This window comes from Rhodovulum iodosum (assembly GCF_041020385.1).
GTDB classification, from domain to species: domain Bacteria; phylum Pseudomonadota; class Alphaproteobacteria; order Rhodobacterales; family Rhodobacteraceae; genus Rhodovulum; species Rhodovulum iodosum.
In genome coordinates this window covers 1,052,501-1,106,681 of record NZ_JBEHHI010000001.1, presented here as the reverse complement: position 1 = coordinate 1,106,681, position 54,181 = coordinate 1,052,501, and the positions used below count along the sequence as shown (strand labels likewise).

At 68.2% G+C, this 54,181-nt stretch carries 54 protein-coding genes and 1 tRNA gene (1 of these 55 only partly in view); 33 read left to right on the top strand and 22 right to left on the bottom strand.

Features of this window, described 5'->3' with window-relative positions:
• Positions 1-283, top strand: partial view of a class I SAM-dependent methyltransferase gene (locus Ga0609869_RS05405; protein WP_125405898.1) — the end only. 722 nt of this gene lie to the left of the window's left edge; the window shows 283 of its 1,005 coding nt (coding positions 723-1,005); its start codon lies beyond the left edge, outside the window; the stop codon is at positions 281-283.
• Positions 284-321: 38 nt separating this feature from the next.
• The gene (locus tag Ga0609869_RS05400; RefSeq protein ID WP_125405900.1) at positions 322-1,131 is read left to right on the top strand and encodes an SDR family NAD(P)-dependent oxidoreductase; all 810 of its coding nucleotides are present in this window, start codon (positions 322-324) and stop codon (positions 1,129-1,131) included.
• 241 nt (positions 1,132-1,372) lie between these two features.
• On the opposite strand, the gene Ga0609869_RS05395 is transcribed toward Ga0609869_RS05400, so the two are convergent.
• Positions 1,373-1,774 carry a hypothetical protein gene (locus tag Ga0609869_RS05395; RefSeq protein ID WP_125405903.1) on the bottom strand — a complete coding sequence of 134 codons (402 nt, stop codon included), beginning with the start codon at positions 1,772-1,774 and terminating at the stop codon, positions 1,373-1,375.
• A gap of 123 nt (positions 1,775-1,897) precedes the next feature.
• On the opposite strand from Ga0609869_RS05395, the gene hemF reads away from it, so the two are divergent.
• Entirely contained in the window at positions 1,898-2,782 is an 885-nt protein-coding gene (gene hemF / locus Ga0609869_RS05390; RefSeq protein ID WP_125405906.1) for an oxygen-dependent coproporphyrinogen oxidase, read from the top strand.
• Between the two features lie 33 nt (positions 2,783-2,815).
• Here the strand turns inward: hemF and Ga0609869_RS05385 are convergent, their stop codons facing one another.
• Positions 2,816-3,451, bottom strand: a complete 636-nt coding sequence (locus Ga0609869_RS05385) for a glutathione S-transferase family protein (protein ID WP_125405908.1) — start codon at positions 3,449-3,451, stop codon at positions 2,816-2,818.
• 237 nt (positions 3,452-3,688) lie between these two features.
• Positions 3,689-3,916 carry a uroporphyrinogen decarboxylase family protein gene (locus Ga0609869_RS05380; protein WP_342772233.1) on the bottom strand — a complete coding sequence of 76 codons (228 nt, stop codon included), beginning with the start codon at positions 3,914-3,916 and terminating at the stop codon, positions 3,689-3,691.
• A 135-nt stretch (positions 3,917-4,051) separates the two neighbouring features.
• Here Ga0609869_RS05380 and Ga0609869_RS05375 point away from each other — a divergent pair, with 135 nt between their 5' ends.
• Positions 4,052-4,555 carry a PRC-barrel domain-containing protein gene (locus tag Ga0609869_RS05375; RefSeq protein WP_125405911.1) on the top strand — a complete coding sequence of 168 codons (504 nt, stop codon included), beginning with the start codon at positions 4,052-4,054 and terminating at the stop codon, positions 4,553-4,555.
• 75 nt (positions 4,556-4,630) lie between these two features.
• Here Ga0609869_RS05375 and hemE read toward each other — a convergent pair whose 3' ends face one another.
• Positions 4,631-5,662 (bottom strand): uroporphyrinogen decarboxylase, encoded by a 1,032-nt coding sequence (gene hemE, locus Ga0609869_RS05370; protein ID WP_125405914.1) that lies wholly within the window; start codon positions 5,660-5,662, stop codon positions 4,631-4,633.
• A gap of 103 nt (positions 5,663-5,765) precedes the next feature.
• On the opposite strand from hemE, the gene hemC reads away from it, so the two are divergent.
• Together hemC and Ga0609869_RS05360 are read left to right on the top strand one after the other, a co-directional pair.
• A complete protein-coding gene (hemC, locus tag Ga0609869_RS05365; protein WP_125405917.1) occupies positions 5,766-6,716 on the top strand; it encodes a hydroxymethylbilane synthase in 951 nt (316 codons plus the stop codon).
• A 199-nt stretch (positions 6,717-6,915) separates the two neighbouring features.
• Complete coding sequence (locus Ga0609869_RS05360) at positions 6,916-8,952, top strand: NADH:flavin oxidoreductase (protein WP_125405920.1); 2,037 nt, start codon at positions 6,916-6,918, stop codon at positions 8,950-8,952.
• Positions 8,953-9,156: 204 nt separating this feature from the next.
• On the opposite strand, the gene Ga0609869_RS05355 is transcribed toward Ga0609869_RS05360, so the two are convergent.
• Complete coding sequence (locus Ga0609869_RS05355; RefSeq protein ID WP_125405923.1) at positions 9,157-9,843, bottom strand: arylesterase; 687 nt, start codon at positions 9,841-9,843, stop codon at positions 9,157-9,159.
• On the opposite strand from Ga0609869_RS05355, the gene Ga0609869_RS05350 reads away from it, so the two are divergent.
• On the top strand, positions 9,842-10,537 hold the full coding sequence (locus tag Ga0609869_RS05350; RefSeq protein ID WP_125405925.1) for an ABC transporter ATP-binding protein: 696 nt from the start codon (positions 9,842-9,844) through the stop codon (positions 10,535-10,537). The genes Ga0609869_RS05355 and Ga0609869_RS05350 overlap by 2 nt on opposite strands.
• Complete coding sequence (locus tag Ga0609869_RS05345; RefSeq protein WP_125405927.1) at positions 10,534-13,053, top strand: ABC transporter permease; 2,520 nt, start codon at positions 10,534-10,536, stop codon at positions 13,051-13,053. Before Ga0609869_RS05350 ends, Ga0609869_RS05345 begins: the two co-directional genes overlap by 4 nt.
• A 145-nt stretch (positions 13,054-13,198) precedes the next feature.
• Here the strand turns inward: Ga0609869_RS05345 and Ga0609869_RS05340 are convergent, their stop codons facing one another.
• From Ga0609869_RS05340 to rbfA, 6 genes are all read right to left on the bottom strand, one after another.
• Positions 13,199-14,227, bottom strand: coding sequence for an AbrB family transcriptional regulator (locus Ga0609869_RS05340; RefSeq protein ID WP_125405929.1), 1,029 nt, complete (start codon positions 14,225-14,227; stop codon positions 13,199-13,201).
• 243 nt (positions 14,228-14,470) lie between these two features.
• On the bottom strand, positions 14,471-15,385 hold the full coding sequence (locus Ga0609869_RS05335) for an alpha/beta fold hydrolase (RefSeq protein ID WP_125405931.1): 915 nt from the start codon (positions 15,383-15,385) through the stop codon (positions 14,471-14,473).
• Between the two features lie 39 nt (positions 15,386-15,424).
• Positions 15,425-15,931, bottom strand: a complete 507-nt coding sequence (locus Ga0609869_RS05330) for a DUF1643 domain-containing protein (protein WP_125405934.1) — start codon at positions 15,929-15,931, stop codon at positions 15,425-15,427.
• Positions 15,932-16,239: 308 nt separating this feature from the next.
• Complete coding sequence (truB, locus tag Ga0609869_RS05325) at positions 16,240-17,145, bottom strand: tRNA pseudouridine(55) synthase TruB (RefSeq protein WP_125405937.1); 906 nt, start codon at positions 17,143-17,145, stop codon at positions 16,240-16,242.
• 54 nt (positions 17,146-17,199) lie between these two features.
• Complete coding sequence (locus Ga0609869_RS05320) at positions 17,200-17,943, bottom strand: phosphodiester glycosidase family protein (protein ID WP_125405940.1); 744 nt, start codon at positions 17,941-17,943, stop codon at positions 17,200-17,202.
• Complete coding sequence (gene rbfA, locus Ga0609869_RS05315) at positions 17,933-18,346, bottom strand: 30S ribosome-binding factor RbfA (RefSeq protein WP_125405943.1); 414 nt, start codon at positions 18,344-18,346, stop codon at positions 17,933-17,935. The genes Ga0609869_RS05320 and rbfA overlap by 11 nt, the downstream gene beginning before the upstream one ends.
• A 104-nt stretch (positions 18,347-18,450) precedes the next feature.
• Here rbfA and dapB point away from each other — a divergent pair, with 104 nt between their 5' ends.
• Positions 18,451-19,260, top strand: a complete 810-nt coding sequence (gene dapB / locus Ga0609869_RS05310) for a 4-hydroxy-tetrahydrodipicolinate reductase (RefSeq protein ID WP_125405945.1) — start codon at positions 18,451-18,453, stop codon at positions 19,258-19,260.
• Positions 19,261-19,298: 38 nt separating this feature from the next.
• Complete coding sequence (locus Ga0609869_RS05305) at positions 19,299-19,655, top strand: dihydrodipicolinate reductase (protein ID WP_125405948.1); 357 nt, start codon at positions 19,299-19,301, stop codon at positions 19,653-19,655.
• Between the two features lie 4 nt (positions 19,656-19,659).
• On the opposite strand, the gene Ga0609869_RS05300 is transcribed toward Ga0609869_RS05305, so the two are convergent.
• On the bottom strand, positions 19,660-19,839 hold the full coding sequence (locus Ga0609869_RS05300; protein WP_125405951.1) for a DUF1674 domain-containing protein: 180 nt from the start codon (positions 19,837-19,839) through the stop codon (positions 19,660-19,662).
• A gap of 72 nt (positions 19,840-19,911) precedes the next feature.
• Between Ga0609869_RS05300 and Ga0609869_RS05295 the strand changes: the two genes are divergently transcribed.
• The 9 genes from Ga0609869_RS05295 to Ga0609869_RS05255 all read left to right on the top strand — a co-directional run bounded on the left by Ga0609869_RS05295 (position 19,912) and on the right by Ga0609869_RS05255 (position 31,598).
• A complete protein-coding gene (locus Ga0609869_RS05295) occupies positions 19,912-21,192 on the top strand; it encodes an RsmB/NOP family class I SAM-dependent RNA methyltransferase (protein ID WP_125405954.1) in 1,281 nt (426 codons plus the stop codon).
• 87 nt (positions 21,193-21,279) lie between these two features.
• Complete coding sequence (locus tag Ga0609869_RS05290; RefSeq protein ID WP_245972292.1) at positions 21,280-23,031, top strand: heparinase II/III family protein; 1,752 nt, start codon at positions 21,280-21,282, stop codon at positions 23,029-23,031.
• 23 nt (positions 23,032-23,054) lie between these two features.
• A complete protein-coding gene (gene purH, locus Ga0609869_RS05285) occupies positions 23,055-24,644 on the top strand; it encodes a bifunctional phosphoribosylaminoimidazolecarboxamide formyltransferase/IMP cyclohydrolase (RefSeq protein WP_125405957.1) in 1,590 nt (529 codons plus the stop codon).
• A gap of 5 nt (positions 24,645-24,649) precedes the next feature.
• Positions 24,650-25,120 carry a signal peptidase II gene (gene lspA / locus Ga0609869_RS05280; RefSeq protein ID WP_125405960.1) on the top strand — a complete coding sequence of 157 codons (471 nt, stop codon included), beginning with the start codon at positions 24,650-24,652 and terminating at the stop codon, positions 25,118-25,120.
• A 53-nt stretch (positions 25,121-25,173) separates the two neighbouring features.
• Positions 25,174-25,707 (top strand): DUF3035 domain-containing protein, encoded by a 534-nt coding sequence (locus tag Ga0609869_RS05275; RefSeq protein WP_125405963.1) that lies wholly within the window; start codon positions 25,174-25,176, stop codon positions 25,705-25,707.
• A gap of 146 nt (positions 25,708-25,853) precedes the next feature.
• A complete protein-coding gene (locus Ga0609869_RS05270; RefSeq protein WP_125405966.1) occupies positions 25,854-27,203 on the top strand; it encodes a M16 family metallopeptidase in 1,350 nt (449 codons plus the stop codon).
• Positions 27,200-28,513, top strand: a complete 1,314-nt coding sequence (locus Ga0609869_RS05265) for a M16 family metallopeptidase (RefSeq protein WP_125405969.1) — start codon at positions 27,200-27,202, stop codon at positions 28,511-28,513. Before Ga0609869_RS05270 ends, Ga0609869_RS05265 begins: the two co-directional genes overlap by 4 nt.
• Positions 28,514-28,554: 41 nt before the next feature.
• Positions 28,555-30,414, top strand: a complete 1,860-nt coding sequence (mutL, locus tag Ga0609869_RS05260) for a DNA mismatch repair endonuclease MutL (RefSeq protein ID WP_125405972.1) — start codon at positions 28,555-28,557, stop codon at positions 30,412-30,414.
• Entirely contained in the window at positions 30,411-31,598 is a 1,188-nt protein-coding gene (locus Ga0609869_RS05255) for a DNA recombination protein RmuC (RefSeq protein ID WP_125405975.1), read from the top strand. Before mutL ends, Ga0609869_RS05255 begins: the two co-directional genes overlap by 4 nt.
• Before the next feature lies 1 nt (position 31,599).
• Here Ga0609869_RS05255 and Ga0609869_RS05250 read toward each other — a convergent pair whose 3' ends face one another.
• Positions 31,600-32,259 carry a ChrR family anti-sigma-E factor gene (locus tag Ga0609869_RS05250; RefSeq protein WP_438826863.1) on the bottom strand — a complete coding sequence of 220 codons (660 nt, stop codon included), beginning with the start codon at positions 32,257-32,259 and terminating at the stop codon, positions 31,600-31,602.
• Between the two features lie 8 nt (positions 32,260-32,267).
• Entirely contained in the window at positions 32,268-32,777 is a 510-nt protein-coding gene (locus Ga0609869_RS05245) for a sigma-70 family RNA polymerase sigma factor (protein ID WP_245972309.1), read from the bottom strand.
• Positions 32,778-33,036: 259 nt separating this feature from the next.
• Between Ga0609869_RS05245 and Ga0609869_RS05240 the strand changes: the two genes are divergently transcribed.
• From Ga0609869_RS05240 to Ga0609869_RS05215, 6 genes are all read left to right on the top strand, one after another.
• Positions 33,037-34,335 carry an NAD(P)/FAD-dependent oxidoreductase gene (locus tag Ga0609869_RS05240; RefSeq protein ID WP_125405983.1) on the top strand — a complete coding sequence of 433 codons (1,299 nt, stop codon included), beginning with the start codon at positions 33,037-33,039 and terminating at the stop codon, positions 34,333-34,335.
• A complete protein-coding gene (locus tag Ga0609869_RS05235) occupies positions 34,332-35,093 on the top strand; it encodes a DUF1365 domain-containing protein (RefSeq protein WP_125405986.1) in 762 nt (253 codons plus the stop codon). Before Ga0609869_RS05240 ends, Ga0609869_RS05235 begins: the two co-directional genes overlap by 4 nt.
• Complete coding sequence (locus Ga0609869_RS05230) at positions 35,093-36,328, top strand: MFS transporter (protein WP_125405989.1); 1,236 nt, start codon at positions 35,093-35,095, stop codon at positions 36,326-36,328. Before Ga0609869_RS05235 ends, Ga0609869_RS05230 begins: the two co-directional genes overlap by 1 nt.
• Positions 36,325-36,888 (top strand): DUF3833 domain-containing protein, encoded by a 564-nt coding sequence (locus Ga0609869_RS05225; RefSeq protein ID WP_125405993.1) that lies wholly within the window; start codon positions 36,325-36,327, stop codon positions 36,886-36,888. Before Ga0609869_RS05230 ends, Ga0609869_RS05225 begins: the two co-directional genes overlap by 4 nt.
• The gene (locus Ga0609869_RS05220; RefSeq protein WP_125405996.1) at positions 36,885-37,625 is read left to right on the top strand and encodes an SDR family NAD(P)-dependent oxidoreductase; all 741 of its coding nucleotides are present in this window, start codon (positions 36,885-36,887) and stop codon (positions 37,623-37,625) included. The genes Ga0609869_RS05225 and Ga0609869_RS05220 overlap by 4 nt, the downstream gene beginning before the upstream one ends.
• Positions 37,626-37,696: 71 nt before the next feature.
• A complete protein-coding gene (locus Ga0609869_RS05215) occupies positions 37,697-38,020 on the top strand; it encodes a DUF3775 domain-containing protein (RefSeq protein WP_125406352.1) in 324 nt (107 codons plus the stop codon).
• Positions 38,021-38,094: 74 nt separating this feature from the next.
• Here Ga0609869_RS05215 and ykgO read toward each other — a convergent pair whose 3' ends face one another.
• Positions 38,095-38,220 (bottom strand): type B 50S ribosomal protein L36, encoded by a 126-nt coding sequence (ykgO, locus tag Ga0609869_RS05210; protein ID WP_010141322.1) that lies wholly within the window; start codon positions 38,218-38,220, stop codon positions 38,095-38,097.
• Positions 38,221-38,297: 77 nt separating this feature from the next.
• A tRNA-Val gene (locus Ga0609869_RS05205) sits at positions 38,298-38,372 on the bottom strand.
• Positions 38,373-38,519: 147 nt separating this feature from the next.
• On the opposite strand from Ga0609869_RS05205, the gene Ga0609869_RS05200 reads away from it, so the two are divergent.
• The gene (locus tag Ga0609869_RS05200; RefSeq protein WP_125406001.1) at positions 38,520-39,383 is read left to right on the top strand and encodes an N-formylglutamate amidohydrolase; all 864 of its coding nucleotides are present in this window, start codon (positions 38,520-38,522) and stop codon (positions 39,381-39,383) included.
• Between the two features lie 61 nt (positions 39,384-39,444).
• On the opposite strand, the gene Ga0609869_RS05195 is transcribed toward Ga0609869_RS05200, so the two are convergent.
• Positions 39,445-40,698, bottom strand: coding sequence for a DNA polymerase IV (locus tag Ga0609869_RS05195; RefSeq protein WP_125406004.1), 1,254 nt, complete (start codon positions 40,696-40,698; stop codon positions 39,445-39,447).
• 129 nt (positions 40,699-40,827) lie between these two features.
• On the opposite strand from Ga0609869_RS05195, the gene Ga0609869_RS05190 reads away from it, so the two are divergent.
• Together Ga0609869_RS05190 and Ga0609869_RS05185 are read left to right on the top strand one after the other, a co-directional pair.
• Positions 40,828-41,721, top strand: coding sequence for an SPFH domain-containing protein (locus tag Ga0609869_RS05190; RefSeq protein WP_125406006.1), 894 nt, complete (start codon positions 40,828-40,830; stop codon positions 41,719-41,721).
• Positions 41,721-41,987, top strand: coding sequence for an NfeD family protein (locus Ga0609869_RS05185; RefSeq protein WP_125406010.1), 267 nt, complete (start codon positions 41,721-41,723; stop codon positions 41,985-41,987). The genes Ga0609869_RS05190 and Ga0609869_RS05185 overlap by 1 nt, the downstream gene beginning before the upstream one ends.
• A 7-nt stretch (positions 41,988-41,994) precedes the next feature.
• Here the strand turns inward: Ga0609869_RS05185 and pyrF are convergent, their stop codons facing one another.
• Complete coding sequence (pyrF, locus tag Ga0609869_RS05180) at positions 41,995-42,717, bottom strand: orotidine-5'-phosphate decarboxylase (protein WP_125406013.1); 723 nt, start codon at positions 42,715-42,717, stop codon at positions 41,995-41,997.
• A gap of 72 nt (positions 42,718-42,789) precedes the next feature.
• Positions 42,790-43,065: a hypothetical protein gene (locus Ga0609869_RS05175; RefSeq protein WP_125406016.1), complete on the bottom strand. Its 276-nt coding sequence runs from the start codon at positions 43,063-43,065 to the stop codon at positions 42,790-42,792.
• 240 nt (positions 43,066-43,305) lie between these two features.
• Between Ga0609869_RS05175 and clpB the strand changes: the two genes are divergently transcribed.
• Both clpB and Ga0609869_RS05165 read left to right on the top strand, forming a co-directional pair.
• Positions 43,306-45,921, top strand: a complete 2,616-nt coding sequence (gene clpB, locus Ga0609869_RS05170; RefSeq protein WP_125406019.1) for an ATP-dependent chaperone ClpB — start codon at positions 43,306-43,308, stop codon at positions 45,919-45,921.
• Between the two features lie 207 nt (positions 45,922-46,128).
• Positions 46,129-47,685, top strand: coding sequence for a trimethylamine methyltransferase family protein (locus Ga0609869_RS05165; protein WP_125406022.1), 1,557 nt, complete (start codon positions 46,129-46,131; stop codon positions 47,683-47,685).
• 120 nt (positions 47,686-47,805) lie between these two features.
• On the opposite strand, the gene Ga0609869_RS05160 is transcribed toward Ga0609869_RS05165, so the two are convergent.
• The 3 genes from Ga0609869_RS05160 to Ga0609869_RS05150 all read right to left on the bottom strand — a co-directional run bounded on the left by Ga0609869_RS05160 (position 47,806) and on the right by Ga0609869_RS05150 (position 50,759).
• Positions 47,806-49,563, bottom strand: coding sequence for a fasciclin domain-containing protein (locus tag Ga0609869_RS05160; RefSeq protein ID WP_125406024.1), 1,758 nt, complete (start codon positions 49,561-49,563; stop codon positions 47,806-47,808).
• A 65-nt stretch (positions 49,564-49,628) separates the two neighbouring features.
• On the bottom strand, positions 49,629-50,108 hold the full coding sequence (locus Ga0609869_RS05155) for a fasciclin domain-containing protein (protein ID WP_125406027.1): 480 nt from the start codon (positions 50,106-50,108) through the stop codon (positions 49,629-49,631).
• Positions 50,109-50,315: 207 nt separating this feature from the next.
• On the bottom strand, positions 50,316-50,759 hold the full coding sequence (locus Ga0609869_RS05150; RefSeq protein WP_125406030.1) for a DUF302 domain-containing protein: 444 nt from the start codon (positions 50,757-50,759) through the stop codon (positions 50,316-50,318).
• A gap of 126 nt (positions 50,760-50,885) precedes the next feature.
• Between Ga0609869_RS05150 and Ga0609869_RS05145 the strand changes: the two genes are divergently transcribed.
• The 3 genes from Ga0609869_RS05145 (at position 50,886) to msrQ (ending at position 54,068) form a co-directional block, all read left to right on the top strand.
• Positions 50,886-52,439 (top strand): FMN-binding glutamate synthase family protein, encoded by a 1,554-nt coding sequence (locus Ga0609869_RS05145; protein WP_125406033.1) that lies wholly within the window; start codon positions 50,886-50,888, stop codon positions 52,437-52,439.
• Between the two features lie 118 nt (positions 52,440-52,557).
• Positions 52,558-53,460 carry a protein-methionine-sulfoxide reductase catalytic subunit MsrP gene (gene msrP / locus Ga0609869_RS05140; RefSeq protein ID WP_125406036.1) on the top strand — a complete coding sequence of 301 codons (903 nt, stop codon included), beginning with the start codon at positions 52,558-52,560 and terminating at the stop codon, positions 53,458-53,460.
• Positions 53,460-54,068, top strand: coding sequence for a protein-methionine-sulfoxide reductase heme-binding subunit MsrQ (gene msrQ, locus Ga0609869_RS05135; RefSeq protein WP_125406039.1), 609 nt, complete (start codon positions 53,460-53,462; stop codon positions 54,066-54,068). The genes msrP and msrQ overlap by 1 nt, the downstream gene beginning before the upstream one ends.
• Positions 54,069-54,181: the final 113 nt, after the last annotated feature.

Sequence of the window (54,181 nt, the reverse complement as noted above, 5' to 3'; positions counted from 1 at the left end):
TGCCACCCGCTTTGCCCCCGAGAACGCCTTTGACGCGGTGATCTGCAATCCGCCCTTCCACGCCGGCCGCAGCGCCGACCCCGAACTTGGCCGCGCCTTCCTGCGCGCCGCCGCCGCGATGCTGGCGCCCCAGGGCGCGCTCTACGTGGTCGCCAACCGGCACCTGCCTTACGAGCGCGAGCTCGGCGCGCTGTTCCGCGAGGTCGCCGAGACCGGCGGCGACGCGGGCTTCAAGGTGATCCGCGCCTCCCGCCCGCAGGGCCGCCCTCGCCCCTCTCGCTGACATCCCCTAAGCTGCGCGCAGAATCAGGAGGCCCGCCCATGTCGTTCTCGATTGTCGGCAAGACCGCCATCGTCACCGGCGCTGCCAATGGCGTGGGTCTGGCCATCGCCCGGCATTTCGCCGACCACGACGCCAACGTGATGTTCGTCGACATGGACGAGGCCCGGTTGATCGACGAGGTCGGCAAGGCGGCCGAGCGCGAGGGCAATGTCCGCTATTTCGCCGGCGACCTGCGCGAGCGGCTGACCGTCGCCAACCTGCTGTCGGCCACGATCGACGCTTTCGAGCGTATCGACATCCTGGTCAACGCCAGCCGCCAGATGGTGCCCTCGGACCCGCTCGACCCCGATGCCGACGCGGTCGAGATGCTGATAGAGCAAAACGTGATCACCAGCCTCAGGCTGAGCCAGATCGTCGCCAAGCGGATGATCAAGCAGGCCGAGGACGAAGAGCTGGAAGAGGGCTCGGCCGGGGCCATCATCAACCTGTCCTCGATCGCGGCGCGCCGGACCCATCCCAGCCTGCTGGGCTATTCGGTCAGCTCCGCCGCGCTCGACCAGTTGACGCGCTCTCTGGCGGTCGCGCTGGCGCAGCACCGGATAAGGGTGAACGCCGTCGCCTTCGGCTCTGTTCTCTCGGCCAGCCTCAAAGGCGCGCTGAAGGACAATTCGGACTACCGCACCGATATCTGCGAACACACGCCGCTTGGGCGCATCGCCAAGCCCGGCGAGGTGGCCGAAGCGGTGCAGTTCCTCGCCTCGGAGGGGGCGCAGTTCGTCACCGGGCAGATCCTGACGGTGGACGGCGGGCGCACCCTGCTCGACCCGGTGAACGCGCCGGCGCACTAGGGTCCGGCCCGACAACGGCAGCCATCCACGGTCTGCTATGCGGACGGAGGAGACGCCGGTATTGCGGCGGCGCTGGGGGGCTCTGCCCCCCGTCCTCCGGACTCCCCCCGGGATATTTGGAGCCAGAAGAAACCGCTGCCTGGTTCTTCTTGGTCCAAATACCCTGGGGGTCGGCCGCGAAGCAGGGCGAATCCGATGGTCGCAAAGCGCTCTTGGAGAAAACCCGCGCGTTTGGACCGGATCACGGGTTTTGGCGCTGAACCTCGGGATAAGTCTTGCGGCAGATTGCCAGGTCGCGGGCAGCCCTGCGCGCAAGCTCGGTGCGCTTTTCCTTCAGCCCTGCCAGCTTGCGCCGCTCGGCGGCGAGGTCGACGGCCGCGGGGCGGGTACGCATCTCGACCTCGCGCACCTGGCAAAAGCCTGAATAGATCCGCCCGTCCTTGCCGCGCCGTGGGCAGGGCCGCATGCGCCAGACGCTCACCGGCTCGCGCTCCAGCCCGTAGCCGCGCGCCAGCGTCGCCTCGGTATCGGAGGCCAGCGCATCGATCACCCGCAATTCGCGCAACGCGTCGGCCTCGCACAACTCGCGCGGCGTGGCGCAGGCGCCCAGCAGGGCGAGGGCACAGAGGGCGAGGGCGCGCATTATCGGTCTCCTGTCAACTGTGGCCCCAGTCTAGGGCGCCCGAGCCCGGCCGGGAAACCCCTGCGGCATGTTGGCACGGCCGGTCCAAAGCTGCTAGGTCTGAGGCACTCGAGGGAGACGCCCATGACCGAACAGTTCGACGACAAGAAGACCCGCGCCAGCGCCTGGTTCCGCAGCCTGCGCGACGAGATAGTGGCCGCCTTCGAGGCGCTGGAGGAGGCCCAGCAAAGCGGCCCCTTCGCCGAGGCGCCCGCCGGCCGTTTCGAGGTGACGGAAACCCGCCGCGAGGCCGGCGATGGCGGCGGCGGGCTGATGAGCGTGATGCGCGGCGGGCGGGTGTTTGAAAAGGTCGGCGTCAACGTTTCGACCGTCTACGGCACGCTGGGGCGCAAGGCGCAGGCCGCGATGGCCGCCCGAAAGGGGCTGGAGGGCATGGAGGACGACCCGCGCTTCTGGGCCTCCGGCATCAGCCTTGTGGCCCATATGCAAAACCCCCATACGCCGGCGGTCCACCTGAACACCCGCATGTTCTGGACGCCGCATGGCTGGTGGTTCGGCGGCGGCACCGACCTCAACCCCTGCCTGCCCTACGACGACGACACCGAGGCGTTTCACGCGGTGCTCAAGGAGCATTGCGACCGCCACGACCTCAGCCACTACCCCCGCTTCAAGGCCTGGGCCGACGAGTATTTCTACGTCCCCCACCGCCACCGCGCCCGTGGCGTGGGCGGTATCTTTTACGACGACCTGAACAGCGGCGACTGGGAGGCCGATTTCGCCTTTACCCAGGATGTCGGCCGCGCCTTCCTGCCCGCCTACCTGCCGCTGGTCGAAGACCGCCGCGACACCGCCTGGTCACACGAGGACCGCGCCGCGCAACTGGCCCACCGTGGCCTCTATGCCGAATACAACCTGCTATACGACCGGGGCACGAAATTCGGGCTCGAGACCGGGCACGACCCCGACGCGGTCCTGATGTCGATGCCGCCGCTGGCGAGCTGGCCTTAGGCCGGCGCGACCGCCGCGGCCGCGCCGCCTGGCCTATCCCAGATCGGGTTCGGTGGCCTTGAAGGACGCGACGCCCTGCATCGCCTGCCACCAGTCGGCCATGCCCGGCACCTGCAGCAGCGCATCCTTGTCGGGCGTCAGCGAAATGTAGAACATGATCGGCGCGAGGAAGTAATCGGCGAGCGTCGGGGCATCGCCGGCCAGCCATTTCGCCTGACCCTTGTTTTCCATCAGAAGTTCCAGCAGCGTCTTGGCGGCTTTCATGCACTCCGCATGAGCATCGTCATCCGGGCCGCCGATGAACTCTGGAAAGAGGTGATAGCCGGCCGCGCCGATGAGGGCGTCGTAGCCGTAAGCGTTGATCAGGCTCATCGCCTCGTTCATCAGGGCCTTTTCCCGGGCCTTGTCCGGAATCAGCGCCGGGTCGGGCCGGGTGTCCTCAAGATACCGGCAAATCGCGTCCGTCTCGCGGATGCGGATACCGTCGATGTCGAGCACGGGAACCTTGCCGAACGGGTGGCGGGCGAGGTGTTCGGGCTGGCGCGGTTCACCCTCCAGAACGTTGATCTGCGCCTGATCGAAATCGACACCCTTGTCGTTCAACACCGTTTTCACGGTTCGAACGTAGGTCGATCCGTCGAAACCATAAAGCTTGGTCTGGTCGGCCATGTCTCTCCTCCTCCTTGGGTGGTCCGGAACACCCGGCCATCGTCGCCTTGCAGGGCTTGATCTAGCGCGGTCTTCGGGTTCGGACAGAACGGCGCGCGCCCGGCCTCTTGGCACAAGGCGGCGGCAGCGGGCCGGGTTGGACGAAGGTAACCCTCCAAAAGGGCATCCCCCGGACCGGCCGTCCGGGGGGCGAGAAACGCCTGGCGTCTCGGCCCCCAATCGCCGCGAGCAAGACGTTCACATTCTCCGGGTTCGCATCGGGGTGAAACTTCTCCGGGTTCGCATCGGGGTGAAACCGTGCCCGGGTCTGAAGATATGCGGGCCCTTCGGGAAGGCGTCCTTGATGCGCTGGGTTTCGTCGATCGACTCCTGCCCGCCGGTCATCATCAGCGAGGGCGCCATGTTGCCCTGCACGCAGCCATCGACCTGCATGTTGGACGCACCACACGCGGCGTCGAGCGCCACGCAGGTCGTGGCGAAACCTGCCCAATCGCGACTCCTTGATCCACCTTGCAACCGGATTTTCCGTCCTGTTCAGGAACAAGGGCGCGGGTGGTCTTGTTGGGCGGGAGATGGCAAGGAACGAAAGGAGGAAACGACATGAAATTCCTTACTGCAAGCGCACTTGCCCTGTCCGTTGCCGCGACCGGCGCGATGGCCGAGAACCACGAGGCCAGCAATTCGCAGACCGGCAACAGCACCATGCAGACCGGCAACGGCACCATGGGGTCGGGCGACATGTCCAAGTCGATGGAAGGCCGCGAGGACCTGATTCGCACGCGCGACATCACCGGCGGTGACATCTACACCTGGAACGAGACGCAAGATGAAGTCTGGAGCCCGACCGGCGTTCATCAGAGCGTCGGCGACAACTGGAACCAGATCGGCGAGATCGAGGATGTGGTCCTGTCGCATGACGGCGAGATGATCGGCGTCGTGGGCGAAGTCGGCGGCTTTCTCGACGTAGGCGACAAACACGTGATGATACCGGTCGACGACGTGAACCTCGTGGCGGTCGACAACCGCGAATACGCGCTGGTCACGCGACTGAACGAAAAAGACCTGCAAAACAGGGAAAACGTGGATGAAGGGTTCTGGAACTGATCCCGGTTCATCTCAGGAAGAAGGCCGCCGGGATATCTCCGGCGGCCTTTCTTGTCTCTCAGGGTGCTGCCGGGGTTAGCCCCGAAGCGCCTCGAGCATGACGTTCACATTCTCCGGGTCGGCATCGGGGGTGATCCCGTGGCCAAGGTTGAAGATATGCGGGCCCTTCGAGAAGGCGTCCTTGATGCGCTTGGTCTCGTCGATCAATTCCTGCCCGCCGGTCACCATCAGCGAGGGCGCCATGTTGCCCTGCACGCAGCCATCGACCTGCACGTTGGCCGCGCCCCACGCGGCGTCGACCGAGTTGTCGAGCGCGACGCAATCGGCCCCCGTGGCCTTGGCGAAACCGATGTATTTTTCGCCGGCCTCGCGCGGGAAGGCGATGCAGGGCAGGCCGGGGTGGCGGGCCTTGAGTTCGGCGATGATCTTTTTCGCGGGCTCCAGCGCGTATTTGTCGAACGCCTCGCCCTTCAGCGAGCCCGCCCAGCTGTCGAAGATCTTGACCACCTCGGCCCCGGCTTCGACCTGCTTGGACAGGTATTCGATGGTGGATTCGGTCAGCAGGTCCATCAGCGCGTCGAAGGTGGCCGGGTCCTCGACCCGCATCTTGTGCGCGGGCGCCTGGTCCTTGGTGCCCTGACCGGCGATCATGTAGGTGGCCACGGTCCATGGCGCGCCGGCAAAGCCGATCAGCGTGGTTTCCGACGGCAACTCGCGCGACAGGATGCGCACGGTTTCGTAGACCGGGGCCATGTGCTCGTGGATGTCGTCCTTGCCCTTGAGCGGGGAAAGTCCCTCGGGCCCGGTGATGGTCGACAGGCGCGGACCCTCGCCGGTGACGAACCACAGATCGGCGCCCAGCGCCTGCGGCAGCAGCAGGATGTCAGCAAACAGGATTGCCGCGTCGAAGCCGTAACGGCGGATCGGTTGCAGCGTAACCTCGGCGGCGAGCTCGGAATTGTAGCACAGCGACAGGAAATCGCCCGCCTCGGCCCGGGTGGCCCGGTATTCCGGCAGGTAACGCCCTGCCTGGCGCATCAGCCAGACCGGCGGCACGTCCTGGATTTCACCCGCGAGCGACCGCAACAGTTTTTTGGTTTCCGCCATCGTCATCCCCGTTTATTGCTGGCGCCTGTCGTCCCCTGCTTGCGGCAGCATGTCAAGTCGGGCCGAGTTGTCAGGACGACGTGACGCGATTACAGGTAGGCGCATGGCACTGACACTTCCCTCCCCCGCTTCCCCCCTCAAGATCGGCACCCGCGGCTCGCCGCTGGCCGTCGCGCAGGCCCATGAAACCCGCGCGCGGCTGTCCAGGGCGTTCGACCTGCCCGAAGACGCCTTCGAGATCGTGGTGATCAAGACCACCGGGGACCGCGTGCTCGACCGCCCGCTGAAAGAGATCGGCGGCAAGGGCCTCTTCACCAAGGAAATCGAGGACGCGATGCTCAACGGCGATATCGACATCGCCGTGCACTCGATGAAGGACATGCCGGTGGAACAGCCCGAGGGGCTGATCCTCGACACTTACTTGCCGCGCGAGGATACCCGCGACGCCTTCGTGTCGCTCAATCACGCGCGGCTGGCCGACCTGCCCGAGGGCGCCGTGCTGGGCAGCTCGTCGCTGCGCCGGCGCGCCCAGCTACTGAACTTCCGCCCCGACCTCAAGGTTGTCGAGTTCCGCGGCAATGTGCAGACCCGGCTGAAAAAGCTGCAGGACGGCGTGGCCGAGGCGACCTTCCTCGCCATGGCCGGTCTCAACCGGCTGGGGATGAGCGAGATCGCCAAATCCGGCATCGAACCCGAGGAAATGCTGCCCGCCGTGGCTCAGGGCGCCATCGGCATCGAGCGCCGCATGTCCGACGACCGCTGCGCGGAAATGCTGGCCGCGATTCACGACACGCCCACCGGCCACCGGCTGGCCGCCGAACGCGCCTTCCTCGCCGCGCTCGACGGGTCCTGCGAAACGCCGATCGGCGGGCTGGCGCTCTTGGAAGGCGAGCGGGTCTGGCTGCGCGGCGAGATCCTGAAACCCGACGGGACCGAGCGGATCGCGGGCGAAGACCGCGCGCCCATCGGCGAGGCCGCCGAGATGGGCCGCAGGCTGGGCGAAAGGCTGCGTTCGCAAGCGGGCGAAGGATTCTTTGACTGGGTTCAGGGCTAAGGCACCGGGCAAGACGGCAAACGGCGCCGGGCGGGAAACCCCTGTCCGGCGTTTTGCGTTTCCGCCAGATGCAGGCACCCCGCCCCGCGACTTCGCGCAGCCCCTTCCCGTCGTCCCGCCGGGCGACCCTGTCGCGTTCCTGCTTGACGGTCCGGCCCGGCAATGCTCGCCTGACGCGGCCTCTTGAGGAGCCCGCCCCATGCAAAACGACCCGCTGCTCACCCCCTATCGGCTCAAGCACCTGACGCTGCGCAACCGGCTGATGTCGACGGCCCATGAGCCCGCCTACTCCGAAGACGGCATGCCGAAAGAACGCTACCGCCTCTACCATGCCGAAAAGGCGAAAGGCGGCATCGCACTGACCATGACCGCGGGGTCGGCCGTCGTTTCGCCCGACAGCCCCGAGGCCTTCGGCAACCTCCTGGCCTACCGCGACGAGATCGTGCCATGGCTGCGCGACCTCGCGGACGCCTGCCACGAGCACGGCGCGGCGGTGATGATCCAGCTTACCCACCTGGGCTGGCGCACCGGCTGGAACAAGGGCGACTGGCTGCCCGTGCTCGCGCCGTCGCCGCTGCGCGAACCGGCCCACCGCGCCTTCGCCAAAGAGATGGAGGGCTGGGACATCGACCGCATCGTCGCCGACTATGCCGCCGCCGCCCAACGGATGCAGGCCGCCGGCCTCGACGGGATCGAGTTCGAAGCCTACGGCCATTTGATGGACGCCTTCTGGTCCCCCTACCAGAACCGGCGCGACGACCAATGGGGCGGCTCGCTCGACAACCGCCTGCGTTTTACCTGGGCGGTGCTCGACGCGGTGCGTGCCGCCGTGGGCTCCGAGTTCATCGTCGGCCTGCGCATGGTCGCCGACGAGGATTTCGACAAGGGGCTCAGCCGCGACGAGGGGGTGGAGATCGCAAGGCGGCTGGCCGACAGCGGCAAGGTCGATTTCCTCAACCTCATCCGCGGACGCGTGGCCACCGACGCCGAACTGACCAGGGTCATACCGGTGCAGGGCATGGCCGCCGCCCCCCATCTCGATTTCGCGGGCGAGGTGCGTGCCGCCACCGGCATACCGATGTTCCACGCCGCCAAGATCGCCGATGTCGCCACCGCGCGGCACGCGGTTGCGGACGGCAAGCTCGACATGGTCGGCATGACCCGCGCCCATATCGCCGACCCCCATATCGGCCGCAAGATCGCCGCGGGGCACGAAGACCGCATCCGCCCCTGCGTCGGCGCCACCTATTGCCTCGACCGCATCTACGAAGGCGGCGAGGCGCTCTGCCTGCACAACGCCGCCACAGGCCGCGAGGCGTGGATACCGCACGACATTCCGAAGGCCGGGACAGCCCGCCGCGCGGTCGTGGTCGGCGCCGGCCCGGCCGGGCTTGAGGCCGCACGCGTCGCCGCCGAGCGCGGGCACAAGGTCACGGTCCTCGAGGCCGCCGACCGCGCCGGCGGCCAGGTCGCCCTGCTCGCCGCCAACCCGCGCCGGCGCGAGATGTCGGGCATCGTCGACTGGCGCCTCGCCGAGCTTGACCGGCTGGGGGTCGAGATCCGCTACAACCTCTACGCCGAGGTCGACGACGTGCTGGCCGAAGACCCCGACATGGTGGTGATCGCCACCGGCGGCCTGCCCCAGCCCCCCGAAATGCAGGGCGCCGAGCTGGCCGTCTCCTCCTGGGACATCCTGTCCGGCACGGTGAAACCCGCCGCCCGCGTGCTGGTCTACGACGACAATGGCGGCCACCCGGGGATGAGCGCGGCAGAAGTGATCGCGCGCGCCGGGGCCACGCTGGAAGTCGTCAGTCCCGAACGCTTCTTCGCCCCCGAGATGGGCGGGCTGAACCACGCCCCCTATGCCGCGGCCCTCGCCGAAACCGGCGCACGGGTAACGATCAATACGCGCCTTACCGCGTTGCGCCGCGAGGGCAACGAACTGGTCGCGACGCTGGGCTCCGACTACGCGCGCGGCGCGACCGCCGAACGGCGCGCCGACCAGGTTGTGGTCGAACACGGAACCGCCGCCCTCGACGATCTCTACCACGCGCTGAAGCCGCAGGCGCGCAATCGCGGCGCGATTGATTACCCGGCGCTTCTGGCTGCCGCCGATCCGTTTCCAACCTGCAACCCCGACGGCCGCTTTACCCTTTATCGCATCGGCGACGCCGTCGCCTCTCGCAATGTCCACGCCGCGATCTATGACGCGCTGCGGTTCGGTCTGCGCTGGTAGTGACCGCTTTTTTTTAAAAATGAGCGCCTGCGGCGCAAGCCTTTCGTCTCGGCCCCGGCCCTGGGGCCGGGGCCTCGGGGCCTCCGGCGGGGATATTTCGGGCCAGAAGAAGCCGGCGCGCTCTTCCCGCTTCTTCTGGCTGGAAATATCCCGGGGGGGCCGCCCGCAAGGCGGGCGGCGGGGGCAGCGCCCCCGAAACCCGTGTCAGTCCCGCACTCGGTCGACCAGGTTCAGCACCGAGGGGCCCATCGCCTCGACGATGAGGCGCACGCCTTCCGCGTTGGGGTGGATGCCGTCGGGCTGCATCAGCGCACGCAGCGCGCGGCTATCCCCCTCGTCGACGCGCAGCCCGGCGAGGAAGCTGTCCACGAGCAGCGTGTCGTACTGCTCTGCCAGGTCGGGATACATCGCGTCGAAGGCGGCCTTGTAGTCGGGGCCGTAATTGCCCGGTGCCGAAAGGCCCACCAGCATCACCTCCACGCCCTTTTCCTGCGCGATGCTCAGAACGCCTTCGAGATTGGCGCGGGAGGTCGCCGGGTCGATGCCGCGCAACAGGTCATTGCCGCCAAGCGCCACGATCATCGCGTCCACTTCGGGCGTCAACGTCCAGCCGACCCGCGACAGGCCTCCGGCAGTGGTATCGCCGGAGACGCCGGCATTGATGAGCTCCACCTCGGCGCCCTGCGCCGTCAGCCAGGCCTCCAGCTGCGGCACGAAACCGTCGCCCTGGGCAAGCCCGTAGCCCTGGGTAAGGCTGTCGCCGAGCGCGGCGATCACCACGGGTTCGGCATCGACGGGCAGCGCGACCAGCGCCAGAACCGCCGCGAGCTTGAGCGCGCGCCGCCGCGCCCCATATGCAAGGGGAGCAATCCGTTTCAGAAGGCCCGCCATGGCAGACCCCGTGCTTTCCCTTTCCGATGTCACGCTGACGCTGGCCGGCAATGCCGGTCCGGTCGAAATTCTGCACGGCATCGAGCTGGATGTCGGGCGGGGCGAGACCTTGGGGCTGGTCGGTCCGTCTGGGTCGGGCAAGTCCTCTCTCCTCATGCTCATGGGCGGGCTGGAGCGCGCGACGTCGGGCCGGGTTTCGGCGCTGGGCCATGACCTGACAGCGATGAACGAGGACGCGCTGGCCCGGTTCCGCAGGCAGCATATGGGGGTGGTGTTCCAATCGTTCCACCTGATTCCCACCATGACCGCGCTGGAAAACGTCGCAACGCCGCTGGAGCTGGCCGGCCACGCCGACGCCTTTGACCGTGCCGAAGCGGAACTTCGCGGCGTGGGGCTGGGCGCGCGGCTCGACCACTACCCGAGCCAGATGTCGGGCGGCGAGCAGCAACGGGTGGCGCTTGCGCGCGCCGCCGCGCCACGGCCGCATATCCTGCTGGCCGATGAGCCGACGGGCAACCTCGACGGCGCCAACGGCGCGGCGATCATGGATCTGCTGTTCGGGCTGCGCGACCGGCACGGCGCGACGCTGGTGCTTGTCACCCACGCGAGCGAACTGGCCGCGCGCTGCGACCGGGTGGTGCGGCTGGCCGACGGTCGCGTCGCCGGGGAAGACCTGCGGAGTGCCGCGGAATGAGCCTGCGCGTTTCGGCGAAGATCGCCCGGCGCGAGCTGCGCGGAGGGCTCAGGGGGTTTTACGTCTTTCTTGCCTGCCTTGCGCTGGGCGTGGCGGCCATCGCCGCCGTGGGCTCGGTGCGCGAAAGCATCGAGGGCGGGCTGAAGCGCGAGGGCGCGGTTCTGCTGGGCGGCGATGGCGAGATGTCCTTTACCTACCGTTTCGCCGACGCGGATGAGCGGGACTGGATGGCGACGACCGCCGCCCGCGTGTCGGAGATTGTCGATTTCCGGTCGATGGTGGTGGTCGAGCGCGACGGGGCGACCGAGCGCGGCCTGACCCAGGTCAAAGGCGTCGATGACGCCTATCCACTCTATGGCGCTGTCGAGCTGGACCCGCCAATGCCGCTGGACGCGGCGCTTGCCGGCAACGGCGCGGTGATGGAGCGGGTGCTGGCCGAGCGGCTGGGCCTGGCTCCCGGCGACGCCTTTCGCCTCGGCACGGGCGACTACACGCTGTCTGCGCTGCTGACGCGCGAGCCTGACGGGGCGGGCGACGGGTTCGGCCTGGGGCCGCGGCTGTTGCTGCGCACCGCGGCGCTGGAGGGATCGGGGCTGCTCGAACCCGGCACGCTTTTCGAGACCAAGTACCGCCTGGCCCTGCCCGGGGGCGACCTTGCGGCGCTGGAAAAGCGGGCCGAGGCCCGGTTTGCCGATCAGGGCATGCGCTGGCGCGATGCGCGCAACGGCGCGCCGGGGATGACCGTTTTCGTCGACCGGATGGCCTCGTTCCTGGTGCTGGTGGGGCTGGCGGGCCTCGCCGTGGGTGGGGTTGGCGTTTCGGCCGCCGTGCGCGCCTATCTCGACGGCAAGACCGAGGTGATCGCCATACTGAAAACGCTGGGCGCCGAGGGCCACACGATCCTTTGGGCGTATCTGATCCAGATCGGCGCGCTGGCGGGGCTGGGCATCGTGCTCGGGCTTGGGCTGGGCGCGCTGGCGCCGCTGGCGCTGGGCCCGGTGATCGAGGCGCAATTGCCGGTGCCGGCCGAGTTTACGGTGCATGCGGGCCCGCTGGCCGAGGCGGCGCTTTACGGCGTGTTGACCGCGCTGGTGTTCACATTGTGGCCGCTGGCCCGCACCGAGGAGGTGCGCGCGGCGGCGCTGTTCCGCGACGCCACGGGGCCCGAGCGGGCCTGGCCGCGGCCGGTCTATGTGGCGATCACGGCGGCGCTGGCCGCGGCCCTGATCGGCGTGGCTGCGTGGTTTTCGGGCGTGCCGGAGCTGGCGCTCTGGTCGGCCTTCGGCATTGTCGTGGCGCTGGGCCTGCTGGTGATCGCGGCGGCCGGGCTGCGGTGGCTGGCGCGGCGTGCGGCGCGGACGCACATGGTGCGCGGGCGCACCGCGGCGCGGCTGGCGCTGGGCGCCGTGGGCGGGCCGGCGGGCGAGACCGTGTCGGTAGTGCTGTCGCTGGGCCTTGGGCTGAGCGTGCTGGCCGCCGTGGGCCAGATCGACGCCAACCTGCGCGCGGCCATCGCAGAGGACCTGCCCGACGTGGCGCCCTCCTATTTCGTGGTCGACATCCAGGGCGACCAGCTTGCGGGTTTTCTCGACCGGGTGGACAACGACCCGGGCGTGTCCAAGGTCGAGACCGCGCCGATGCTGCGCGGCGTGATCACGCGGATCAACGGTTTGCCCGCGCGCGAGGTTGCGGGCGATCACTGGGTGATCCGGGGCGACCGGGGCGTGACCTATTCGGCCACGCCGCCCGAGGACACGGTCATTACCGCCGGGGATTGGTGGCCCGAGGGCTACGACGGGCCACCGGTGATGAGTTTCGCCGACGAGGAGGCCGAGGAGATCGGGCTCAAGCTCGGTGACGACGTGACCGTCAATATCCTGGGGCGCGACATCACCGCCAAGGTCACCAGCTTTCGCGAGGTCGACTTCTCGACCGCCGGGATCGGCTTTGTCCTGTCGATGAATCCGGCTGCCCTGCAGGGGGCGCCGCATACCCACATCGCCACGATCTATGCCGACCCCGAGGCCGAGGCGGCGATCCTGCGCGACCTGGCCACGGCCTATCCCAACATCACCGCGATCCGGGTGCGCGACGCGATCGACCGGGTGGCCGAGGTGCTGTCGAGCCTCGCCGCGGCGATCACCTACGGGGCGGCGGCGACGCTGGTTACCGGCGTGATCGTGCTGATCGGGGCTGCGGCGGCGGGCGAGCGGGCGCGGGTCTACGAGGCGGCGGTGCTGAAGACCGTGGGCGCGGTGCGGCCGCAGATCTTGCGCTATTTCGCGCTGCGTTCGGCGCTTTTGGGCGCGGCGGCGGGGGCCGTGGCGATCGTGGCCGGAGGCCTGGCCGGCTGGGCGGTGATGACCTTCGTGATGGAGGGCGGCTACCGGTTCGAGCCGGTTTCGGCGGTGCTGATCGTGGCCGGCGGCGCGATGGCCACGCTGCTGGCCGGGCTGGGTTTTGCCTGGCGGCCGCTGGCCGCGCGGCCCGCGCGGGTGTTGAGGGCGCGGGAGTAGTCACCGGCGCGCGCACCGGCCTGAGCTTTCGCAAGGCCGACGCCGCCGGGGGCCCTGCCCCCGGACCCCCGGGATATTTCCGGCCAGAAGAAGACAGGCGGTGGGGAAAAGCCGTTTGCCGGGGGCAAGAGCCTGTCTGATGCGCTCAACGCCGGGCGGTTGCGCTGCGCACCTGGGCCACCGCCACCGGGATCACCACGGTCAGGAACAACAGCCGGAACACGTGATGCGCCGCGACGTAGGCCGGGTCGGCGTCGAGCAGCAGCGACATCGCCATCATCGTCTCAAGCCCGCCCGGCGCAAACGCGATCAGCGCGTTCAGGATCGGCAGGCCCAGGAGGCGCGCGACCAGCGCGGCGAACCCCAGCGCCACCAGCGCGGCAAAGCCGGTCAGCAGGCTGGCCGCGCCGAGCGATTGCAGCATCATCCGCGGCGTGACCCCGGCAAAGCGGGTGCCGATCAGGGTGCCCATGGTCACGAAGGCGGGCAGCGACAGCCATTGCGGCACGCCGCCCTCGATCAGTGCCGCGCCGTGGCCCACCGCCGACAGCCCCATCGCGCCCAGCAGCAGCGCCGCCGGCACCCTGATCCGCTTGAGCCCCATCCCGGCCGCCAGCGACAGGGCGACAAGGCCGGCCAGAGCCACCGGCGCCATCGGCGGCGCGGCGGGAGGCAGCGCCGGCAAATCGCCCGTCCCAAGAAGCGGCGCCAGGACCGGCACGATCAGCGTCAGCGCCAGCACCCGCAGGCTCTGGATCATTGTCACCCGCGGCAGGTCGGCCCGCACGTCCGACGACAGCGACAGCACGAAGCTCAGATGCCCCGGCGTGGCGGCCAGAAGCGCGCTCATCCGGTCGAAGCCGAAGACGCCCTGCAACAGCCGCGTGCCGCCGGCGAAGATCGCCAGAACGGCGAGTGCGAGCGCAACCAGGCTGATCGGCCATTTCACCGCCGTGGCCACGGCTTCGGGCGTGACGCTGGCGCCCATGTTGACGCCGATCAGCACGAAACAGGCATCGCGCAGCCGCGCGGGCACCGTGACGTGCAGACCCGCCAGCGCCGCCAGCGTGACCGCCAGCGACGGGCCGGTCAGAAACGGCGCCGGCGCGCCCAGCAAGGCGGCCAGCCCGGCGCCCAGAGCGCCGACGATAAGCGTGCGGATCGCGGCCCACATCGGGTTGGGGTCTCCGGCTCGGGGTTGGCCGGGGTGCGCGCGTTCGCCCCGGCCTGGCGCCCAAGCAACCGCCAGGCCGGGGGAAAGTCAATCGCCGCAGCGCGGTGGCACCAGATCGGGGTCGACCATGCCGGCCGCCTCGCGCGGTCGATCGTCGTGACGCAGAACCGGGGCGAACCGGCGAACCGCCCGGCCGGCATCTCGGCCCTGGTCAATGCCCGGCCAGGCGTCGCTTCGATCGCATCATCCCTCTGGACGGTCCAGCGATGCGGCGAAGAACGGCGCGAAATGGTCCAGCACCGCTTGCGGGTTTTCCTCGGGCGCGAAATGGCCGCTGTCGCAGGAGGCGTCGGCGAGGTCGGGCGCCCACCGGGCCCAGAGCGCCGCGGGCGCATCGGTCTGGGCGGGAAAGCCGATATCGGACCACAGAAAGAAGACCGGGCAGGCGATGGTGCGCCCGGCGGCACGGTCGGCCTCGTCCAGCCGTCGGTCGGTGGTGGCCCCGGCGCGATAATCGGCGCACATCGCGGCGATGCGCGCGGGGTCGGCGGCTTGCCGCCGGTAGGCGGCCAGCGCCGCGCCCGCAAACGCGTCGAGCGATTTCGCCTTGGTCCAGCTTTGCAGCGTGTGTTCGATATAGCCTACCGGGTCGGCGCCGATCAGGCGCTCGGGCAGCGGCGCGGGCTGGGCGAGAAAGGTCCAGTGATAGGCCTTGAGGGCGAGGTCGGCCGACCACGCGGCCCAGAAATCGCCCGTGGGCACAACCTCGACGATGCCCAGCCGCGAGACGCGCGCGGGGTGGTCGAGCGCCAGCCGATAGGCCACCCGCGCGCCGCGGTCGTGGCCCAGAACGCCCGCGCTGTCGAGGCCGAGCGCGTCCATCAGCCCGACGATGTCTCGCGCCATCTGCCGCTTGGAATAGGCCGTGTGCCCGTCATCGTCCGCCGGTGCGTCGCTGTCGCCATAGCCGCGCAGGTCGGGCACGATCACGTCGAAGTCGCGCGCCAGCGCCGGCGCGACGGCGGACCAGCACATGTGGTTTTGCGGGTAGCCATGCAGCAGGATCAGCGGCGCGCCCGCGCCCCCGCGGTGCATGGCCAGGCGCAGCCCGCCCACATCGACGCGGCTTTTGGCGAACCCTTCGATATCCGATGTCATGGCGGCCTCCGTCACGGTCAGGCTAGGGCCGCGGCGTGCTCAGGTCCAGTGCGCGGGTGCCTGGGCATAGCCGATATAGAGCGGATGCCTGGGGTGGCCCGCCTTGGTCAGCCCAAGGTGAAAGAGCGGCAGGCCGGTGGCGCGGAGCAGCCGCTCGACCTCTGGTCCCCGGTCGAGATGCGCGCCATGCGCGCCCCAGGCGCAGACGATCTGGTCGGCCCACGGGGCGCTCTGGGCGATGGCGGCATCGTTGCCGGGCCCGACCGGGTCGGGCGCGGCGCGCATGAGCTTTGGGTCGGTGGCGCGGTAGGCGAAGATGTTGGTCACCCGGAAGGCGCCGAAGCCCAGCGCCCGGGCACGGCGTTCGCAGCGTTCGACCGTGGGGTCGTTCTGCACCTCGGTCGCGGTCGAGGGGTTGAGCATCACGAAAAGCGCGCGCCGGCCGGCCGGGTCCCACACGCGGGTCAGCAGGTAGCGGTAGGCCTCGCAGTCGGAATAGACGGCCTCGGAGGCGGCGTCGCCCTTCAGGTGGGTGCGGGTGATCATGGTGCGGTTTGTGGCAAGGCCCGGGCGGACAGGCAAGGGGATAGCCCCGTTTTGAGCCGTCCTGGCATGCCGCGACCGCATGCCGGTCCGCTTCAGGCCCGTTGCGGTCATTGGGTTTCGCCGCGCTTTCGCGCGGCGACACTCAGGGTATTTCAACCAAGAAGAAGCAGGCAGCGGTTTCTTCTGGCCCCAAATATCCCGGGGGGAGTCCGAAGGACGGGGGGCAGCGCCCCCCACCGCTGCGCGACCGCCATCGGCAAGCCGCTGCGTCCCGTTTGGCGGAATTCTTCGAGAAATCCTGCGCCGGGTCAGTTGTTGAACACGCGGCTGGGGTGCAATTCGCCCGCCTTGTAGATGCCCACCGCCACCGCCCGGCCATCGAGCGAGGCCCAGGCCTCGTCGCCGTATTCGGCGTCAGAGGCCAGCACGATCCCCGGGTTGCCGTTGCGCAGTTTCGCGGCGCCGTCCGGCGTGGTGGGCAGTTCGGGCAAATCGACCAGCCCCCTTTCCAGCGGGTGCAGCAGCGCGTCGATCTCGGGGGTCTTGGCCAGCGCCTCGATACGGTCGAGGCTCACGCCCTCTTCGGCGTCGAACGGCCCCGACCAGACGCGGCGCAGGCTTTCGACATGGCCGAGGCATCCAAGCACCTCGCCCAGGTCGCGGGCGATCGCGCGCACATAGCCGCCCTTGCCGCAGACCATCTCCAGCTCGACATGGTCCGCATCGGGGCGCGACAGCATCGTCAGGCTGTCGACATAAAGCGGGCGGGCCGCGATCTCGACCTCTTCGCCGGCGCGCGCCATGGCATAGGCGCGCGCGCCATCCACCTTGACCGCCGAGAATTGCGGCGGCACCTGCTCGATATCGCCGGCAAAGCGGGGCAGGGCGGCGCGGATATCGTCGTCGCCGGGGCGGGTGTCCGAGGTCGCGATCACCTCGCCCTCGGCATCGTCGGTATTGGTGGCCGCGCCCAGCCGCACGGTAAAGCGGTAGGCCTTGAGCGCATCGGTGACGAAAGGAACGGTCTTGGTCGCCTCGCCCAGCGCCACGGCCAGCACGCCGGTCGCGGCGGGATCAAGCGTACCGGCATGGCCCGCCTTCTTGGCGCCGAAGGCCCAGCGGACCTTGCCCACCACGGCGTTCGAGGTCATGCCCGGGGGCTTGTCCACCACCAGCCAGCCCGAAATGTCGCGTCCCTTGCGGCTGCGTCCCAACCTTTGTCTCCGTCCGTCGTGAAGCCCGCCTGCTAGCGAAGCCGGCGCCGCCCGTCAACGCGCCGCATCGACCACGGCGCCCACGATGGGCCCCATCGGCAGCCCGCCATCGGCCCGCCCGAGGCCCGGGGCGTAAAGCTTGGACACCTTGCCGTCGAGATAGAGAGCCTGGGGCGTTTGCAGAACGTCGCGGAAAAGCCGGCCGAATTCATGAAAGGTGACGGGCCGGTCGGAGATTGCGAAATGCACGTCGCCGGCGGTATCGACCCCGACGCCGTTTCGGACGTAGCGCGAGTTGCTGTCGACCAGGAAGCGCGGATGCAACCGCCCGTCGATCACCAGCATCGGGCCGGATTGCGTGGCATGGGCGCAGGCCGGCGGGCCGGCGAGGTAGGCGCGCGTTTCGATCACCTGTGCGCTGCCGTTTTGCAGGCAGAGGATGCCGTTGGGCAAGAGGCCGAAATTGCCCGGCCCCGCGCTTGCGACCGCGGCGCGCTGCTGGCGGCCATCCTCGATATAAAGCCCGACCGGGCTGCGGTCGGCGTGGTACATGCCGGCATTCATTGCAAAGGCGAGATCGGCGCCCCGTGCCGAGAGCATGTCGCGCACCCTTCGAAAACTGCCCAGCACCGCGCCGCTTTCGTCGATGCGAAAGAGCCTCAGCTCGGTTTCGGCCGGGTCGAAGGAACAGATCGTGTAGCCCCGCCCCTCGTGGCTGGCGGTGCGGCAGGCGGCCTCGGCCGCGCCGCCCAGCGCAAAGAGCGCCAGCAGGCCGGCCAGCGCGCCTTTAACGCTCATCGTCGTCGGCGCGGTCCAGGTCGCGGCGCACGTTCTCCTGCGACAGAAGGCGGCGGGTCTCGTCCATCCGGTCGAAGGTTTCGTCCAGCGCAAAGCGCAGCTCGGGGGCGAATTTCAGCGACAGACCCTTGGCAACGATCCGCCGCAACTCGCCCCGGTTGCGCCGCAGCGCGTCGAGCGCGCCCTCGGCGTCGCGCCCGCCCAGCGGCAGCACGAAGGCCGTGACGACCCGCAAATCGGGCGTGGCACGAACCTCGCCCACGGTGATCGACATGCGGTTCAGCTCGGGGTCGTGCACCTCGCCGCGTGCCAACACCTCGGAGAGGCGCCGGCGGATCAGTTCGCCCACGCGAAGCTGGCGCTGGCTGGGCCCTGCGCCCTTGGAATATCGGTCTCTGGCCATGCCTCGCATCTAAGCCCTGGGGCGGGCTTTGCCAAGCCGGGCTTTGCAAGGGGCGCGGCGCTCGGCTACACCCGGGCGCATCGAATACCACAGGAGGGCGTGCGATGGAGACCCTGCCGGGCATTGTGATCATGGGCGCCTCGGGGCGCATGGGGCGGATGCTGACCCACGGCGTGCTGCAAAGCGACAAGGCGCGGCTGATCGGTTGCGTCGAAAAGCCCGGCCACCCCTGGGTCGGCCGCGACGTGGGCGAGGCGATGGGCGGGCCCCGCGTGGGTCTGCACGTCACCGACGACGCGGTGTCGGCCATCGCCCAGGCCCAGGCCGTGATCGATTTCACCGCGCCCGCGGTCACCGTGGCCACTGCCGAACTGGCGGCGCAGGCCCGCGCGGTGCATGTGATCGGCACCACTGGGCTGGGCGACGAGGACCTCAAGCGCCTCAAGGCCGCCGCGCGTCACGCGGTGGTGGTCCGGGCCGGCAACATGAGCCTCGGGGTCAACCTGCTGGTCCAGCTCACCCGCAAGGTGGCTGCCGCGCTGGACGAGGATTTCGACATCGAGGTTGTCGAGGCCCACCACCGGCACAAGGTCGACGCGCCCTCGGGCACCGCGCTGATGCTGGGCCAGGCCGCCGCCGAGGGGCGCGGCGTGGCGTTGTCGGAGGTCGAGGATCGCGGCCGCGACGGTATCACCGGCGAGCGCGCGCGCGGCGCCATCGGGTTTTCGTCGATCCGCGGCGGCGACATCGTGGGCGAGCACGACGTGATCTTTGCCGGCGCGGGCGAGCGGATCTTGCTGCGCCACGTGGCGACCGACCGGGCGGTTTTCGCCCGCGGCGCGCTCAAGGCCGCGCTTTGGGGACAGGGCCAGCGGCCGGGCGAATACGACATGCTCGACGTTCTGGGACTCTGAGAGTCATCCGATCCGCGCGCTGCCCCGTAATGACATGCATGACCCGGATCGCATACATATTTGCCGTCGCCGCCCTGACGGCCAGCCCCGCGCTGGCCGAAGGTTTTCAACCCGTGGAAAACCGAGACAGCTTCGTGTCCTTGATCGACGGCCGGTCACTGACACGGTTCGGCATTCGTCTTGAGGTTTCGCCTCGCGGCGACATCACCGGGCGCGCATTCGGACGCGAGGTCTCTGGCGATTGGCGCTGGGACGGCCGGTACTTCTGCCGCGATCTCACCTTCGGCGCGGAGAGCCTGGGGCCCAACTGCCAGGCGGTAGAGGTGCGCGGAAGCACGTTGCGCTTTATCGCCGACAAGGGCGCCGGACAGCGGGCCGATTTGCGCCTCGACTGAGCCGTCAGAAATCGACGGCGATGCCTTTCCTCTCCCAATCGCCGTAGCGCACGGGCTCTGGCCCGTCGCGGCCGCCCAACTCCTTTGGCATCGACATCTCCCGCGCTTTCTTGCGCCGCTCCTCGGCTTCTTGCAGGGCGCGCTGTGCGGCGGGGGGCAGGTCGGGGCGGTCGGTGTCGGGCATCGGGCGGCTCCTTGTGGGGGGCAGGGCTTTGATATACCTCGGCGCGATGGGCTGGCAAGCGGAGGGTCGCGGATGGCCGAGGGGCGGGACAAGGCGCGCGAGGCGGCGCTGGCGCTGGTGCGCGGCGTGCTGGAAGAGCACCGGCTGATGTCCGAGATGACCGGGCCCGAGGGCCCCTTGGCTGCGCTGGAGCCGGCCGAGGCCGCCCGGGCCCAGCGGCTGGCCGCCTCGACCTTGCGCCATACCGGCCGGGCCGACGTGGTTTTGAAGCCGTTGATGCGCAAGCCCCCGCCGCCGCCGGTGCGCGCGATCCTGCGATTTGCCACGGTGGAAATGCTGCAAGAGGGCGCAGCGCCCCATGGCGCGGTCAACGCCGCAGTGGCGCTGGCCCGGCGGGACCGCCGGTCCGAGGCGTTCAAGGGGTTGGTCAATGCGGTGCTGCGCAAGGTGGCCGAAACCGGGCCCGAGGCGTGGGCCGCGCTGCCGCCCCAGCGCTTGCCGGGCTGGTTGCGCGGGCGGCTTGACAGCGCCTGGGGGCGCGCCGCGGTGACGGCGATCGAGGCCGCGCATGCCGCGGGCGCGCCGCTGGACCTGACCCCGAAAGACAGCGACGCGAGGGCGCTGGCCGCCGAAACCGGGGGCACCGCGCTGCCCACGGGCAGCGTGCGGCTGGAGGGCGGCGCACAGGTTTCGGCGCTGCCGGGCTATGACACGGGCGCGTGGTGGGTGCAGGACGCGGCCGCGGCCCTGCCGGCCCGCTTGCTGGCAGCGCAGCCGGGCGATCGGGTGGCCGATCTCTGTGCCGCGCCCGGCGGCAAGACGCTGCAACTGGCCGCGTCGGGGGCGCAGGTCGTTGCGGTGGATATTTCCCAGGCGCGGATGGCACGGGTCGAGGAAAACCTCGCCCGCACCGGGCTGATGGCCGATCTGGTGGTGGCCGATGCGCTGAGCTGGCGGCCCGACGCCCCGCTTGACGCGATCCTGCTGGATGCGCCCTGTTCGGCCACCGGTACGATTCGCCGCCACCCCGACCTGCCCTTTGCCAAGGACGGCGCCGCGATCAAGCCGCTCTTCGCGCTGCAAAGCGCACTGATCGATCATGCCGTGAGCCTTCTGAAACCCGGCGGACGGCTGGTCTATTGTACCTGTTCGCTGCTGCCCGAAGAAGGCGAGGCGCAGCTCGCCGCCGCGTTGGAGCGCCACAGGGCGCTCGAGGTTCTGCCCGCCGATCTGCCTGGGGTTGAGCCCGCCTGGCAGGCCCCGGCGGGCGGGCTGCGCCTGCGCCCCGATTTCTGGCCCGGGCGCGGCGGGATGGATGGGTTTTTCATGGTGGCCTTGCGCAAAACCGCCTGAGACACGGCCTTGCCCGGTGACACCCGGCAGGCCCGCCGGTATGCTGCGCCCATAAAAGCCACGGCCCGCGAGCAGACACCAAAAATCATGGCAGGCGCCCCCCCAGAAACCACCAGCCCGCGCCACAGGCCGGGCCGCCGGATGGACCGGCTGCATGCCCGGCTGAGCACGCTGGCCCGGCCCGCCACCGGCTTTGTCTCGCAGCCCGAGCCGCGCACCATCGGCAGCTATGCCCGCGGGCGACAGCTGATCGCGGGCAATTTCCTGTTCGCCGGTGATCTGCTCGCGGCGCCGCAGACGGCACCGTGGGATCTGGCCCACCCCAGCGCCGAGTTCGAGAACGAGGTGCACGGCTTTGCCTGGCTCGACGATCTGGCCGCGGTGGGTGACGGTCCGGCGCGGACCCGCGCGCAGGACTGGACCTGGGCCTGGATCGAGCGCTACGGCCGCGGCCGCGGTCCGGGCTGGACGCCCGATCTGACCGGGCGCCGCCTGATCCGCTGGATCAATCACGCCCTGTTTCTGCTGAACGGACAGGAAAGCGCGGCGTCAGAGGCCTATTTCCGCTCGCTCGCCCAGCAGACGATCTTTCTCAGCCGGCGCTGGAAAAGCGCCCTGCCGGGCCTGACCCGGTTCGAGGCGCTGACCGGCCTGATCTATTCCGGCCTCGCGCTATCGGGCATGGGCCGGTACGCCGGGCCGGCGGTCAAGGCGCTGTCGCGCGCCTGCGAGAGCGAGATCGACAGCGGCGGTGCGATTCCCACCCGCAACCCCGAAGAGCTGATGGAGGTGTTCACCCTGCTCACCTGGGCCGCCGCGGCGCTGTCCGAGGCCGGGCAGGTGGCGCCCCGGCCGATCGGCGAGGCGCTGGAACGGATCGCGCCGACGATACGGGCGCTGCGCCATGCCGATGGCGGGCTTGCGCGCTTTCACGGCGGCGGGCGCGGCGCGGAGGGGCGGCTCGACCATGCGCTCGCGGCCTCGGGGGTGCGGCCCCATGCGCTGACCGGGCTGGCGATGGGCTATGCCCGGCTGTCGGTCGGGCGCACGACCGTGATCGTCGATGCCGCCGCGCCGCCCGCGGTGGCGGCTTCGGCCAACGCCCATGCCTCGACACTGGCCTTCGAGCTGACCTCGGGCCGCCGACCGCTGGTCGTCAATTGCGGCTCCGGGCGCAGCTTCGGGTCGGACTGGCGCCGCGCGGGCAGGGCCACGCAATCGCATTCGACGCTGGCCATCGAGCGGTTTTCGTCGTCGCGCCTGGCCCCACGCGAAGGCAACGGCCGGATGCTGCTGGTGGACCGGCCCGGCGACGTGGGCGCGCGCCAAACCGTGGGGCCCGCGGGCGTGAGCCTGGTCGCCTGGCATGACGGCTATCGGGCGACCCACGGGTTGACCCATTCGCGCAGCCTCGACCTCGGACCGGACGGGCGCGCGCTGGCCGGCGAGGACATCCTGGCCACGGTGACCGAGGCCGACCGCAAGCAGTTCGACCGGGCGATGGACCGCGCGCGGCTGGCCGGCATCGCCTTTGCGCTGCATTTCCACCTGCACCCCGACGTCGACGCGGCGATCGACATGGGCGGCGCGGCGGTTTCGCTGGCGCTTAAGAGCGGCGAAATCTGGGTGTTCCGCCACGACGGCACGGCCGAGCTTAGCCTCGCGCCCAGCGTCTATCTGGAAAAGGGCCGCGTCAAACCGCGTTCGGCCCAACAAATCATTCTATCCGCCCGCATGATGGAGTATGCGGGCCAGATCACCTGGAGCCTTGCCAAGGCGCAGGAGACCCCGCAGGCGGTGCGCGACCTCGTGCGGTACGACGATCTGCCCATGGACTGAGACCATAACGAAGGACTGACCGAATGACCGACCTCGTGCCACTGCGCCGCGCGCTGATTTCCGTATCCGACAAGACCGGACTGGCCGAGCTGGGCCGGGCGCTGGCCGGCCGCGGGGTCGAGCTGCTGTCGACCGGCGGCACCGCGGCGGCACTGCGCGAGGCGGGGTTGGGCGTGGTCGACGTGGCCGAGGTGACGGGCTTTCCCGAGATGATGGACGGGCGCGTCAAGACGCTGCACCCGATGGTGCATGGCGGGCTGCTGGCGCTGCGCGACAACCCCGAACACGCCAAGGCCATGGCCGATCACGGCATCGGCGCGATCGACCTGCTGGTGGTCAACCTCTACCCGTTCGAAGCCACCGTTGCGAAAGGCGCCGATTACGAAACCTGCATCGAGAATATCGACATCGGCGGCCCGGCGATGATCCGCGCCGCGGCCAAGAACCACGCCTTTGTCGGCGTGGTGGTCGATACCGATGATTACGCCGCGCTTCTGGCCGAGCTCGACGCCAATGGGGGCGCCACCGGGCTGGCCTTCCGCCAGAAGCTGGCGCTGACGGCCTATTCCCGCACCGCGGCCTACGACGCCGCCGTGTCGGGCTGGATGGCCGGCGCGCTGGAGGAGACGGCGCCGCGCCGCCGGGCCTTTGCCGGCACGCTGGCCCAGACGCTGCGCTACGGCGAGAACCCGCACCAGAAGGCGGCCTTTTATACCGACGGCACCGGCCGGCCCGGTGTGGCCACCGCCAGGCAGTGGCAGGGCAAGGAACTGAGCTACAACAACATCAACGACACCGACGCCGCCTTCGAACTGGTCAGCGAGTTCCTGCCCGGCGGCGGGCCCGCCTGCGCCATCATCAAGCACGCCAATCCCTGCGGCGTGGCCCGCGGCGCCAGCCTGAAAGAGGCCTATTCGCGCGCCTTCGACTGCGACCGCACTTCGGCCTTCGGCGGTATCGTGGCGCTGAACATGAAGCTCGACGAGGAAACCGCGCGCGCCATCGCCGAGATCTTTACCGAGGTGGTCATCGCCCCGGGCGCCGACGACGCGGCCAAGCAGGTGTTCGCGGCCAAGAAGAACCTGCGCCTGCTGACCGCCGACGGTCTGGCCAACCCGGCCCAGCCGGGGCTGGCCGTGCGGCAGGTTTCGGGCGGGTTCCTGGTGCAGGACAAGGATAATGGGCGGATCGGGCCGGACGATTTGCAGGTTGTGACCAAACGCGCCCCCACCGAGACCGAGATCGCCGACATGCTGTTCGCCTGGAAGGTGGCCAAGCACGTCAAGTCGAACGCCATCGTCTACGTCAAGGACGGCGCGACAGTCGGCGTGGGCGCCGGCCAGATGAGCCGGGTCGACAGCACCCGCATCGCCGCGCGCAAGTCCCAGGACATGGCCGAGGCGCTGGGCCTGTCGATGCCGCCGACCAAGGGCTCCGTCGTGGCCTCCGACGCCTTTTTCCCGTTCCCCGACGGCCTCCTGACCGCGGCCGAGGCCGGCGCCACGGCGGTGATCCAGCCCGGCGGGTCCATGCGCGACGACCAGGTGATCGCGGCGGCCGACGAGGCGGGGCTGGCGATGGTGTTCACCGGTATGCGCCATTTCCGGCACTGAAGGCGATGCGGGCTCTCACGGCAACCGCGCTGGGCGTTTTCCTGCTCGACCAGGCGAGCAAGGTTTTCGTCCTTTACGGGCTGGGCCTCGCGCACCGGCTGGCCATCGACGTTGTGCCACCCTTCCTCAACCTGCGCATGGCGTGGAACCGGGGCTTGAATTTCGGCCTGTTCTCGAACGAGACGGACGTGATGCGCTGGGTCTTCGTCGGTGTCGCGCTGGCGGTCTCGGTCTGGGTGGTGCTCTGGGCGCGGTCGCAGCCCGGCCAGGTTGCGGTGCAACTGGCCGCCGGTGCGCTGGTGGGCGGTGCGCTGGGCAACGCGCTCGACCGGGTGGTTTACGGGGCGGTGGCCGATTTCCTGAACATGTCGTGTTGCGGCATCAACAACCCTTTCGCTTTCAACATCGCCGATGTCGGGGTCTTTGCCGGCGCCATTGGCCTCGTGCTCTTCGCCGGGCGGCACAAGACCCCGTGACGGGCACCGCGCCATCGGTTAAACATCGGGCCAGTGTGACGAAGGAGCCCGAGATGCGCATCGCGCCTGCATTCCTGTTGGCCTCCGTGGCGGCGGCGATGCTGCTGGCCGGCTGCAGCCGCAACAGCCAGCCGCAGTTGATGAATGTCGGCGCTGGCGAGCGCAGCCCCGACGAGTTTCAGGTGCTGCCCGGCAAACCGCTGGAGATGCCCGAGGATTTGGCCGCGCTGCCCGCGCCCACCCCGGGCGGCGCCAATCGGACCGACCCCACCCCCAATGCCGACGCCGTGGCCGCCCTTGGCGGCAACCCGGCCCGCGTGGCGCGCAGCGGCGGCGTGCCCGGCGCCGATGCCGGGCTGATCGCGCACGCGACGCGGTATGGGCTGGCCGGCAACATCCGCCAGACGCTGGCCGCCGAAGACCTGGAATACCGCCGCCAGAACGACGGGCGGCTGCTGGAACGCTGGTTCAACGTCAACGTCTATTTCCGCGCCTACGAGCGCCAGTCGCTCGACCAGCACGCCGAACTGGAACGCTGGCGCCGCGCCGGCGCCCGCAATGTTGGCGCGCCGCCGGAACAGGACTGAGCCGCGCGCGCCCAGACCCCGGACAACACGCGCCCAGCGCGCCGTCTGCCCGCGCAACGCCGCCCGGTCACATCCCCGTAGGCGGGCTTGAACCGGCGCCACGGCGGCGTAGCTTGAAATCGACGATCCTTTCGGAGAGATGCCCCATGCCGCGCCTTCCCGGCCTTGTCGTTCTGGCCCTCAGCCTTCTTGCCCTGCCGGTCCGCGCCGAGCAGGTCACAACTTTTGCCCTCGACAACGGCCTTGAGGCCGTGGTGATCGAGGACCACCGCGCCCCGGCGGTGGTTCACATGGTCTGGTACCGGGTCGGCGCCGCGGACGAACCCGCGGGAAAGTCGGGCATCGCCCACTTCCTGGAACACCTGATGTTCAAGGGCACCGACGACCTGGCCCAGGGTGAGTTTTCCGACATCGTCGAGGCCAATGGCGGCTCGGACAACGCGTTCACCTCGTGGGATTACACCGGTTATTTCCAGCGCGTCGCGGCCGACCGGCTGGGCCTGATGATGCAGCTCGAGGCCGACCGCATGACCGACCTGGCGCTGACCCCCGAGGACGTGGCGACCGAGCGCGACGTGATTCTCGAAGAACGCAACCAGCGCACCGAAAACAGCCCCGGCGCACTGTTCAGCGAACAGCGCCAGGCGATACAGTATGTCAATCATCCCTACGGCACCCCGATCATCGGCTGGAAACACGAGATGGAGGGGCTGAGCCGCGCCGACGCGCTGTCGTTTTACAAACGCTACTATGCGCCCAACAACGCCATCCTCGTGGTGGCGGGCGATGTCACCCCCGACGAGGTGCGCGCCCTGGCGCAGGAGCATTACGGCTCACTGACCCCCAGCGATGGCCTGATGCCGCGTGCGCGCCCGCAGGAGCCGCCCCAGCGCGCCGAGCGGCGATTCACGTTTTCCGACCCGCGGGTCGCGCAGCCCTATGTCTCGCGCAGCTACCTGGCGCCCGAGCGCGACCCGGGCGACCAGAAGACCGCGGCCGCGCTGACCTACCTGGCCGAACTGCTGGGGGGGCAAGGCGCAACATCGCTGCTGGGCGAGCGGCTGCAATTCGATCGGCAGGTAGCGCTTTATACCGGTGCCTTTTATCGCGGGCTGTCGCTGGACGACACGACCTTCAGCATGGTCGTGGTCCCGGCCGAGGGCGTCGACATGGACGAGGCCGAGGCGGCGCTGGACGAGGTGATTGCCGAATTCCTGGCCGAGGGCGTCGACGAAGAGCTGTTTGCCAGCGTCAAGATGCAGCTCCGCGCCTCTGAGATCTATGCCCGCGACGATATCCAAGGCCTGGCGCAACGTTACGGCAGCGCGCTGACCAACGGGCTGGGCGTCGACGACGTGCAGGTCTGGCCCGAGGTTCTGCAATCGGTCACCGCCGACGACGTGATGGCCGCGGCGCGCGATCTTTTCGACAAACGGCGCGCCGTGACCGGCTGGCTGACGCGGCCTGCGACCGACGCCACGGAGGTGACCCAATGATCCGTTTCGCCCTTGCCGGCCTTCTGGCCGTGGTAATGGCGCTGCCCGTCCGGGCCGCTGTTGAAATTCAAGAGGTCACCTCGCCCGGCGGCATCGACGCCTGGCTGGTGGAAAGCCACGACATCCCGTTCCTCGCGCTCGAAATCCGGTTCAAGGGCGGCGCCAGTCTGGATGCGCCGGGCAAGCGCGGGGCGATCAACCTGATGACGGGGCTGTTGGAAGAGGGCGCCGGCGACCGCGACGCCCGCGCCTTTGCCCGCGACCGCGACGCAATGGCCGCCAGTTTCCGGTTCGACGTCTCGGCCGATGCGCTGTCGGTCTCGGCCAAGGCGCTGACCGAGAACCGCGAGGCGGCGATGGCGATGCTGCGCGAGGCGCTGGTCGCGCCGCGCTTTGACGCCGACGCGATCGAGCGGGTGCGCCAGCAGGTGCTGTCGGGGCTGCGGTCAGACGCCAAGGACCCCGATACCATCGCCATGCGCAAGCTCGACGCACTGGCCTTTGGCGATCACCCCTATGGCTCTGCCATCGAGGGCACTCCCGAAAGCGTGTCGGCCCTGACCCGCGACGACCTGATCGCAGCCAAGGACAGGGTCATGGCGCGCGACCGGCTGTATGTGGGCGCGGTCGGCGACATCACCGCCGAAGAGCTGGGCGTGCTGCTCGACCGGCTGTTCGAGGACCTGCCCGAGGTCGGCGCGCCGATGCCGCCCGACACCGAGGTGGCGCTGACGGGCGGCGAGACGGTCGTGCCCTTTGACACGCCACAGGCCGTGGCGGTGTTCGCACAGCCGGGGATCGAGCGCGACGATCCCGATTTCTTCGCCGCGTTCGTGCTGAACCAGGCGCTGGGCGGGGCCGGCTACGGATCGCGCCTGAACGAGGAGGTCCGCGAAAAGCGGGGGCTGACCTATGGCGTCTATTCCTACCTGATGCCGATGGACCATGCGGCGCTGGTGATTGGCCAGGTCGCCTCGGCCAACGGGCGGGTCGCCGAGGCCATCGAGGTGATCCGCGCCGAATGGCGGCGCGTCGCCGAAGAGGGTATCACCGCCGAGGAACTGGACGAGGTCAAGACCTACCTGACCGGCGCCTACCCTCTGCGGTTCGACGGAAACGGCCCCATTGCACGCATCCTGGTGGGGATGCAGATGGATGATCTCGGCATCGATTACATCACCACCCGCAACGACAAGGTGAACGCGGTGACGCTGGAGGAAGTGCGCCGAGTCGCGGGCGCGCTTTACCGCCCCGACGCGCTGCATTTCGTCGTGGTGGGGCGGCCTGAAGGGCTGGACGCGTCGAACTGATACCCTAGTGAATCGGCCCAAGCCATGCTAATGCTTGTGGCATGATTATCGCCAACCCCAAGATAGGGCACAACCCGCCCCCTATTCGCCAGCTCGACGAGGCCGCGATCAACCGCATCGCGGCCGGCGAGGTGGTCGAGAGGCCCGCCTCGGCGGTAAAGGAGTTGGTCGAGAACGCGCTCGACGCGGGCGCACAGCGCGTCGAGGTTGCCTATGCCGACGGCGGCAAGACGCTGCTCAGGGTGCGCGACGACGGGCACGGTATGGCGCCCGATGACCTGCCGCTTGCGCTGTCGCGCCATGCGACCTCCAAGATCGACGGGACCGATCTGCTGAACATCCACAGCTTCGGCTTTCGCGGCGAGGCGCTGCCCTCGCTGGGCGCGGTGGGTCGGCTGACCATCACCTCGCGCGCACCGGGCGCCGAGGCGGGCGAGATCGCGGTCGCGGGCGGAGCGTCGGGCGCGGTGAAACCCGCCGCGCTGAGCGCGGGCACGGTGGTCGAGTTGCGTGATTTGTTCCACGCCACCCCGGCGCGTCTGAAATTCCTCCGCTCAGACCGGGCCGAGGCGCAGGCGATCGGCGATGTGGTGAAACGCCTGGCGATGGCGGAACCTTTCGTCGCCTTCACCCTGCGCGATGTCTCGGGCGGCGGCGAGGGGCGGGTGATCTTCCGTGCCGATGCGGAAACGGGCGATCTGTTCGACGCGCTGCACGGGCGGCTGGCCCGGGTGCTGGGCGCCGAGTTCGCCGAGAACGCGCTGAGGATCGAGGCCGAGCGCGAGGGCATCGGGCTGACCGGCTATGCCGCGCTGCCCACCTATTCGCGCGGCTCGGCGGTGGCGCAGTACCTGTTCGTCAACGGCCGCCCGGTGCGTGACAAGCTGTTGATCGGGGCATTGCGCGGCGCCTATGCCGATTTCCTGTCGCGCGACCGGCACCCGGCGGCGGCGCTGTTTCTCGACTGTGACCCGCACCGGGTTGACGTGAACGTGCACCCGGCGAAGGCCGAGGTGCGCTTCCGCGAGCCGGGCGTGGTGCGCGGGCTGATCGTCTCGGCGCTGCGCCACGCGCTGGCCGAGGCCGGGCACCGGGCCTCGACCACGGTGGCGGGCGCCACGCTGGGCGCGATGCGCCCCGAGCCCTCCGGCCCGGCGCGCGTCTACCGGATGGACCGGCCCTCGCCCGGCGCGCTGTCGGCGGCCTACTCCGGACAGGCCCCGGCCCCGGCCCCGCAAGCGGCCGGCCCGGTGCTTGCCCCCGGCCTTGCCGAACCCTCGGCCCGCTTCGAAGACCCCGCCTCATCGCCCGAGGCCGAGGCGCTGCCGCTGGGCGCTGCCCGCGCGCAGGTCCATGAAAACTACATCATCGCCCAGACCGAAACTGGGCTCGTGATCGTCGACCAGCACGCCGCGCATGAGCGGCTGGTTTACGAAAGGCTCAAGCGACAGATGGCCGAAACCGGCGTTGCCGCGCAGGCGCTGCTGATCCCCGAGATCGTCGAGATGTCAGAGGGCGATTGCGCCCGGCTGATGGAAATCGCGGGCGAGCTTGCCCGGCTGGGCCTGACGGTCGAGCCCTTCGGCCCCGGCGCGCTGGCGGTGCGCGAGACGCCGGCGATCCTGGGCGAGGTCGATGCGGGCGGGATGCTGCGCGACATCCTTGATGAGCTTGACGACATGGGCGAGAGCCTGACGGTGCAGGCCAGGGTCGAGGCGATCCTCAGCCGCGTGGCCTGCCACGGCTCTGTCCGCTCGGGCCGCCGGATGGGTGCGGACGAGATGAACGCGCTCTTGCGCGAGATGGAGGCGACGCCCCATTCGGGCCAATGCAACCACGGGCGGCCGACTTACGTGGAACTGAAACTCTCCGATATCGAGCGGCTGTTCGGGCGGACATGATCGAGATCGGCGAAACCCTCGTCATCGGCGGGCGCAGCTACGCATGGACCGACCCGGTCATCCTGGGGGCCGGCGGCGGGGCCGGGCTGGTGCTGCTGATCCTGTCGCTGCTGCTGCTGGCGGTGGTCCGCGCGGGGCGCTCGGCGCGGATGGCCGAGCCGCTGATTTACCAGATGAACCAGTTGACCAGCCGGGTGCAGGCGCTGTCGGACGGGCAGCAACAGCTTGCCGGCGGGCTGACACACGTCTCCGACGCGCAGGCGGCCAGCCAGTCGAACCTGCTGAACCTGATGGAAACCCGCCTCGCGCAGGTCAGCGAGCAGATGAACCAGAACCTGCACGGCTCGGCCCGGCGCACGGCGCAGTCGCTGGGCGAGTTGCAGCAGCGGCTGGCCACCATCGACAAGGCCCAGGCCAATATCGAGAAACTGTCAGGCGACGTGCTGTCGCTTCAGGACATCCTGTCGAACAAGCAGACGCGCGGCGCGTTCGGCGAGATCCAGCTCAACGACATCGTATCCAAGGCGCTGCCCGCGGACAGCTACACGATGCAGGCCACGCTATCGAACGGCAAACGGGCCGATTGCCTGATCCAACTGCCCAACCCGCCGGGTCCGATCGTGATCGACAGCAAGTTCCCGCTGGAGGCCTACGAGGCGCTGCGCCGCGCCGACACCCAGTGGGAGCGGACCGAGGCGGCCAAGATGCTGAAAACGGCGGTCAAGGCGCATATCAAGGCGATTTCCGACAAGTATATCCTCGACGGTGAAACCGCCGACGGCGCGCTGATGTTCCTGCCCTCCGAAGCGGTCTATGCCGAGCTTCACGCCAACTTCCCCGAACTGGTGCGGGAAGGCTTTGCCGCGCGGGTCTGGATCGTCTCGCCCACCACATGCATGGCCACGCTGAACACGATGCGCGCCATCCTGAAGGACGCGCGGATGCGCGAACAGGCCGGCGCGATCCGCAAGACCCTGAAACAGCTTCATCGGGATATGGAACTGGTGGTCGAAAGGGTGGACAGGCTGACCACCCATTTTGGCCAGGCTCGCGCCGATCTCGAAGGCATCGGCGCCGCCGCAGAACGCGCGGGCAAGCGCGCCGCGCGGCTGGACAATTTCGATTTCGAAGATCCGGCGCCGGGCACGCCGCGCGTGGTCGCGCTGAGCGAGCCCGGCGAGTAGCTCAGATCCCGAGGAAAGGCTGTGCCAGCCGCGGGATGAGGCCCGAGAACCTCAGCGGCGCGTCGGTCGCCGCCAGGCAGATGCAATCGTGGCCGGGGGCCGCGACCGGGGTATGCTCAAGCTCTTCGTTGGCGACCTCGACGTCGCCGGGGCCAAAGACATCCGCTTCGTCCTCGAAGGCGCCTTGCAGCACAAGCGTCAGCTCGGTGCCGCGGTGGCCGTGATCGGGCACCGCCACGCCAGCGGGGATGTAGAGCAGTCGCACCGAGGCGTCCTTCGATGTCGGCAGGATCGCTTGACGCACACGGCCGCCGACCGATTTCCATTCCACCGCGTCGATATCGCCGCCCACGTACTCGCGCAGGGGTTTGGGCAGCAGCGCATCCTCGGCGGTGGTGGCAGGTGCCGTGATCCGCTCTTCCTCGGGCACGTCAGAGATACGCTTCATCGTGGCGGCAAAGCTGTCCTCGGCCATCTCGCACGTATCGGTCTCTTCCAGTACGGCGCCGCCGACAGCCTCGAAAGAGGCCAGGCGCGCGCGGCATTCGTCGCACATCGACACATGGGTCGCGACGACGAGGCCGAACGCCTCGGGAAGATTGCCGGCGGCATAAGCCATCAAAAGCGGGTCGGTGAGGTGGTGTTTTATGGTCATGTTCATCTTCTTCTTCACTTCATCTCGTGGCGCAGGCGGTCCAGCGCCAGGCGTATTCGGGATTTGATCGTGCCCAGCGGCAGTCCGGTCTCTTCGGCGATCTCGCTATGCGACATGTCACCGAAATAGGCCCGTTGGATCAGCATCCTCTGCTTTTCGGGCAGGGCGGCCAGCGCCGTGCCCAGTTTCTCGCTCTCCTGTTGCAGGGCAATGGCCTCGTCCTGCTCGGGCTCGTGTTCGGGGCCCCATGTCAGGTCTTCGGGCTCTGGCCGGCGGTTTTTCCGCAGCGCGTCGATCCGGCGGTTCCGGGCGATGGTAAAAACCCATGTCGCCACGCTGGCCCGCTCGGGGTCGAACAGATGCGCCTTATGCCAAAGCGTTGCCATCACGTCCTGTGCACATTCCTCTGCAAGGGCCGGATCGGCCCCCGATTTCATCAAAAACGCCTTCACGCGCGGTGCGAAGTGGGCGAACAGCTCGGCAAAGGCGGTTTCATCCCTTTCCGTTTTCACCCGCGCCACCATTTCGGACCAGCGCGTGTCGACCGTATCCTTTTCCGTCACGGACCTTGCCCCTCCAGACCGGTACACTCCTTTCGCGCCGTCAACATAAAACGCAGGCGGCAGGGGCGCATCCGATTTCTCGACAGCGGCGGTTCCGTTCAACATACCCTTTCTACGCGGCCCGCCCGGGATTGGATCACACCCGATTGTATTAATCCGGTTACGCCCCTCCTGCGTAAATGCAACAGTGGCCACAAAAGACCAGCAAAGGGACAAGTGAATGCCGTTTGAATATGTAGCGGGCGCCTCGCGGCGCATCGCCGTAATTGGTGCGGGAGTTTCGGGCCTTGGTGCGGCTCATCTGCTGGCGCGCGATCATCGCGTGGTTCTTTACGAGGCCGAGGGGCGATTGGGCGGCCATGCCCGCACCGTGATCGCCGGCAAGCGGGGAGATCAGCCCGTCGATACAGGGTTCATCGTGTTCAATTATGCCAACTATCCCCACCTGACGCGGCTCTTCGATGAGCTTGGCGTGCCGGTGGCGAAATCGGACATGAGCTTTGGCGCCTCGCTCGACGGGGGCAGGTTCGAATACGGCTTGCGCAACCTCAGGGCCGTTTTTGCCCAGCCCGCCAACATCGCCAACCGCAAGTTCTTGCGGATGCTGCGCGACGTGGTCACCTTTAACGGGCGGGCGCTGGAGGTGGCGAACGACCCGACGATGACGATCGGCGAATTCCTCGACGCGCTCGGCACCGGCGACTGGTTCCGCGACCGCTATCTGTTGCCCCTGTCGGGTGCCATCTGGTCGACGCCGAGTCGCGGCATCCTGGAATTTCCCGCGCAGGCGATGATTCGCTTCTTCGAAAACCACGCGCTGCTCAGCCATTCCGGACAGCACCAGTGGTACACGGTCGAGGGCGGCTCGGTCGAATATGTCCGCCGGCTGGAGATCGCGCTGGCCCGGCAGGGGGTCGAGACCCGGCTGAAGGCGCCGGTTCAGGCCGTGCGCCGGGCCGCCACGGGCGTCGATCTGCGCGCAGCGGGAGGCGATTGGGAAAGCTTCGACGAGGTGGTCTTTGCCTGCCACTCCGACCAGGCGCTGACGATGCTGGCCGGCAGCGACGCAACCGAGGAGGTCGCCGCGCTGTCCGATATCCGTTATCAACCGAACGAGGCCGTGCTGCATGCCGACACGGCGCTGATGCCCAAACGCCGCGCCGCCTGGGCGAGCTGGGTCTACACCGAAGAGACCGGCAAGGCGTCCGACCGGATCGACCTGACCTACTGGATGAACTCTCTGCAACCGATCCCCGCGGACGATCCGCTTTTCGTCACGCTCAACAGCCAGCGGCCGATCCGCGAAGAGCTGATCCACGACACGGTCACCTTCGACCATCCGGTCTACGACCTCGCCGCCATGGCGGCGCAGGGCACGCTGCGCGCCATGAACGGGGGCGACCGGCTGTGGTTCTGCGGCGCCTGGATGAAGAACGGGTTCCACGAAGACGGGCTGGCCAGCGCCGTGGACGTGGCCGAGGCCATGACCCGGCGCGCACGCGGCGCGGTGGCGGCGTGAGCGGCACGGTCGAACATATCCGCGCGTCCACCTTTCACGGGCGCCATGGCAAGGTGGACCACCGGTTTCGCTACTCTCTCGACTACGTGCTGTTCGATGCCGAGGCACCGGCGCCGGCGCGCCCGCGCCTGTTTTCGCGCAACCGCCGCAACCTCATGACGGTGCGCGACCGCGACCATGGCGGGCCGCGGGGGCAGGGGCGCGGCGCGGACTGGGTGCGCGAGGTGCTGGCCGCCCACGGTGTGGGCACCGCCGATGGGCCGGTGCGCCTGCTGACCATCCCGCGGATGCTCGGCGGCTGGTTCAACCCGGTCAGTTTCTGGCTGTGCGAGGGCGCCGACGGCACCCTGCGTGCGGTGGTCGCCGAGGTGAATAATACAGTGGGCGAGCGGCACAGCTATCTCTGCGCTCACCCGGACGGGCGGGCCATCGTGCCGACCGACACGCTGGAGGCGCAAAAGGTCTTTCAAGTCTCGCCGTTTCAGCAGATCGGTGGCGGCTACCGCTTCCGCTTCGACATCCGCGCCGACAAGCTGGGCATCTGGATCGATTTTCGCAATGGCGACGAGGGTCTTTACGCGACGCTGACCGGCGACCGCGCGCCGCTGACCGACCGGGCGATCCTGCGCTCGGTCTGGCGCCGGCCGGTGGGCAGCTACCGGGTGCTGTCGCTGATCCACTGGCACGCGCTTGTCCTTTTCATCAAGGGCGCACGCTTTCGCCGCTTTCCCAAGCCGCCGGCCGACGAGGTCAGCTGATGGCCAGGGCGGCGCCCTTGCCCGGCTACGCGGTGTTCGCCGCGCTCCTGGCCTCGGCCGGGCTGCCGATCTATATCCACGCGCCCAAGTTCTACGTCGACGAATACGGCGTCAGCCTCGTCGCGCTGGGCGCGGTCCTGTTCGGGCTGCGCCTCTTTGACGTGGTGCAGGACCCCGCGCTCGGCTGGCTGTCCGAGCGGCTGCACCGTGTGCGCGGGCTGGCGGTGGTTGGCGCGCTGGTGTTGCTGGCAGGCTCGATGCTGGCGCTTTTCGCCGTGGCGCCGCCGGTGGCACCCCTGCTCTGGTTCGGCCTGACGCTGACCGGGCTGTTCAGCTCGTTCAGCTTTCTGACCATCACGTTCTACGCCCAGGGCGTGGCGCGGGCCGGGCGGATGGGCGAAAAAGGGCATGTCCGGCTGGCTGCCTGGCGCGAGACCGGCGCGTTATTGGGCGTCAGCCTCGCCGCGGTGGCGCCGACCGCTCTGGTGGCGGCCGCGGCGCATCCATTTGCGGCCTTCGCCCTCGGGTTCTGTGCTCTTGCCGTTCTGGCGGGCGCGATGATGCGGCGCGAATGGTCCTTGCCCGCCGCATCGGAACCCTCGGGCGCCCGCGAGGTGCTGGCCGACCCGGTGGCCCGGCGGCTGTTGCTGGTGGCCCTGGCCAACGCCACCCCGGTGGCCGTCACCTCGACGCTGTTCCTGTTCTTCGTCGAAAGCCGGCTGGCCGCGCCGGGCTGGGAGGGCCCGCTCTTGCTTCTGTTTTTCCTCGCCGCTGCGGCGTCGGCGCCGCTCTGGGGCCGCGCGGCCCAGCGTTTCGGGGAAAAGCCGGCGCTCTTGGCCGGGATGGTGCTGTCGATCGTGGCGTTCGGGTTCGCCGCCATGCTTGGGCCGGGCGACCTGGTTCCCTTTGCCGCGATCTGCCTCGCCTCGGGCGCTGCGCTGGGCGCGGACATGACGCTGTTGCCCGCAATTTTCGCCGCCCGCATGGCGCAGATCGCGCCCAATGCGGGGCAGGCCTTCGGCCTGTGGTCTTTTGTCTCGAAATTCACGCTGGCCTTCGCCGCGGTCACGCTGCTGCCGCTGCTCGACCTGGCGGGGTTTTCCGCCGGGGCCGATAACCCCCAGACCGCACTGACCATGCTGAGCGTTCTCTACGCGCTGGTGCCCTGCGCACTGAAACTGATTGCGATCGCGCTTTTCGCCGCGACGCCGCTGACCAAGGAGGTGTACGCATGACGCCGATTCTCGCCTTTTCTCTCGGGGCGCTCACCATATTGGTGCTGGCCATGATCCGGCCGCGATACATGGGGTTTTTGGCCCAGAAACCAGAGGATTATGCCGGTTCGGGCCCACAGTTCGACCTGCGCAAGCACCTGAACGGCCCGATCCTGTGCGAGGGGGTGGTCTACGGGCCGATGGGCCGCGTGACCTCGCGGTTCGTCGCCGACATGGAGGCACACTGGGAAGGTAACACCGGCACCATGACCGAGGAGTTCCGCTATGACAGCGGCGCAACGCAGAGCCGGTCCTGGACCTTTACGCTGGGCAATGACGGGCATATCCGCGCCGAGGCGCCCGACGTGATCGGAACCGCTGAGGGCGTCCAAAAGGGTTCTGGTGTGCAGCTGCAATATCGTATCAAGCTGCCGAAGGATTCGGGCGGTCATGTGCTCGAAACCACCGACTGGATGTATTTGATGGAGAACGGCGCGATCATCAATCGCAGCCAGTTTCGCAAGTTCGGCATCCCCGTGGCGGAACTGGTGGCGACGATGCGCCCGAAGGAGGCTATGTGAGGGACTTCACCAATAAACGCTACTGGGTCGTCGGCGCGAGCGAGGGGCTGGGCCGGGCTGTCGCCGAAAAGCTGAACCGCATGGGTGCCGAGGTGATCCTGAGCGCGCGCAGCGACGATCGGCTTGCAGATCTGGCCAAGGTCCTGCCGGGCCGCTCGCAGGTCGTGCCGGTCGATGTCTCCGACAGTGCCTCGGTGAAGAAGGCGGCCGAAGAGGTGGGCGATATCGACGGGGTGCTCTACCTCGCCGGGGCCTACTGGCCGCAAAGCGCGCAGGAATGGAACGCCGAGCAGGTCGAGGCGATGATCGACGTCAACCTGACCGGCGCGGTGCGGGTGATGGGGGCGGTGATGCCCAAGTTCCTTGAAAAGGGCGCAGGCCATATCGTGTTGACCGGCAGCCTTGCCGCCTTTCGCGGTCTGCCCGGCGCCATCGGCTATTGCGCGTCGAAGGCCGGCGTCATGGCGCTGGCCGAAAGCATGTATGCCGACCTGCGCGGCACCGGCATCGACGTGCAGGTGATCAACCCCGGTTTCGTAAAGACGCGCCTGACCGACAAGAACGATTTCAAGATGCCCTTCATCATGGAGCCCGAAAAGGCGGCGCACGAGTTCATCGAACACATGGAAACCGACAGTTTCCACCGCAGCTTTCCCGAGTTGTTCTCGTGGGTGTTCCGGCTGGGCCGCTTTCTGCCCGACTGGGCTTATTATCCGATTTTCGCCCCCAGGCGCTGAGACAGCCCCTTGTGCATCCCGCGGGGCCGCGCGAAACTGTGGCCCCGTTCGGAGGAGAGATAATGGAAGAGCTGTTGGAAATCAGCCCGCGCAAGGTGGTGCAGGTCATCTTTCAGGCCCGTGAAAAGTCGATGGCCGAAGCCGAGCTGCGCGCCTTCATCGCCGCCATGAACGATGACGAAAAGGCCAGCCTCGTCGCGCTGACATGGATCGGGCGCGAGACCTTCGATGCCGACGACCTGGAAGAGGCGATCGCCACCGCCAAGGCCGAGGCCACCGCGCCGACCGAGGATTACCTCGTCGGAATGCCGCTTTTTGCCGATTTCCTCGAGGCCGGGCTTGAGGCCATCGGGATATCGCCCAGCGAGGTGGAAGAGGATTTCTTCGACCGCTAGGCGCCCGTCATGCAGCGCCCACGAAAAAGGCCGCCCCACGGGGCGGCCTTTTCGGCATACGCTGCGCGGCGCCCTCAGCCCTGGCGGGCCTTGAAGCGGCGCTGCGTCTTGTTGATCACGTAGACCCGGCCCTTGCGGCGCACGACACGGCAGTCGCGATGACGCTGCTTGAGCGAGCGGAGCGAGTTTCTGACCTTCATGGTCCTCTCCTCATTTCGCGGCGCGTCCCTGCGCCTTTCGGTTTCGATGTCCGCGCCGCATGCGGCGCGGGGTGTCATGGTGGGCGGTACTGGGATCGAACCAGTGACCCCTACGATGTCAACGTAGTGCTCTACCGCTGAGCTAACCGCCCGAACGAGTTGAACCCACCTGCCCAAACGTAAAAGGACGCGGCGGGCCCGCGTCGGTTCGCAGGTCTATAAAAGGAGTCGGAAAATGGTTCAAGAGCTTTTGGCAAGCCCCGAAATGCGGCTATAACGCGTTTCCAGAAGGAGTGCCGATGCAGACGGATCCCTACGCCCTGTTCCTGCCAGCCGCGCGCACGACGAGCGTGGTGTTTTCCTCGCCCCATAGCGGGCGGGACTATCCGTGGGCCTTTCTCCGGCAGACCGTGCTGGACGAGCGCGCCGTGCGCTCTTCAGAAGACGCCTTCGTCGATCAGCTGTTCGCCGACGCGCCGCAGATGGGCGCGCCGCTGCTGGCTGCGCGGATGCCGCGCGCCTATGTCGACCTCAACCGCGCGGCCGAGGAACTGGACCCGGCGGTGATCGAGGGGGTCAGCGCGGTGGGCCACAACCCAAGGGTCAGCTCTGGCCTGGGCGTGATTCCGCGCGTGGTGGCGAACGGGCGGGTGATCTATCGCGGCAAGCTGCCGCGCGCCGAGGCCGAGGCGCGGCTCGACGGCTATTGGCGGCCTTACCATGCCTGCCTGCAACGGCTGCTGGACGAGGCCAATGCGGCGTTTGGCGAGGCGATCCTGATCGATTGCCACTCGATGCCCCACGAGGCCATCGAATCGGTTTCGGGCGGCGGCAAGGCCACGCCGCACGTGGTGCTGGGCGACCGCTTCGGCGCCTCTGCCGAGCCCGACGTGGTCGACCGGATCGAGGTGGCGTTTCGCAATGCCGGACTCAGGGTGGGGCGCAACACGCCCTTTGCCGGCGCCCATATCACCCAGCGCTACGGTCGCCCGTCGCGCGGGCAGCACGCCATCCAGGTCGAGATCGACCGCGCGCTTTACATGGACGAGGCCGAGATCCGGCCGAGCCGCGACTACCGCGCCTTCAAATCGGTCCTGAGCTCGGTCATCGCCGAGATCGCCGAGATCGGCCGGGGCCTGGAGATGCCGCTGGCCGCGGAATAGCGCCGGCGCGCCCGTGGGACGGACGGGAATCGGGTATTTTTGCCAAGAAGAAGCAGGGCGTTCAGCGCAGCGACCGCCCCTTGAGAATTGCCTGTGCGCCGAAACGTGCGCGGATCGCGTCGCTGGCGCGTTCCGCCTTGAGCCGCCGCGCCTCGTTCGGGTCGAGCAGGTCGCCCGAGAGATCGGCGCGCTCGGCCGGGCCGATGTCCGACAACCCCACGCCGATCAGCCGGAACGGGCCCGCCTCGCCCGACTGGTCGAAGAGCGCGCGGGCGGCCCGGTAGAGGCGGTCGGCCATCTGGGTGGGCTCGGGAAGGGACTGGCGCCGGGTGACGAGGCGGTGATCGGCGCGCTTGAGCTTGAGCGTGACCACGCGGCCGGCGCGGCCCTTGGCCTTGGCGCGATCCGCCACCTTTTCGGCCAGCCGCCAGATATGGCCGTCGAGCAGATCGGCATCGGCGGTGTCTTCGGCGAAGGTGGTTTCGTTGGAGATGCTCTTGACCGGCGCGTTGGGCGAGACGCGCCGGGCATCGCGCCCGCGTGCGAGGTGCCAAAGCCGCGTGCCCATGCTGCCGAACCGCGCGGCGAGGTCGGCCTCGTCCCAGCGGCGCAGGTCGGCGAAGGTATGGATGCCGGCGCGGTCGAGCGCGGCCTGGCCCGCGGCACCGACGCCCCAGATCAGCCGCACCGGACGGTTGGCGAGGAACTCCTCGGTCTCGGCCCGGCCGATCACTGAAAAGCCGCGGGGCTTGTCGAGATCGGAGGCGATCTTGGCGAGGAACTTGTTGTGCGACAGCCCGATCGAGCCCGAAAGGCCCAGCTCGTCCTCCATCCGTTTCACCAGCTGCGCGAGCATCAGCGCGGGCGGCGCGCCGTGCAGCCGCTGGGTGCCGGTGAGATCGAGGAACGCCTCGTCCAGAGACAGCGGCTCGACCGCCGGGGTGAGCCGTTGCATCATCACGCGGATCTCGGCCGAGGCGGCGGCATAGGCCGCGCCGCGCGGCTTGATCACCACCGCCTCGGGGCAGAGCGCCAGCGCCTTGAACATCGGCATGGCCGAGCGCACCCCCTTGACGCGCGCGATGTAGCACGCGGTGGAGACCACGCCGCGCCGGCCGCCGCCGATGATGACCGGCTTGTCGGCAAGGGCGGGGTCGTCGCGCTTTTCCACCGAGGCGTAGAACGCGTCGCAATCCATATGCGCGATGGAGAGGGTCAGCAGTTCGGGGTGGGCGACGATGCGCGGCCGGCCGCAGTCCGGGCAGCGGGGGCCGGCGTCGAACAGGGTGAGGCAATCTCGGCATAGGGCGGGCATTGGGCCGGTCCTGTCTGGCGGCAGGGGCGCACAGGGCAGGATGCCGCGGTGGCGGGGGGGCGTGCAAGGTCTTCCGTCGCGTCCCGGCGCGGGGCATAGTGCGCGCATCGGGGCATGGGATTTGAGACAATGGATTTGGAAACCCTCATCGCGGAGTTCGTGGGCGGCAACCTGGTGGTGCTGCTCTTGGCGGGGCTGGTCATCCTCAGCATCGTGCTGGGGGTGCGGATCGTGCCGCAATCGGAAAAGCATGTGGTCGAACGATTTGGCCGGTTGCGCGCGGTCCTGGGGCCGGGGATCAACGTGATCGTGCCCTTCCTCGACCGGGTCGCGCACCGGATCTCGATCCTTGAGCGGCAATTGCCGACGGCCAGCCAGGACGCGATCACCGCCGACAACGTGCTGGTGCAGGTCGAGACCAGCGTCTTTTACCGCATCATCGAGCCGGAAAAGACGGTCTACCGCATACGTGACGTGGATGCCGCCATAGCCACCACCGTGGCCGGCATCGTGCGCGCCGAGATCGGCAAGATGGAACTCGACGAGGTTCAGTCCAACCGCTCGCAGCTGATCTCGACGATCAAGGCGAGCGTCGAGGACGCGGTTGACAATTGGGGGATCGAGGTCACGCGGGCCGAGATCCTGGATGTGAACCTCGACCAGCAGACCCGCGACGCGATGCTGCAACAGCTCAACGCCGAGCGCGCACGCCGCGCGGCGGTGACCGAGGCCGAAGGCCACAAGCGCGCGGTCGAGCTGAACGCCGATGCCGAGCTTTACGCCGCCGAGCAATCGGCCAAGGCGCGGCGCATCACGGCCGAGGCCGAGGCCTATGCGACCCAGATCGTCGCCCAGGCGATTGCCGAGCACGGCATCGAGGCCGCGCAATACCAGGTGGCGCTGAAACAGGTCGAGGCGCTGACGGCGGTGGGCCAGGGCGAGGGCAAGCAGACCATCGTGCTGCCGGCCCATGCGATGGACGCCTTTGCCGACGCCTTCAAGATGCTGAAGGGGCGGGTTTGATGCTGTCGCTCTGGTGGGTGTGGCTGGCCGCGGCGGTGGTGCTGGGCATTCTGGAGATTCTGGCGCCGTCCTACATCTTTGTCGGCTTTGCCATCGGGGCGGCTGTCACCGGCGGGCTGATGTGGCTGGGGATGACGCTGGCGCTGCCTTGGACGCTGCTGGTTTTTGCGTTGGTCTCGCTTGCGGCGTGGCTGACGCTGCGCCAGCTCCTGGGGATACGCAAGGGCCAGGTCAAGGTCTGGGACCGCGACATCAACGAGGACTGAGCGGGCCTCAGGCCCGGTTCGGCCGCTGCGCCTGGGGCGAGGCGAGTTCCGCCGCGATGGCGCGGGCTGCCGCGCGCGGATCGGCGGCCTGCCAGACCGGGCGGCCGACGACCACGTGATCGGCGCCGTTTGCAATGGCCTCGGCAGGGGTCGCCACGCGTTTCTGATCGCCTAGTTCGGCGCCGGCGGGGCGCACGCCGGGGGTGACGATCAGTTTGCCCTCGGCCTGGGGCAGGGCGCGGATCCTCGCGGCCTCCTGGGGGCTGGCGATCACGCCGTCGGCCCCGGCCTCCAGCGCCCGCGCGGCGCGTTCGGCGACGATTTCGGGGATGTCGCCGGGCCGGATCAGGCTGGCGTCGAGGTCGGACCGGTCGAGCGATGTCAGGATGGTGACGGCCAGGATCTTCATGTCCGACCCGCCTGCGCCCTCGCGCGCCGCGCGCACGACGTGCGGGTCTCCATGGACGGTGAGGAAATCGAGATCGAACCGGGCGAGGCCCCGCACAGCCGCCTCGACCGTTGCGCCGATATCGAAAAGCTTCATGTCGAGAAAGATGCGCTTGCCATGGGCATCCTTCAGCTCTTGCGCCAGCGCGAGGCCGCCGCCGGTCAACATCCCCAGGCCGATCTTGTAGAACGAGACGGCATCGCCGATCTCGGCGGCAAGGGCCAGCCCGGTATGGGCGTCGGCGACATCGAGGGCGACGATCAGTCGGTCATCGGCAGGCATGGCGCGGGCTCCGGCACGGGGGATCGGCCGTTCCTAGCGCCGCGGCCCTTGCCCGTCCAGCCCCGGCGGGGCTCAGGCGGCCTGGATCAGTCCTGCATCTGTCAGAAATTCCAGCTGCTTCCTGCCGGTGCGGTAGCCGGGCATCCGCAGCATCTGGCGGCTGGCCTCGGCGATCAGCGCGTCCGACAGTGCCGCGTCGCTGGCGCCTTCGGGCAGCGGCACGGCGCAGTCGAAATGTACCCAGTCGCGCCCGGCCTCCGCCAGGTGGCGAAAGGCGACGTGGCCGGTCAACACGCCGTCCTGCGCATTGGCGTTGATGCCCTCGACTTCGATCGACACGACTTGCATGGCGGAATCCTTCCTTTCTGCTCGACCCCGCTCTTGTCCGGGGCGCCTGTCAGGCAGGTCAACATGCGCAGCATGTCGGGCAATCGTGGCGCCGAGATGGCGGTTCGCGGCCGTTTTCTGGTCCGCGCCCGCGGTCTTGAAACGGCTGGCAGCGCTCTCCAAATCAAGAGCGAGGCCCGAGAGGGACGCGCCGCCGGGCGGGCGTTCCACAAAGCGGGCGCTTTGAACAAGGAGAGACCGATGAACCTGGAGAAGTTCACGGAACGGTCGCGTGGTTTCCTGCAAGCCGCCCAGACCATCGCAACCCGCGAAAACCACCAGCGGCTGGCGCCCGAGCATCTGCTCAAGGCGCTGATGGACGACGAGGAGGGGCTGGCCTCCAACCTGATCCGCCGGGCCGGCGGCGCACCCGAGCGCGTGGTCGAGGCGGTGGATGCAAGCCTCGAAAAGATGCCCAAGGTCACCGGCGATGCTGGACAGATCTATCTCGACCAGGCCACGGGCCGCGTGCTGGACGAGGCCGAGAAGATCGCCAAGAAGGCCGGCGACAGCTTTGTCCCCGTCGAGCGCGTGCTGATGGCGCTGGCCATGGTGCGTTCCAAGGCCAAGGAGGCGCTGGATGCGGGTGCGGTGAGCGCCCAGAACCTGAACGCCGCGATCAACGACTTGCGCAAGGGCCGCACCGCCGACACGGCCAGCGCCGAGGAAGGGTACGACGCGCTGAAGAAATACGCGCGTGATCTGACCGAGGCCGCCGAGGACGGCAAGATCGACCCGATCATCGGCCGTGACGAGGAAATTCGCCGCGCCATGCAGGTTCTGTCGCGTCGCACCAAGAACAACCCGGTGCTGATCGGTGAACCGGGCGTCGGCAAGACCGCGATTGCGGAGGGTTTGGCCCTGCGCATCGTCAACGGCGACGTGCCCGAGAGCCTGAAGAACAAGAAGCTGATGGCGCTGGATATGGGCGCGCTGATCGCCGGCGCGAAATACCGTGGCGAGTTCGAGGAACGTCTCAAGGCGATCCTCAGCGAGATCACCGCGGCGGCGGGCGAGATCATCCTCTTCATCGACGAGATGCACACGCTGGTGGGCGCCGGCAAATCAGAGGGTGCAATGGATGCGGCCAACCTGATCAAGCCGGCGCTGGCCCGCGGCGAGCTGCACTGCATCGGCGCGACCACGCTGGACGAATACCGCAAGCATGTGGAAAAGGACGCGGCCCTTGCCCGCCGGTTCCAGCCGCTGATGGTGGAGGAGCCCACGGTCGAGGATACCGTGTCGATCCTGCGCGGCATCAAGGAGAAGTACGAGCTGCACCACGGCGTGCGTATCTCCGACGCCGCACTCGTGGCCGCCGCCACGCTGTCGCACCGCTACATCACCGACCGGTTCCTGCCCGACAAGGCGATCGACCTCGTCGACGAGGCGGCCAGCCGGCTGCGGATGGAGGTGGACAGCAAGCCCGAGGAACTGGACGCGCTGGACCGCGAGATCCTGCAAAAGCAGATCGAGGCCGAGGCGCTGAAGAAAGAGGACGACGCGGCCTCGAAGAACCGGCTGGAAAAGCTGGAAAAGGAACTGTCGGAGTTGCAGCAGCAATCGGCCGAGATGACCGCCAAGTGGCAGGCCGAGCGCGACAAGCTGGACAGCGCGCGCGAGCTGAAGGAACAGCTCGACCGGGCGCGGGCCGAGCTTGACCATGCCAAGCGCGAGGGCAACCTGGCCAAGGCGGGCGAACTGTCCTACGGCGTGATCCCGCAGCTTGAAAAGCAACTGGCCGAGGCCGAGGCACAGGATGACGACGTGATGGTCGAAGAGGCCGTGCGCCCCGAACAGATCGCGCAGGTCGTCGAGCGTTGGACGGGCATTCCCACATCGAAGATGCTGGAAGGCGAGCGCGAAAAGCTGCTGCGCATGGAAGAGGAACTGGGCAAGCGCGTGATCGGCCAGAAAGCGGCGGTGACCGCCGTCGCCAACGCCGTGCGGCGCGCCCGCGCGGGGCTCAACGACGAGAACCGGCCGCTGGGCTCGTTCCTGTTCCTGGGCCCCACCGGCGTCGGCAAGACCGAGCTGACCAAGGCCGTGGCCGAGTACCTCTTTGACGACGACCAGGCGATGGTCCGGATCGACATGTCCGAGTTCATGGAAAAGCACTCGGTCTCCCGTCTGATCGGCGCGCCTCCGGGCTATGTCGGCTATGACGAGGGCGGCGTGCTGACCGAGGCCGTGCGCCGGCGCCCCTATCAGGTGGTGCTGTTCGACGAGGTCGAAAAGGCGCATCCGGAGGTCTTCAACGTGCTGCTCCAGGTGCTCGACGACGGCGTGCTGACCGACGGGCAGGGCCGCACGGTCGATTTCAAGCAGACGCTGATCGTGCTGACCTCGAACCTCGGCAGCCAGGCGCTGAGCCAGTTGCCCGAGGATGCCGATGCAGCCGCGGCCAAGCGCGACGTGATGGACGCGGTGCGCGCCCATTTTCGGCCCGAGTTTCTGAACCGTCTGGACGAGATGGTGGTGTTCGACCGGCTGACGCGGACGGACATGACCGGCATCGTCGAGATCCAGCTGCGCCGCCTGCAAAAGCGGTTGGCCGCGCGCAACATCACGCTGGACCTGGACGCGGGCGCCGAGAAATGGCTGGCCGATGCCGGGTACGACCCGGTCTATGGCGCAAGGCCCTTGAAGCGCGTGATCCAGAAAAGCCTTCAGGACCGGCTGGCCGAGATGATTCTTGGCGGCGAGGTGCATGACGGCGACACGGTGCCGGTGCATGCGGGGGCCGACGGGCTGATCGTGGGCGACCGCGTCGGCGGGTCGGACCGGCCCTCGCCTGAGGACGCCGTGCTGCACTGATGCCCGGACCAACCGAGTGGGAAAGGCCCTGCCGCACGGCGGGGCCTTTTCATTTCCGGTTGGCGGGCGGTGGCCGCGCGCGCCCGGCGAATCCTTTGGGCGAACCTGCGATTCGCGGTTATCTTTGGCTTTAGCTGAAGTCGGCAGGCAGTCAGCGAAATCGGTGTGTGCCAGTCCCTCATCGCCAAGTCGAGGAAGCCGCACATCATGACCAGGACCAGACCCACCGCCCGCCGCAACCGCCCGACCCGCACCAGCACCCCGGCCACGGCCTTTCGACAAGAGCCGCCGGGCTTTGGCCGCGCGGGCTTCGGCTTTCTTGACGATGACGAAATTGCCTGGATGAAGGCCCGTGTCGAGGACGTGCTGGCCGATTACGGGGTCGCGATCCTGCACCCCGAGGCGCAGAAACGGCTGCGCGCGGCCGGTGCCCGGCCCGGCCGCGACGCCAACCGCCTGCGCCTGCCGCGCGGGCTGATCCGCGAGGCGATGGAGGCCACGCCCAAGGCCGCGCGGCTGGCGGGAAAGCTGCCGCAGCTCGACATCGAGCTGCCGCGCCCCGACCGCGGCTTCGTCATGCGCACGGGCACCGGGGCGCACGGCTATGTGGACCCGCGCGACGCCAGTTACCGCAACATGGACCTCGCGGCCGTGTCCGACATCGCCGCGGTGGCCAGCACGCTGGACGAGGTCGGGTTCATCGCCCATCCCTTTGTCCACGGCGTGCCGGAAAAGACCGCCGACATCCACAGCTTTGCCCGGCTCATCGCGCGCACCCCCAAACATGTCTGGATGCAGCCCTACCAGTGGGAAAACGTCGATTACCTGATGAAGATCGCGGCCATCGCCGCCGGCGGCGAGGACGCGCTGCGCGAAACCCCGATCACCAGTTGCATCACCTGTTCGTTCACGCCGCTGGAGTTCAAGTTCATGGACAGCCAGTGCATCATCGCGGCGGGCAGATACGGGGTGCCGCTGCACGCATGTGCGCTGCCGTCCTCGGGCGGGACGGCGCCCTTGTCGGTGGGCAGCATGGCGATCATGGCCGCGGCCGAGATCGTGGGCATGACCGTCATGGCCCATGTCCTGGCCCCCGGAACGCCGGTGATCTCAACGCCGCTGATGTTCACCCTCGACATGCGCACAGGCTCGGCGTTGCAGGCCTGTGTCGAGTCGCTTCAATCGGCGAGCGTCGCGGTGCAGCTGATGAAACGCGGCTGGGGGATGTTGGCGCATACCTATGGCGCCGGCTCGGATACGCCCGACGTCGACCACCAAGCCATGGCCGAGCGCGCGCTGCTGGCCCAGATCGTGGCGCTGAGCGGCGCCGACATCCTGGGCGGGGTGGGCCAACTGGAATGCGCGACCGTCTTCAGCCCGGTTCAGGCGGTCCTTGACAACGAGATCGGGGCGATGATGCGCCGCCTCATCCGCAAGCCGCGGCTGGAGCGCGAGGCGCTGAACTGGGACGAGGTGATGAGGGTGCCGGCCGGTGGCCATTTCCTCGATTCCGCGCATACCATCGCGATGTGCCGCGACCAGTTGGCACCGCGGATCTTCACGCGGCAGGGCCGGGACGACTACGAGGCATCGGGGCGGCGTACCTCATTCGACGCGGCCCGCGAGGCGGCGCTTTCCGCGATTGCCGCTGCCCCCGAAGGCGGCGTTCTAAGCGCAGAGCAAGAGCGCGAGATCGCCGCGCTGATCGCCCATGCCGACGAACATATCGTGGCCGCCTATGCCGGAAAGGTTACTGTGATCTAAGGGGCCGAAGAATGCGACTGGCGGCTACCGCGAGCGGCCATTCGGGCGGCGGCACCGTCGGGCGGACCCGCCAATGGAAAAGGCCCCGCCGGGGGGCGGGGCCTTCGTGTCTCGCGGTACTCAGACCAGCAGGTCGATCGAGGCCGCGTCGCCCGCGATTTGCAGGTCGATGCTTTCGGCAGCCGCGCCATCGACCAGCGCCCAGATCACCTGCCCTGTGGGGGCGTAGGTGATGAACGCCTCGGCCACGCCGGCCTCGCCCGCGTCCGCGGTCTCGGCGAAGGCGAGGACGAAGTCGTCGGCCTCGGCCTCTGCGCCGAAAAAGAGCGTGTCTTCCGAGGTGAAGTCCTGCACCCAGTCGGTGCCGTGGCCTGCCACGCCGAGATGGAAGAACGTGTCGGCGCCCGCGCCGCCGTTCACCCGGTCATAGCCATAGCCGCCGTTCAGGAAATCGGCGCCCTCGTTACCATAAAGCACGTCACCCAGGCCGTTGCCCGCCAGCACGTCGTCGCCGGCCTGCCCGGCCAGGAAATCGGCCCCGGCGCCGCCGGTCAGGGCATCCGAGCCGTCCATGCCGTAGACGGTGTCGTTTCCTGCACCGGCCGAAACGGTGTCGTCCCCGGCGCCGGCAAAGATCACATCGGCGAGATCGTCCTCGGCAGGGCCGCCGACGATGCGGTCGTCGCCGTCGCCGCCATTGAGACGATCGGCGCCCGCGCCACCCAGAACGGTGTCGTCACCAAGCCCCGCGATCACCACGTCATCGCCACCGCGGGCGTCGATGTAGTCTGCATCGGCTCCGGTATCGAAGCTCTCGTCGGTGTCGTCGCCGATCAGGAAGTCGACGTCGTCCGCGCCGTCCGAGGCCAGCAGGTCGGCGGGCAGCAGCACCCCGTCGATGACATGGACGATGCCGTTCGCGGCCTGGATGTCCAGCGCGCGCGGCATCGGGTCGGCGATGTCGGGGTCGAGGTCGGCAAAACTGACCGCATCGCCGTCGACGGTGACGCCGATCTCGGGCCCGGCCAAGGTCGTGATGCCGTCGGCGGCCAAGACCTGGCTCGATTGCAGCGAGCCCGGCGCGACGTGATAGGTCAGCACCGTGGTCAGCAGCGGGATCGGATCGCCCGCGTTCAACAGCGTCAGCCCGTCGACGAGATAGGACCAGGCCCCGGCTTCGTCGCTGCCGCTGTAACCCAGCGCCGATGCGAGGCTGAGGAAGGCGTCGTCATCGGGGGCAAACACCGTCAGGTCGGCGGTCTCGTCGGCCAGCGCATCGACGAGGCCGGCCGCGCTCACCGCGGTCAGCAGCAGGTCGAAATCGGCGCCGTTATCGTCGAACTCGCCACCGCTGGCGGCCACGATACCGGCAATCGTTTCGGCGTCGTTGCCGGGCAGGTCGATGGGCAGCAGAACCCGGTCGATGACATGCACGATGCCGTTGTCGGCCTCGATATCCGTCGCCACCAGCGACGGGTCGAGAAGGTCGGGCTCGGCATCGACGAGCGTCGGCAGGTCGGGCGCGATCGTGGCGCCGTTCAGCGTGTCGAGCGACTCGGCGGCGGACACGGCGGCGCTGTCGAAGATGCCGGGTGAGACGTGATAGGTGACAACGTCGAACAGCGTTTCGGCCGCCACGTTCTCGGTGAGGAACGCCGATACCGCGGTCTCGTCCGCCGCATCGCCGGTGTAGCCCAGATCAGTGGCAAGGGCGCCGAACGCGTCGTTTGTGGGGGCGAAGACCGTCACGCCGGCATCGGCGGCGGACAGCGCGGCGACGAGGTCGCTCTCTTCGATATTTTCGTCGAGGTATTGCAGAACGCCGACAAGGATCGAGAAATCCGGGTTGTCGACGGCGATTTCGGTAATTGTAGCCATCAAAGATACTCCGATTGTCCCTCCGATAAACGGCCCGGCGCGAGGGCCGGGCCGTCATCTGGGCGTCAGTTGGGCAGGATCACCTGGTCGATGACGTGGATCACGCCGTTCGAAGCCTCGATATCGGCGGTCGTCACATTGGCGCCGTCGACGGTAACGCCGCCATCGGTGCCGATGGTCACTTCGCCGCCCTGCACCGTGCCGGCCATCATGCCGTCGGACAGATCGGAGGACATCACCTTGCCCGGCACCACGTGGTAGGTGAGGATGCCCACCAGCTGGTCCTTGTTCTCGGGCAGCAGCAGGCTCTCGACGGTGCCTTCGGGCAGCGCCGCGAAGGCTGCGTCGGTGGGTGCGAAGACCGTGAAGGGACCTTCACCCTTCAACGTCTCGACCAGGCCCGCCGCCTCAACGGCGGCAACCAGCGTGTTGAAGTCGCCGGCACCAGCGGCGGTATCGACGATATCCATCGAGTGGCCGCCCGCGAGCGCGGGGCCCGACAGCATGGCGGCGGCGGTTAGCGAAAGAAACGTTCTGCGGATCATTAGACAATTCCCTTTGTTGGACACAGGCACCCAGTGGCTGGGCTGCCTTCCGTACGCGGGAGTTAGGGCGCAGATCGGGTCTGCATCGTGGGGGATTCCCGCCGATGTCATTTGACGAAAACGCGCCGCGCCCTAAGCCGGGGCACGGCGCGATGTCATCTCAAATTCCGTTCAGAATGTTTGAAGATCCGTGAACGAGATACCGGCTCAGTCGAGCCCCACGGCCTCGCGCGCTATCGTGTCGAGCAGCGCCTCGACCTCTTTCATCGGGCCCTCGGGAAACTGGCGATAGCCGATCGTGGTTTCGTCGGGGCTGTCGGGAAACTGTAGCACGAAGATGTCGTAGGGGCAGAACTTTATGTTCATCGGTTCGGCCTCCATCACCTTGCGCGACAGCTTCGCCGAGCAAAAGCTGAAGATATCGGCCTTGAGGAAGATCGTGACGTCCGAGCCGACATCGGCCTTGGTGCGCTCCAGCATGTCGCCGGTATGGCTGACGCTGTCGATTACCAGGCCTTGGCCCAGCACGGCGTTTTCCAGCCCGAACACCACGTCGTCGAACGTTTGATCGACCGTGTAGGTGACGGTGTCCTCGGCGGACGCGCAGGTGGCGGCAACGGCCATGGCCGCCGCGGCGAGAACTGTTTTCATGGAATCCTCCCAGTTTCCCCGTGCTGCCGGGGGGTTGTCTGATACGATCTGTCCGCGCACTCTAACCTCGGCGACCCCGGCAACCTTGATCGAGGTCAAACTGTCGCACAGGTGCAGGGAGGCATCATGGGCTGGGCGTATTACGCATTGCAGGTGATGGCCGGTGCCTTTGCGCTGTTTCTCGGCTTCATGTTTCTCTTGGTGCTGGTGTTTTATGTCATCGACAGCCGCCAGGCCGGAGACGCGATACGGCGCAACTATCCGGTCATCGGCCGGTTCCGCGGGGTGTTCACCCAGCTTGGCGAGTTCTTCCGGCAATATTTCTTTGCCATGGACCGCGAGGAGATGCCGTTCAACCGCGCCCAGCGCAACTGGGTCTACAATGCCTCCGCGGCCAAGGGGAACACGGTGGCCTTCGGCTCGACCCGCAATCTGAACATCCCCGGCACGCCCATCTTCATGAACGCGGTCTTTCCGCCGCTGGACGATCAATACGCCTCGACCGAGCCGATGGTGATCGGGCCCCATTGCCGCGAGCCCTATCTCGCCCCGTCGATCTTCAACATCTCGGGGATGTCCTACGGCGCGATTTCGAAACCCGCCGTGCGGGCGCTGACGCGCGGCGCGAAACGGGCGGGGATCTGGCTGAACACCGGCGAAGGGGGGCTGTCGCCCTATCACCTGGAGGGCGGTTGCGACATCGTCTTTCAGATCGGCACGGCGAAGTTCGGCGTGCGCGACGTGGCCGGGGGCTTGAGCGACGACAAGCTGCGCGAGGTGTCGGCGCATCCGGAAGTGAAGATGTTCGAGATCAAGCTCAGCCAGGGCGCCAAGCCCGGCAAGGGCGGTATCCTGCCCGCGGCCAAGATCGATCAAGAGGTCGCCCGCATCCGCGGCGTGCCGATGGGGCAGGACGCGATCTCGCCCAACCGGCACAAGGAGGTCGACGATTTCGGCGATCTTTTGGACCTCGTCGCCCATATCCGCGAGGTCACCGGCAAGCCGGTCGGCATCAAGAGCTGCATCGGCTCGGCCGATCCCTGGTTCGAGCTGTTCAAGGAAATCAAGAAGCGGGGCGAGGAAAGCGCGCCGGACTTCATCGCCGTCGACGGCGGCGAGGGCGGCACCGGAGCGGCGCCCATGCCGCTGATCGACCTTGTCGGGCTGCCATTGCGCGAGGCGCTGATCCGCATGGTCGACCTGCGCGACCTTGCCGGCCTGCACGAGCGTATCCGCATCGTCGCCAGCGGCAAGCTGGTGGCGCCGGGCGATGTGGCCTGGGCCATTTGCCTCGGCGCGGATTTCGTCACCTCCGCGCGTGGCTTCATGTTCAGCCTGGGCTGCATCCAGGCGCTGAAATGCAACAAGAACACCTGCCCCACCGGGGTCACGACGCACCAGCCACACCTTCAGCAGGGTCTGGTGGTCGAAGAAAAGGAAAAGCGCGTGGCGGCCTACGCAAAATCGGTGATCCAGGAGATCGAGACCATCGCCCATTCGGTCGGCGTGGCCGAACCGCGCGAGATGCGCCGCAGGCATATGCGGATCGTGAAGGACGACGGCACGTCGGTGCAGATGAACGAGATTTTCCCATCCGTGAACCTGGCCGAGCATGGCCTCGCCAGGGCCCGCGGCCACAAGCAGTTCGAATTGGCGCTGCAGCGGCTGGACGAGGTCTGACCGCGCTGCCACCGGGCCCTTTGTTTCAGGGCGGTGCCGTCGGTGTGAGACGAGTTGTTTTCACAGCGCGATGGCGCGCACCTAAGTTGACCTTGGGACCGATGGGAAAGGAATTCCAATGGCAGGCCGCTGGCGCAACACATTGAACTGGTCGGACGTCACCCCGGAGGCTGCCTATCTCAGCCGCCGTCAGATCATGGCTGGGGCCGGGGCGCTGGCGCTGGGCGGGCTTGCCGGGCAGGCCCGTGCGGCCGAGGGCGGGCTGGAGCCCAACACGTTCGAAGAGATCACCAGCTACTGCAACTTTTACGAATTCGGCACCGGCAAGGAAGACCCCAAGCGCAATGCCGGCGCCCTGACCGTCGATCCGTGGTCGGTGAAGATCGACGGGTTGGTCGACAAGCCCGGCACCTACGACCTGGCCGACATCCTGGAAGGCGTCTCGCTTGAGGAACGCATCTACCGGCTTCGCTGCGTCGAGGCCTGGTCGATGGTGATCCCCTGGGTCGGGTTCGAGCTGGCGGACCTGCTAGATCGTGTCGGCGTGCAGCCGGGCGCGAAATACGTGGCCTTCGAGACGCTCTTCCGCCCCGAGGAGATGCCGGGCCAGCGCGCGCCCATCCTCGACTGGCCCTATGTCGAGGGGCTGCGACTGGACGAGGCGATGCACCCTCTGACGATCATGGCGACCGGGCTTTACGGTCAGGACATGCCCAAGCAGAACGGCGCGCCGATCCGGCTGGTGGTACCGTGGAAATACGGCTTCAAGTCGATCAAGTCGGTGGTGCGGATCAGCCTGACCGAGACCGAGCCGCCGACCACGTGGAACAAGGCCAGTGCGCGCGAATACGGCTTTTACTCGAACGTGAACCCGCAAGTGGACCACCCCCGCTGGAGCCAGGCCACCGAACGGCGCATCGGGGCGGGGCTGTTTTCCAAGCGTCAGCCCACGCTTATGTTCAACGGCTATGACGAGGTTGCCGACCTCTATGCCGGGATGGATCTGAAGAAATTCTTCTGATGGGGCTGGCAGGCACGATCAACGGCGCGCTGCGGCGTGTGCCGGCCTGGCCTGTTTATGTGCTGGGGATGCTGCCGGCGCCCTGGTTTCTGTATCTCGGCCTCACCGGCGGGTTGGGGGTCGAGCCCATCGAGGCGCTCGAACACCGGCTGGGCGTGACGGCCTTGCAGTTTCTCGTCGCGGGGCTGGCCGTCACGCCGCTGAGGCGCCTGACGGGGATCAACCTGATCCGCTATCGCCGGGCGCTGGGGCTGGTCGCCTTCTTTCACCTGTCGCTGCACCTTGCGACGTGGCTCTTTCTCGACCTGCAATCGTGGCAGCTGATCTGGGCCGATATCGTCAAGCGGCCCTATATCACCGTCGGCATGGCCGGGTTCGTGTTGCTGGTGCCGCTGGCGCTGACCTCGAACAGCCTGTCGCTGCGCCGGCTTGGCCCGGTGCGCTGGCGGCGCCTGCATCGGCTGACCTATCCGGCGGTTCTGCTGGGGGCGATTCACTACGTGATGCTGGTGAAGGGCTGGCAGATCGAGCCGCTGGTCTATCTGGCGGCGATTCTGGCCCTTCTGTCGCTTCGGATTCGCCTGCCAAGGCGCAGAGTCGCCGTCTAGGTACCGGTTTTGGGCGGGATTCTGGGGAAGACTCTGTGGAAAATCGCCCTCGGCGCCTTTTCGTCCGCCGCAATGGGGGCGGCGGGCTGGGGCGGCACATGTGGTCTAGTGCT

What these genes read in the sequence shown, in the direction of transcription:
- Ga0609869_RS05400 (WP_125405900.1), top strand. Translation starts at nt 322, where the DNA reads ATGTCGTTCTCGATTGTCGGCAAGACCGCCATCGTCACCGGCGCTGCC.
- Ga0609869_RS05395 (WP_125405903.1), bottom strand. Translation starts at nt 1,774, where the DNA reads ATGCGCGCCCTCGCCCTCTGTGCCCTCGCCCTGCTGGGCGCCTGCGCC.
- hemF (WP_125405906.1), top strand. Translation starts at nt 1,898, where the DNA reads ATGACCGAACAGTTCGACGACAAGAAGACCCGCGCCAGCGCCTGGTTC.
- Ga0609869_RS05385 (WP_125405908.1), bottom strand. Translation starts at nt 3,451, where the DNA reads ATGGCCGACCAGACCAAGCTTTATGGTTTCGACGGATCGACCTACGTT.
- Ga0609869_RS05375 (WP_125405911.1), top strand. Translation starts at nt 4,052, where the DNA reads ATGAAATTCCTTACTGCAAGCGCACTTGCCCTGTCCGTTGCCGCGACC.
- hemE (WP_125405914.1), bottom strand. Translation starts at nt 5,662, where the DNA reads ATGGCGGAAACCAAAAAACTGTTGCGGTCGCTCGCGGGTGAAATCCAG.
- hemC (WP_125405917.1), top strand. Translation starts at nt 5,766, where the DNA reads ATGGCACTGACACTTCCCTCCCCCGCTTCCCCCCTCAAGATCGGCACC.
- Ga0609869_RS05360 (WP_125405920.1), top strand. Translation starts at nt 6,916, where the DNA reads ATGCAAAACGACCCGCTGCTCACCCCCTATCGGCTCAAGCACCTGACG.
- Ga0609869_RS05350 (WP_125405925.1), top strand. Translation starts at nt 9,842, where the DNA reads ATGGCAGACCCCGTGCTTTCCCTTTCCGATGTCACGCTGACGCTGGCC.
- Ga0609869_RS05355 (WP_125405923.1), bottom strand. Translation starts at nt 9,843, where the DNA reads ATGGCGGGCCTTCTGAAACGGATTGCTCCCCTTGCATATGGGGCGCGG.
- Ga0609869_RS05345 (WP_125405927.1), top strand. Translation starts at nt 10,534, where the DNA reads ATGAGCCTGCGCGTTTCGGCGAAGATCGCCCGGCGCGAGCTGCGCGGA.
- Ga0609869_RS05340 (WP_125405929.1), bottom strand. Translation starts at nt 14,227, where the DNA reads ATGTGGGCCGCGATCCGCACGCTTATCGTCGGCGCTCTGGGCGCCGGG.
- Ga0609869_RS05335 (WP_125405931.1), bottom strand. Translation starts at nt 15,385, where the DNA reads ATGACATCGGATATCGAAGGGTTCGCCAAAAGCCGCGTCGATGTGGGC.
- Ga0609869_RS05330 (WP_125405934.1), bottom strand. Translation starts at nt 15,931, where the DNA reads ATGATCACCCGCACCCACCTGAAGGGCGACGCCGCCTCCGAGGCCGTC.
- Ga0609869_RS05320 (WP_125405940.1), bottom strand. Translation starts at nt 17,943, where the DNA reads ATGAGCGTTAAAGGCGCGCTGGCCGGCCTGCTGGCGCTCTTTGCGCTG.
- rbfA (WP_125405943.1), bottom strand. Translation starts at nt 18,346, where the DNA reads ATGGCCAGAGACCGATATTCCAAGGGCGCAGGGCCCAGCCAGCGCCAG.
- dapB (WP_125405945.1), top strand. Translation starts at nt 18,451, where the DNA reads ATGGAGACCCTGCCGGGCATTGTGATCATGGGCGCCTCGGGGCGCATG.
- Ga0609869_RS05305 (WP_125405948.1), top strand. Translation starts at nt 19,299, where the DNA reads ATGACCCGGATCGCATACATATTTGCCGTCGCCGCCCTGACGGCCAGC.
- Ga0609869_RS05300 (WP_125405951.1), bottom strand. Translation starts at nt 19,839, where the DNA reads ATGCCCGACACCGACCGCCCCGACCTGCCCCCCGCCGCACAGCGCGCC.
- Ga0609869_RS05295 (WP_125405954.1), top strand. Translation starts at nt 19,912, where the DNA reads ATGGCCGAGGGGCGGGACAAGGCGCGCGAGGCGGCGCTGGCGCTGGTG.
- Ga0609869_RS05290 (WP_245972292.1), top strand. Translation starts at nt 21,280, where the DNA reads ATGGCAGGCGCCCCCCCAGAAACCACCAGCCCGCGCCACAGGCCGGGC.
- purH (WP_125405957.1), top strand. Translation starts at nt 23,055, where the DNA reads ATGACCGACCTCGTGCCACTGCGCCGCGCGCTGATTTCCGTATCCGAC.
- lspA (WP_125405960.1), top strand. Translation starts at nt 24,650, where the DNA reads ATGCGGGCTCTCACGGCAACCGCGCTGGGCGTTTTCCTGCTCGACCAG.
- Ga0609869_RS05275 (WP_125405963.1), top strand. Translation starts at nt 25,174, where the DNA reads ATGCGCATCGCGCCTGCATTCCTGTTGGCCTCCGTGGCGGCGGCGATG.
- Ga0609869_RS05270 (WP_125405966.1), top strand. Translation starts at nt 25,854, where the DNA reads ATGCCGCGCCTTCCCGGCCTTGTCGTTCTGGCCCTCAGCCTTCTTGCC.
- Ga0609869_RS05265 (WP_125405969.1), top strand. Translation starts at nt 27,200, where the DNA reads ATGATCCGTTTCGCCCTTGCCGGCCTTCTGGCCGTGGTAATGGCGCTG.
- mutL (WP_125405972.1), top strand. Translation starts at nt 28,555, where the DNA reads ATGATTATCGCCAACCCCAAGATAGGGCACAACCCGCCCCCTATTCGC.
- Ga0609869_RS05255 (WP_125405975.1), top strand. Translation starts at nt 30,411, where the DNA reads ATGATCGAGATCGGCGAAACCCTCGTCATCGGCGGGCGCAGCTACGCA.
- Ga0609869_RS05250 (WP_438826863.1), bottom strand. Translation starts at nt 32,259, where the DNA reads ATGAACATGACCATAAAACACCACCTCACCGACCCGCTTTTGATGGCT.
- Ga0609869_RS05245 (WP_245972309.1), bottom strand. Translation starts at nt 32,777, where the DNA reads ATGGTGGCGCGGGTGAAAACGGAAAGGGATGAAACCGCCTTTGCCGAG.
- Ga0609869_RS05240 (WP_125405983.1), top strand. Translation starts at nt 33,037, where the DNA reads ATGCCGTTTGAATATGTAGCGGGCGCCTCGCGGCGCATCGCCGTAATT.
- Ga0609869_RS05230 (WP_125405989.1), top strand. Translation starts at nt 35,093, where the DNA reads ATGGCCAGGGCGGCGCCCTTGCCCGGCTACGCGGTGTTCGCCGCGCTC.
- Ga0609869_RS05225 (WP_125405993.1), top strand. Translation starts at nt 36,325, where the DNA reads ATGACGCCGATTCTCGCCTTTTCTCTCGGGGCGCTCACCATATTGGTG.
- ykgO (WP_010141322.1), bottom strand. Translation starts at nt 38,220, where the DNA reads ATGAAGGTCAGAAACTCGCTCCGCTCGCTCAAGCAGCGTCATCGCGAC.
- Ga0609869_RS05200 (WP_125406001.1), top strand. Translation starts at nt 38,520, where the DNA reads ATGCAGACGGATCCCTACGCCCTGTTCCTGCCAGCCGCGCGCACGACG.
- Ga0609869_RS05195 (WP_125406004.1), bottom strand. Translation starts at nt 40,698, where the DNA reads ATGCCCGCCCTATGCCGAGATTGCCTCACCCTGTTCGACGCCGGCCCC.
- Ga0609869_RS05190 (WP_125406006.1), top strand. Translation starts at nt 40,828, where the DNA reads ATGGATTTGGAAACCCTCATCGCGGAGTTCGTGGGCGGCAACCTGGTG.
- Ga0609869_RS05185 (WP_125406010.1), top strand. Translation starts at nt 41,721, where the DNA reads ATGCTGTCGCTCTGGTGGGTGTGGCTGGCCGCGGCGGTGGTGCTGGGC.
- pyrF (WP_125406013.1), bottom strand. Translation starts at nt 42,717, where the DNA reads ATGCCTGCCGATGACCGACTGATCGTCGCCCTCGATGTCGCCGACGCC.
- Ga0609869_RS05175 (WP_125406016.1), bottom strand. Translation starts at nt 43,065, where the DNA reads ATGCAAGTCGTGTCGATCGAAGTCGAGGGCATCAACGCCAATGCGCAG.
- clpB (WP_125406019.1), top strand. Translation starts at nt 43,306, where the DNA reads ATGAACCTGGAGAAGTTCACGGAACGGTCGCGTGGTTTCCTGCAAGCC.
- Ga0609869_RS05165 (WP_125406022.1), top strand. Translation starts at nt 46,129, where the DNA reads ATGACCAGGACCAGACCCACCGCCCGCCGCAACCGCCCGACCCGCACC.
- Ga0609869_RS05160 (WP_125406024.1), bottom strand. Translation starts at nt 49,563, where the DNA reads ATGGCTACAATTACCGAAATCGCCGTCGACAACCCGGATTTCTCGATC.
- Ga0609869_RS05155 (WP_125406027.1), bottom strand. Translation starts at nt 50,108, where the DNA reads ATGATCCGCAGAACGTTTCTTTCGCTAACCGCCGCCGCCATGCTGTCG.
- Ga0609869_RS05150 (WP_125406030.1), bottom strand. Translation starts at nt 50,759, where the DNA reads ATGAAAACAGTTCTCGCCGCGGCGGCCATGGCCGTTGCCGCCACCTGC.
- Ga0609869_RS05145 (WP_125406033.1), top strand. Translation starts at nt 50,886, where the DNA reads ATGGGCTGGGCGTATTACGCATTGCAGGTGATGGCCGGTGCCTTTGCG.
- msrP (WP_125406036.1), top strand. Translation starts at nt 52,558, where the DNA reads ATGGCAGGCCGCTGGCGCAACACATTGAACTGGTCGGACGTCACCCCG.
- msrQ (WP_125406039.1), top strand. Translation starts at nt 53,460, where the DNA reads ATGGGGCTGGCAGGCACGATCAACGGCGCGCTGCGGCGTGTGCCGGCC.